The organism is Priestia sp. D51 (assembly GCF_053345675.1).
The window spans coordinates 112,604-170,274 of record NZ_JBLTIR010000002.1 but is presented as its reverse complement, the minus strand read 5'-3'; the positions used below and the strand labels follow the sequence as shown (position 1 = coordinate 170,274).

The following is a 57,671-nucleotide window of genomic DNA, read 5'->3' as shown; positions in this document are numbered from 1 at the left end:
GCAGGCATTTCAGCCAAGGCGGAGCGGAGATCAGCCCTATGCAATTGTCACTGTATCGGTCATTTGCGCAGAAACAACCGAGCAAGCCCATCGCATCGCAACGAGCTCACTCGTATGGAAAATTCAGCAGGATAAAATGGAAGCAAAAGGCGTGCCTTCTATTGAAGAAGCGGCCAGCTATCCGCTTACAGAAGAAGAAGAGAAAAAAATGAAGAAGATGAAAGAAGCCATGATTATCGGAAATCCAGAAGAAGTATACGTCCGTCTTCAAGAAGTTCAAGCACGCTACGGAGCGGATGAACTCATGCTTGTCACCATTACGCATGATCCGGCTGACCGATTAAAATCATATGAGCTTGTCGCAGAGAAATGCAAAAAATAAGAGCCAAATGTCGGCTCTTATTTTTTATGCCCGTAATAGTACTCAAATAAGTGCTGAAATGCTTTTATAGCACGTAAAAAAGAAGCGGTGTTTTGGCGGTCCTCTATTAACCAGCACGTGGCTAGTACAGAATGAGCATATCCCCACAGTAAAATGCGTTTTTTACTTACGTTCAGTTCTTTTACAAATATATTGATTCGATGGTCAATTGTCTCTGCCACGTTTGTCTTAGGTAAATGATTTAAAAGAAAAGGGATGATTTCGTACTCTTTTTCTCCAATTAACCCTTTTGGGTCAATTATTTTCCATGCTTCACCAGACTGTAAGATGTTATCATGATGCAAGTCTCCGTGAAGCAAAAAAAGCTGCTGAGAAGTGCGGTTTAATTCAGAGAAAACGGATAGCGCGTGTTGAAGCGTTTCAGAAGAAAGAAAATCAATGCCACTTGGATACATTTGTGTATACTCTCGAAGCTGTTTCTCTCTTTTAACGGCTGTTTCGATAGTGGAGTCCGAGTGAGGCATGCGCCACAGAGATTTCATAAGCCTAGCAGCGATTAACGCAGCTTCTTCTTTAGTTGATAAAGAGGAAAGCGGGCATCCGGGAGATAGCTTTTCAACCAGTAAAATACCTTTTTTAGCATCACTGTCCACTATTTTTACCGTGTTCTCACCAGCTAGTGCTGTCAGTGCTTCTTGCTCATGAAGCAGCTCTGAAGGCTCTACAAAAAATTTGACAACTAGTTCGCTTCCATCTGCTTTGCGCGCAGGAGCAACAAAGTGGTAAGAAAGGGGAAAGTGACTGTGAATGGTGATATGCCAGCGCTGTTCGCAGTAGCGAATCAGCTGAGGGAAGTCAGCGAGCCACTTTTGGCTTTTATGAGGGTAAAGGTGAGTAATTGTATCACAAAATGTTTGAGGCAGCGTATACATGCGTTTATCTCCTTTGTCGTTTCCAAATTTTTCTGATAAACTCATCATATACAGCCTACATAGAATCTGTAAAGAAAGAGGAGATCGTACATATGAAGAAAAAGAAGGTGAAATCCCCTTGGGCTCTCGTTGGGTTTCCTATTTATATCATTGGATTTTCACTTTTACTTGCTGGAAGCGCACCTGAGTGGGTAGAAACAGTGAGTAAAATCATGATTGCTCTTGGAATCATTTTGCTTATTATAGCAGGAATTGATCTTAAAAAACGAAAAAAATCAGCACAGGCCTAAAAAACTGCCGTTTGGCAGTTTTTTTATTTGGAGAAAGGGTAACAAGATAACTAGATAAAAATGTTGAATTATTATTCTTTTTGATGTATAAATATAATATAGAAAGCAACGGTATTGAGAGGAGAATGAACGTGTCTTACGTAATAAAAAAAGAGGTTCCGTTATTTGAGCAGTTTGCTGCTTTGCATGAAGCGAGCGGATTACATAAAAGTAAAAAAGGCAATTATACAAAAGAACAGCTGTTTGAAGCGGCAGCCAACAGCTGGTTTAGAGTCGGTATTTATGATAATGAACAATTGATTGCATTCGGTCGTATGATTTCAGACGGAATTTACCAAGCGCTTATTTGCGACGTGATGGTTGATCCCTCGTACCAAAACAAAGGACTTGGAAAGCAAATTATTCAAGAGCTGTTGACGAAATGCCAAGAAAGCGGAATTGAATCGATTCAGCTGTTTGCAGCAAAAGGAAAGCATCATTTTTATAAAAAATTAGGATTTCAAGAAAGAGAAGAAGACGCGCCAGGCATGTCGCTTGTTATGTAAAAAAGCTCAGTGATCAATCATACTCACTGAGCTTTTTGTATTATGCCGTTTTTAAAACCGTACTTTTTTGGACTAAATTCCAAGCAACTTTTACTAAATAAACAACAAGCAAAACGTTTAGCATCGATGTAGCAAACATAGAAAACGGGTATGACGTGCTGTTTTGCATATTACTGTCGCCGTATAAAACAAAAAAAGTGTTCATAAAAATACTGATGCTAAATCCAAGGGATAAGTAAAGCAAATTTTTGTCTTTTAAATAAATATAAGCCACTAAAGCAAGCGCTGCTGCTGGAAATAAGTAGCGTTCATGCATGCTTGAAGAAAACGTAAATACCCCTGAAATTTGAATAAGCGCTGCAAGAGCGGCGTATTTAAAGCTCCGTCCTTTTATATAAATAAGCCAAGAAAAAATAGTTGTCGCGACGATAAAAATAAGTCCCCACGTATGATAGCTGAAAAACAGCAGCGTTGCAGAGCTGTCTTTATAGTTTGCGCCTATTAAACTATAAAAGTTGTAGGCGTTAACAGAAGCATACGGGTACTCTCCAATGGTGGATGAAAATAAATCAATAATCCACGTTGGACTTTTTCCGACTGAAAAAGGCAATAAAATCACCCCAGCAGTGAAAGCCGCCGTTAAAGCAATGCCGAAGAAATGCTTCACTTGCTTCAGGCGAATGAGCTCGAAAAACAAAATAGGCAGGATAATAATCGCCTGCGGCTTCATTAAGACCGCTGCTGTAAAAATAACGGCCGACGCGTAAATTCGTTTTTCCGTAATCATTACAATGGCTAGGACAATAAGTAAAGTGAAAAATGAATCCACTTGTCCCCAAAACGTTGAATTAACTAAAATGGCCGGATTAAATAAATACCCAATTGCTAACAGGTATGCAAAAGAAGGTGCCAAGTATTTACGAGCTAAACGATAGAGTAAATAAGATGTGACAACATCTGCTAAAATAGGCGGAATTTTAATCAACAGCGAAAAATACTGCTGAAAATCCGGTAAACTGCCAACTTTCCCAACGATAAACAAGATATAAATATAAAACGGCGGATAATCGCTTCCGCTTTTAGCGTAGAAATTTGAAAAATGATTAGCCGCAACCGATGCCCAGTTTTTGAAAAGCGACGCATCCATATGAGAGCCTACCCACGGAATCAGCGCAATCCGAATAAATAAACCAGTGCCAAGTAATGACCATAAAATAACGCGAGAATGCCCTATCGAATGATGCCATTTCTTTTTCTTTACTAATCCGTAAACGAAAGCTGCTGCTATAAAAAAGCCCACCGTATAAAGAGCTAGCGGCGTTTCATAGTCTTTATTAGCTCCTTGACTTCCGGCACCGTTATCCATAGATAGATTATGAAAAGGCGTTACGTGTTCTCCGGAATTGCTGGGTGAAGCAGGACCGTTTCCTGAAGGAAGACGATGATCTCTTGAGTTATTATCAAGAGCAGATATACCATTCGTAATCTTTTTTAACTGATGACTTTCTTGAATTGAAAATAAATGTTCTTCTCCTTTATAGTGTGATAGTGAAACGATACTGAAAACAAATGCTAAAAGAAAAGCTGCCGTTACGATAAAAGCCGTTCTTTTTTGTAGTATGTTCATATAAAATCCTCCGATGACAATGTATCGAATAAGTAGTAGTGTGTCTCCATACTATAAGGGGAGTTGGTGAAAATAAAGTGAAACTTCTTTAATAAAGAGCGGAAGAGAGAGCATAAAAAAACAAGGCCTTAGAAGACCTTGTTTTTTATATTGCTTATAGTACAGCATCAAACTTATTTACTTTCCATTGTGAACCAGATTTATAAAATGTAACGGTGCGTTTTACACTTCCTCCGTCAACTGTTGGAACCGTAAATTGATAAGAGCGAACATCGGCGCGCTGATAAGTTAGTTTTGCTTTTGCTTTGTTCCACTCTAGCATGCTGAATCCGTCACCGACAGGACGAGCAAGCTTTCCGTTATATGTGATGTAGCGATAATTTGTTAATCCTTTTTGAATAGCACTGTTTGTAAACGTTTCAGATAAGTAGCTTACTAGTTTGCTTTTTGTATTAAAATCTTGACAAAGATATGAGTACTGAGTGCCTTTATAATTAAATGTTTTTTGAGTACATAAATTACCTTTAGATCCATGAAGTGCATTCCAGAAATGGTTGCTTGCGTTTGCTGCAATTTTTACCGCATTAGTCGTTGATAGATTTTGTGATGCTGCTTGAGCTGTAACTCCTGTGCTTAGTGAAAAGAAAAGAGCAAGTGATGCTAAGATTATTCCAAATTTTTTCATTTCCATTTCCCTCCTACTCATTCATTGAAATATATGTAACATTCATGCTGTTAATATTACAATTGTTACATTTATATTACAATACTTCTTTAAAGAAATAAAGAGTATTTCTTATATATGTTTGAATTATTCCCGTATTTTCTTAAATAAAACGTAGAATTAAAAGAAAACATATAAACAGTATGTCAATTATGTGTCACATATTTCGTCGCTTTACAAGTTCGTATATAATAGGAATAAATCGATCAATATGCTGATTTAGATAAATAGGTCAGGCACAAAAGGAGAACGTAAACTAATGGGTGTTTCAGAAGTGACATCAGGAATTATTATTACCACTGCCGTAATTGCTATTGTGATTATTACAGTTGGTGTTTTGGCTACAATGATTGCGATTGCGAAGAAAGCAAATAAAAAGTAAGTGTGTAGAGGAGAGTTAGTATAATAACTAATTCTCTTTTTTTTGAAAAAAACCTATCGCTATTTTTATAATAAAAATGCATAAATAACGCGTGCATTATTCATAGAAAAAAGCAGGAAATTTACGTTTTGAAGCTAATAGATACATAAGGCAAGCTGCGCACTTTCATTACAAAAACAATGGAAGGGGTTCTAACAGACTTCAAGTGATATCGCCTATTTTATGTCATAATGAATGATATTCATTAACACAGCATCTTAGACGCACTTTATAACCAAATAATGAGGAGAGTGGTTGAGTTGCAACGACAAAAAGTAGCAGTGAATGGAGAAAGGTTAAAAAATACGCTTGAACGATTTGCCGATTATGGACGAACACCTAATAACGGTGTAACCCGCCTAGCGCTGTCAGAAGAAGATCGCCTAGCACGAGATTATTTTTGCTCATGCTGCCGGGATCTTGGAATGGATATTAAAATCGATGACCTTGGATGTATTTACGCCACGCTTGAAGGACTAGAAGATAAGCCGCCTGTTGTGATTGGCTCACACATGGACAGCGTAAAAAAAGGCGGAAGGTTTGATGGAATCCTCGGTGTAGTTGCAGGGTTAGAGTTAGTAAGGACGCTGGTTGAACATAATATTAAGCCGAAGGTGCCGATTATGATTGTTAACTTTACGAATGAAGAAGGAGCGCGTTTTGAGCCTTCTATGATGGCTTCAGGTATTTTATCGGGCAAGTTTCAAAAAGACGTTATGATGAAGAAGACAGATGTTGACGGCGTGATGTTTAAGCAAGCCCTTCAATCATGCGGATATGAAGGCGATAGAAGTAACCGTCTTACTGAAGCATCGGCATTTGTAGAATTACATATTGAGCAAGGGCCTATTTTAGAAAGAGAAGCCAAATCAATTGGTGTAGTCGAGTGCGTGCTCGGAATGGTATGCTATGAAATTGAAGTTACGGGGGAGTCAGATCACGCCGGGACGACGCCGATGGATATGCGGAAAGATGCGCTATTTGCAACTAATAACCTGATTGCTGAAGCTCGTCATGAGCTCGGCAGATTGGATTCAAATTTAGTCTATACAATGGGTCGTATGAACGTACTGCCTAATATTCATACCGTTATTCCAAATAAAGTGATTTTTTCGCTTGAAGCGAGACATACGGATGAAGATGTCATTGCATCCGTGGAAAAAATTATTCAATCACTGCCTGATCAAGCGGAGCTGTTAGAAGGGTGCGAAGTGCGGGTGACCAAGCTTTGGGGACGCGATACCGTGTGGTTTGATAAAACGGTTTGTGATGAAGTGGAAGAGTCGGTTCGTTCGCTAGGGTATTCCTACAAGCGAATGGTCAGCGGAGCTGGACATGACGCACAGTTTTTAGCTAGCTATATTCCGACGGCTATGATTTTTATTCCGAGCGTAAACGGAAAAAGTCACTGTGAAGAAGAGTTCACTCCTTGGGAAGAATGCGAAAAAGGTGTAAACGTACTTTTAGAGACGGTGATGAAGTTAGCTCAGAAGTAACAGGACGAAAGAGTAAACCTGCGGAGGTTTGCTCTTTTTTAGTGCTTAGAAAGACTGCGAACTATCGCATTGAACTTTTGGTTTATTATGGCTACAATAAATGAGAAGCATCGGGATGGATGTGAAAAAAGGATGTGAAAAAAAGTGAGATCTTCTCACTTGCAGAAATGAAAATTACTATTATTATTGCAGATGATAATTCGTTTATTCGAGAAGGAATGAAAATTATATTAAATACATACGAGGAATTCGACGTTGTCGCTACGTTAAAAGATGGTCAAGAAGCCGTTCAATATTGCAAGAATCACTCCGTCGATATTGCATTGTTAGATGTAAGAATGCCTGTTATGGACGGTGTAGAGGCTACAAAGCTTATTTCAGAGTCAACGAAAGCAAAGCCGCTTATTTTAACTACGTTTGATGACGATGAATATATTATTGATGCTGTAAAAAACGGAGCTAAAGGCTACTTGTTAAAAAATACAGAGCCAGAGCGCATTCGAGACGCAATCAAAAGTGTGTTCAACGGACATACGGTGCTGCAAGATGTTGTGCTTGATAAAATTAAATCAAGTTTAAACGCTGCAACTGAGCGCGAGTCCAAAGCGGATATGACACAGTTTACCGAGCGTGAAACGAGCATTATGACGCTGATTGCCAAGGGGCTTTCAAATAAAGAAATTTCTAAAACGCTTTTTATTTCAGAAGGTACCGTAGCAAACTATATTAGTTCGATTTTAAGTAAAACGGGACTTGAGCACCGTACTCAAATTGCTATTTACTATTTAACCGGTAAAGGGAAGTAGGACTATGGAAGTCGGATTAATGATGACCAAGCTCATCCTCATGCTGTTTTTGGCTATTACGTACATTCAGTTTAATTATGTACACTCGATTTCAGCTATTGTGTTAGCACTGCTTCTTTACAGCTGTGTTAATATCGCCGCGTCTATTGTGAAAAAGAGCGCGTTCAAGCGCATGCTTATTGCTTTTTCAATTGTCCTTATTCTATATTGTGCGTATCAACTTCATCCTTTGTTTTTTCTTCTTTTGCCGCTAAACCTTTGTGAGCTTATTGGAGAATCAATCGTAAAAAAATGGATGGTGCTGCTTGTATTGCTTCCAGTGCTGCTAGTTCCCTCTGATATTAGAGCTCTGTATGTGTTAGTCGCTGCGTTTACTTTTTTTATTTACACAGGAGCAGCTATCTATCAAAAGCGGACAAACAATTATGAACAAAAGCTTGATGAAATGAGAGTAAGTATGCAAAAGCTGCAAAAGCACGTGAATGAAAATAAAGAGTATGTGAGACAGTCTCAATATGCTTCAAAATTAGAAGAGCGAAATCGACTATCGCAGGAAATTCATGATAAGATTGGTCATTCAATGACAGGAGCACTTATTCAAATGGAGGCAGCAAAGCACGTAATGAAGCAAGACGAGGAAAAAGCGCTGTCTCTTCTTCAAAATGCGATTACGATTTCGAAAGAAGGCATTGAAGAAATTAGGTTAACGTTAAAAAGTATAAAGCCTCCCGCTGAGCAAATAGGAATCAGCCGTCTTAAATTATTTATTGGTGAATTTGAGGCTAAGCATAGTATCGCAATGCCTCTTGTATACAAAGGGAATTTAGATCTTATCACGCCTCTTCAGTGGAAAATTATTCATGAAAATATAACAGAAGCTATTACAAACGCTTTAAAATATGCAGAAGCAACGATGATTGCCATTGAGCTTCACGTACTAAATAAAATGGTGAAAGTAGAAGTCAAAGACAATGGAAAAGGCGCTCACTTGTTTCAAAAAGGACTTGGCATAGCAGGAATGGAAGAGCGCGCTGCTTCCATTAACGGAACGGTGATTGTTGACGGAGCAAACGGATTTTCTGTTACCACACTGCTGCCGATAGGTGAGAAACTTCATACGTAAATAATGAGATTTCTCATGGGGAAAAGGTGAACTTATGCACTGACGTAAGTTTGCCTTTTTTTCATAAAATAAGGATATACCAACACACTAGAGGTGAAATGATGAACGTATTATCCATTCAAAAATTAACAAAGAAATTTGGAGATTTTATTGCGGTAGATAATTTATCTTTACAAGTAGAAGAAGGAGATATATTTGGGTTTTTAGGAACAAACGGAGCAGGAAAAAGCACAACGATTCATATGGTAGCTAGTCTTCTTCAAAGCAACAGCGGCGATATTGAAGTACTTGGGAAAAATATAAAGAAACACCGAAATTTCGCAAAGATGAACATCGGAATTGTTCCGCAGGACTTAGCGATTTATGAAGATTTGACAGCCTATGAAAATGTGAAGTTTTTTGCAGGACTCTACGGATTAAGAGGATCACTTCTTAGCGAACGAGTCGAAGAAGCTTTAGCGTTTGTAGGGCTTTTAGATAAACAAAAGGCGTATCCGAAAAGCTTTTCAGGAGGAATGAAAAGAAGGTTAAATATCGCATGCGCAATTGCTCATCGCCCTAAGCTGATCATTATGGATGAACCGACGGTTGGCATTGATCCTCAGTCGCGAAATTATATTTTAACATCTGTAAAAAAGCTAAATGAAATGGGAAGCACAATCATTTATACGAGTCACTATATGGAAGAAGTAGAAGAGGTATGTACAAAAATTGCAATTATTGATCACGGCAAAATTATTGCTGAAGGAACAAAAGAGCAGCTGAAAGCGATTATCACCGATACAAAAGATATTTGGATTGAAGTAAAAGAAGCAGACGATATAGATTGCAGCGGTCTAAAGGAAATTCCAGGCGTAACAGCCGTTACGTATGAAGATGGAATCATTAAAATTAATTCAAGCGCCGAAGTGAATAACTTAAACAAGGTCATTCATTATTTAATGACGCATCATATCGAAATTAAAGCAGTCAAGGAGCAAGCCCCTAATTTAGAGACGGTCTTTCTGACGCTCACAGGACGCAGTCTAAGAGATTTATAAAAGAAAGGAGGAATAGCGAATGAATATTATTGCAATTGCTTTGAAAGAAATGAAAAGTGATCTGCGAGATAAGCGTGCATTTATCTTTATGATTCTTTTTCCGCTAGCTCTTGTCCTTATTTTAGGAACAGCTTTGTCTCAAGCCTTTAATAACGACATGACGATAGACGATAGCTATGTTCTCTATAAAATCGACACAAGTAATGAAGAATCTGCTGCTTTTAAGCAGTTTGCTGCACATGCAGAAAAATCGGGCATTCACTTTAAAGCGTTGAAAAAAGATCAAGATGGAAAAAAAGAAGTAAAAGAGCAGCATTATACAGCTTATGTAGAAGTGAAAGACGGAGGCATTAATCTCTACGGAAATGAAGAAAACAGCATTGAATTTAACGTGGTGCAAGGTATGTTAAGTACATTTGTTGATAAGTATAACGTGGCTATGGAAGTGGCCAAAGTAAATCCTCAGCAAGTCGAGAACCTGCTGCGTGCGTCTAAGCATGACTATATTCAAGAAACATCCCTTCATTCTCAAAAACAGCCAAATTCAATAGACTACTACGCTATTTCAATGACCACCATGATTGTTTTGTACGGATCTATCTCAGCGAGTTATTTAATTAGAGGAGAGCGTATGCGAAATACAGCAATTCGATTAGTAGCCGCACCGATTAAAACCGCTGAAATTTTTGTCGGGAAAATTTTAGGCACTGTTTTGGTTCACGCCATTTGTGTATTAGTCGTCATTATGTCGACTAAATATTTTTTTGATGCGAATTGGGGAGATCATTTACTCTTAGTACTCGTAATGTTAGTATCTCAAATTCTTTTTGCCATTAGCTTTGGACTAGGAGTTAGCTACCTTACGAAGACGGAAGCGGCGTCAAGAGCAATTATTATGGTTGTGATTCAAGTGTCGTGTATTGTGGGAGGAACCTATTTTCAAAATGGATCTGGAGAAGGCTTCGTCAATGTATCACCTTTAACCTGGATGAATAATGGACTTATTAAATTGATTTATACAAATGATATCGGCGCTTCTCTTTCAGTTATCGGGTTGAATGTAGGCTTCTCTATTTTATTCTTGGGCACAGCCATTGTGCTTTTGAGAAAAAGAGAGGGGTTATAACATGAAAAATATCATGTGGCTTGTCACAAATATGCTGAGAAATATGCTGCTTAGAAACAAAAGGACGCTTGTGCTTGTTATTGGTTTGCCTATTGCAGGTATTTTGATGTCCGTTCTTATTTATGGAAATACAGCAGGGACTTCGGTGAATATCGGAGTTGTCAATCACGACTCAACGGATATCTCAAAAGACACCGTTCAGTTTTTAAAAGGGCTGCATAAAACAAATGTTAAAATGCTCACTGACAAAGAAGTGGATCATGAGATTACGTCAAAGAAAGTTGATGCTGTTATTACTTTTGAAAAAGGGTTTTTTGAAAGCGTCAAAGCGAACAAACCAGATCATATTACGATTACTTCGATAAAAGGAGCAGAAGTAACGGGCTTTATTAAGTCTTATTTGTATCAATATATTGATAATGTTTCTGCGCTTAATCAAGCAGCAGGCGGCAATGACGCTGCGTTTAACCAAATGTATGAGAGTTATCAAAAAGCGCCATTCCACGTCTCTACGCATGCACTTGAAGACAAAGGAACCGATCAAAACATTGTCAAGCAGACAATTGGGTATTTAATTATGTTTATGCTTTTTTCTGCCGTAAATCTATCGGCTCTTATCACAAAAGAAAAAGAGCAGCGCACGTATTTTAGACTGCTAGCTTCGCCAGTCAGTGCAAGGCAATACGTGATATCTAATGTTATGACAAATATGATTTTATTAACTTTGCAAGTAATGATTACACTTGTTTGTATTACGACTCTTTTTCACGTAGATATGAACATTCCCGTGTGGCAGCTATTTTTTATTTTAGTTTTGTTTGGGCTAGTAGCCATCGGCTTGTCGCTTGTAATCGTTGCTTTTACAGAAAGTTCAAAAGCGGCAAACGGCCTTCAAACGCTTATTATTACGCCAACTTGTTTACTGTCAGGTTGCTTTTTCCCTCCTGAATTTATGCCGGATGTGATGCAGAAAATAGCCGACTTTCTTCCTCAAACGTGGGTATTAAGCACGTTGAAAAGTGTTCAGCAAGGAGCCGCATTAAGCAGCCTATGGTTAAATATCAGCATTTTACTAGCTTTTGCACTCGTTTTTTTCCTGCTATCGATTTATAAATTAAATCGAAATAATACTGTTCAAAAGTTTATTTAAATGGTAAAGTCAGAGAATACCTCTGGCTTTTTTTGTAATTTTTAAAAAGTTTCAAAAAAAGATTGAAAAATATAAGATGAAATTTTAGAATGAAAGAGGAAAGGGGTATACAAAAAGAGAATAAATAGGGGAGAAAAACGAAGTTCATGTTGGTTTTTTGCACAAATAAATGAAATCGCTTACATAAGTCAGCATGAAAAGACGGAAGGAGAGATTGTCAGCGAGATAACAAAGGGGGAAAAACAGTGGGAATTTATGAACTACTTGTACCACGCACGGTTTTATATGGAGAAGGATCATTTTCTAAAATTGGAGAGCAGGCTGCACTGCTTGGGACAAAGGCATTGCTTATAAGTGATGACGTTATGGCTAAAGCAGGCAATGTAGAAACTTGTCGTCGTTACTTAGCAGAAGCTGGCATGGACTGTGCCGTGTATACAGGCGTAAATTCAGAGCCAACGGATATTCATCTAGATGAAGCGCTTGCCATATGCAAAACGGAGCAGTGCGATGTGGTTATTGCCTTAGGGGGAGGCAGCTGTATCGATACTGGGAAAACGATTGCTGTGATGATGACAAATGAAGGGCATCTACGAACGTATTTTCAAAATCAACAAGATTTTCAAGGTAGCCCTCTTCCTTTGATTGCGGTGCCTACGACTGCCGGAACCGGCTCAGAAGTGACGAAAGCGACGGTTATTACAGACACGGCGTACGATGTGAAAATGATGCTCGCAAGACCTCAATTATTGCCTGATACAGCCATTGTTGATCCGTTGTTAACGCTATCATGTCCGAAACACGTAACGGCAGCTACAGGAATTGATGCACTCAGTCATGCGGTCGAAGCGTATTTGTCTAAAAAAGCACATCCTTTTACGGATTCACTTGCGCTTCAAGCAATTGAGTTAATTATGAAAAATATTCGTCTTGTGTACAGAAATGGAGAAAATGTCCAAGCAAGAAACGAAATGGCCTATGCTTCTATGCTTGCGGGGATGGCGTTTTCAAATTCATCCGTTGCTCTAGTGCACGGTATGTCAAGACCTATTGGCGCGTTATTCCATGTGCCGCACGGTATTTCTAACGCGATGCTCCTGCCTGCGGTTTTGGACTATACAAAAGAGGCTTCAATCGATCGTTTAGGTGAAATAGGACAAGCTCTTTTTCCGAACGTATCATATACAAAAAAAGAAGGAGCAGATGTGTTAATTGAAGCCATTAAGCAGCTTTGTATCGACTTAGAGATTCCTAATCTTCAATCGTGGGGCATTGATCGACAGCTGTTTTACGCGGCGGTTGAGAAAATGGCAGCGGATGCGATTCAAAGCGGAAGTCCTGCTAATCATCCGATCGTACCGACGGCAGAAGAAGTTATTCAGCTTTATTACACGTCCTATGAATATGAGTTTGAGTCTGCACTTTATAAGAAATAAGATAAATTCAAGACAAATTGAATGAGGGATGAAAGGGGAAACGTTATGGATTTGCTGATTATTTTGCTGTCTCTGGGGCTTTTGATGCTGGTTGCTTACCGCGGATTTTCAGTTATTTTGTTTGCTCCACTTTGTGCGCTGCTAGCCGTTATTTTAACGGAACCAAGCTATGCACTCCCATTTTTCTCAAACGTTTTTATGGAGAAAATGGTTGGATTTATTAAAAACTACTTCCCTGTCTTTCTATTAGGAGCAGTCTTCGGGAAGATGGTTGAAATGTCTGGAGTCGCTGAATCGATTGCGAAAACAATTGTTAAAGTCGTGGGGGCTAAACGTGCGATCTTGGCGATTGTTTTAATGGGAGCAATCTTAACCTACAGCGGCGTAAGTTTATTCGTTGTTGCGTTTGCAGTTTATCCGTTTGCGGCTAACTTATTCCGGGAAGCGAATATTCCAAAACGATTAGTACCGGGAACGATTGCATTAGGAGCTATTTCGTTTACCATGGATGCACTTCCGGGTACACCGCAAATTCAAAACGTTATTCCAACGACTTTTTTTAAAACAGACATCTATGCTGCTCCGACACTGGGGATTATCGGATCGGTTATTGTCTTTAGCTTAGGTCTTTGGTATTTAGAAAGCCGAAGCAAAAAAGCAAGAAAAGCTGGAGAAGGCTACTACGGATTTAATAATGAACTAGCGGCTGCTGCAGAGCTAGAAAAAGAGTCTGTACCTTCTACAGAACCTAAATATGAACCTAGCGTAGCAAGACAGGTTTTAGCGTTTGTTCCGCTCGTGCTTGTAGGGGTTGCAAACAAATTTTTTACTGTTTCTATTCCAAAGTGGTACCCAGACGGTTTTGATTTTGCCAAAATTGGCCTTGAAGCGTTCGGAAAAGTAGATTTAACCGCAGTTGTTGGTATTTGGTCAGTGGAGTTAGCACTTGTTATTGGAATTATTACGACGATTGCGTATGACTGGAAGAGAGTGACCACCGGTTTCCAAGCGGGTCTTAACGCAAGTATTGGCGGAGCGCTTCTCGCTGCGATGAACACGGGAGCTGAGTATGGCTTTGGAGGCGTTATTTCATCTCTTCCTGGCTTTGCAACCGTTCGCGATGGTATTTCACATACCTTTACAAATCCGCTTGTCAATGGAGCCGTTACGACAAACATTTTAGCCGGTATTACAGGATCCGCTTCTGGAGGTATGGGAATTGCGCTTAGTGCGATGGGAGATAAGTATGTAGAAGCTATTAATCAATACAATATTCCTCCTGAAGTTATGCACAGAGTTGTAGCGATGGCATCAGGCGGTATGGATACGCTTCCTCATAACGGAGCCGTTATTACCCTGCTTGCTATTACCGGATTAACCCACAAGCAGTCTTACCGAGATATTTTTGCGATCACTGTTATAAAAACGCTTGCATGTTTCTTAATCATTGGAATCTACAGCTTAACTGGACTCGTATAACAAATAAAGAGGCTGAGTGTAGTTGAAGAAAGATCCGAACGATAAATCGTTCGGATTTTTTTATTGTTGCAGTGATTTTGTATATCGAGCCTTTTGCTCTAAAACAGATTCTTTGACTTTCTAAACTGTAAGTATTATGATTACACTACTTTCTAGAATACTATATGCCGTTACATTAATTCTTAGCATGTTTATGAAGAAAGGAGAATGACTGTGAAGCTATTTGAAGGAAATTTAAAAGTAGGCGACTGGGTCAAAGGAAAGTCTCGCGACGGTGAACTTATATACGGATATATAAAAACGATTAATCCATCTAAAAAAGCCGCACTAATCAATGTAGTGAAAAGTGATGATGAAAAAATGGTCGGCACAACCATTGGCATGATGGATGAAAAAATAGAGAAGCTGCCCCTTCAAAAAACGGCGCACGAAGAGCAGATTCTTTCATTGATTGATCTTGCGCTGCTAACAAAAGACGAAGCTTGGTTTATTGAATTAACAGCTGAATTAAAAAGAGTACAAGATAAAAAGCAAGGCTGACATTCCTAGTAAAGGAATGAAGGCCCTGCTTTTTTTATTATTCATAGGGGAAAAGCAGGAATGGAAAGCAGCTTGCGAGAAGAAGTAAATGATGACATTAAAAGAAAAGGTGATAAAAGATGAGTAAACGTGTCTTGATTTTAACAGGAGATGCCGTGGAGGCATTAGAAGTTTTTTATCCGTATTATCGCTGTTTAGAAGAAGATATTCAGTGTACCATTGCCTCTCCCGTGAAAAAGAAGCTCCAAACGGTTGTTCATGATTTTCTTCCAGAGATGGAAACATTCACAGAGAAAACGGGATATAAAATTGATTCTCATGCTTCTGTTGATGAAGTGGATCCTGCCGATTATGATGGTCTTATTATTCCTGGAGGACGGGCGCCTGAATACATTCGAATGAACACAAAAGTTCAGGAAATTGCTGCTCATTTTTTAAAAGAAAACAAACCTTTAGGCGTTATTTGTCATGGTCAGCTCGTGTTAACGACGGTTAGAGAGTATCTGCAAGACAGAGAAGTGACAGCGTATCCTGCTTGCCGTCCGGAAGTAGAAGCGGCGGGTGCTGTATTTGTTGAACAGACGCTCCACGTAGACAGAAACTTAGTAACCGGACAAGCTTGGCCGGATTTACCTAAATTTATGAAAGAGTTTTTTAACGTGCTAAAAAAAGCTGAAAAAGTGAACGCATAATAAAAAAAGCGGGCTGAGAGAAAACCATTCTTTCAGCTCTTTTAATTGATGATAGGTGAGGTGTAAACAACGTGCAGCTAGTTTCTGAACTGTCGAAGAAAATTATAAAAGAAGTGCAGCTGGTGATGAAAGAACATGTAATTGTAACGGATCCACGCGGAATTATTATTGCATCAACAGAAGAAAAGCGGGTTGGTTTTTTTCACGAAGGCGCGTGGAACGTGATGCAAAAAAAGCAAAAACTATATATCTCTAAAAAAGAAGCAGCAGATTTAAAAGGAGTTAAGCCAGGAATTAATTTGCCTATCAGTTATCAAGGAGACATTATTGGCGTTATTGGCATTACAGGTACTCCAGAAGCTGTTGAGCCTTTTGCAGATATTATTCGAAGATTAACAGAGTTAATTATTCGCGAAGCATACTACATAGAAACAAAGGAATGGGAAAATAAAGGAGTAGAAGCTTTTTTTCGTGAATGGATTTATAGCCAGCAGGTAGATGCAGAATTTATTGAACGAGGTCATATTTTAGGAGTACAAGTAGACAGTCCTTATTGCTGCACGCTCTTTCAAATTGACTCATCTCTTTCGAAAAAGAAGCAGCAGCAGGTACAAGAAATGATTCGCTACTGGTTTGAAAGTCATAAAGGTGAAGGAGATTATATCGCAAATTGGGGATACGATCGCTTACTTTTACTGAAAGAAGCGGTAGGTGAAAAGGTAAGACAAGGATTTAAAGAAGAATTAAAAAAATGTCAGCAGTACATTCAAGCAAACAACCAAGTTATCATCACTATTGGTGTAGGAAAGCCAGCGGAGCAATTTGATTTGCATGCTTCATATGAAGAAGCAAAAAAAGCGCTTAAAGTAGCTTCAAAACGTCAAACCGTTGTTTTTTATGAGGAACTGCTGATGGACATGATTTTAGAAGACGTTTCTGAACCTGTAAAAAAGGAATTCTTAAGTCGAGTGCTTTCCGCTCTTTTAAAAGAAAAAGAGCTTCTCGAAACGTTGAAATGCTATTTATCCAATGATCAATCATTAAAAAAAACGGCAGTTGATTTACATATTCATATCAATACGCTTCATTACCGCTTGAAGCAAATGAAAGAACTAACAGACATTGATCCTAAAAGTGTAAAGGGTCTCACGCTTTTTTACCTTGCGCTGTCTTTACTAGAATAAGTACGCTATTCATTAGATGAACATACAAAAAATAAGTTTTTAAAGCGTTTTTTTTTAGTTCTTTATCCATAGTCCCTCATGGCTTCTGCAACTATAATAAAAGTAAGAGATACATACAAGGAGGAACGTTATGCTTAATGAACGAACAAAAGCAAAGCTCATTGAAGTTGTAGGATCGGCCAACTTTCAAGATAGCAGTGAAGCAAGACTCGTATATTCTTATGACGCAACCCCTAACTTTCAGTCGCTTCCTGATGCAGTTATTATGCCTGAAAATAAAGAACAAGTGAAAAGAATTTTAACGATATGCAATGAAGATCACGTTCCTATTGTGCCAAGAGGTTCTGGCACAAATTTAAGCGCAGGAACGTGTCCCACGCAAGGCGGAATTGTTCTTACCTTTAACCGGATGAATAAAATTTTGGAAATTGATGAAGAAAATTTAACCGCTACCGTGCAGCCGGGTGTTATTACGTTAGACTTAATTAATGCCGTAGAGGCAAAAGGTTTATTTTATCCTCCTGATCCAAGCTCTATGAAAATATCAACCATTGGAGGAAACATCAATGAATGCTCAGGAGGATTACGAGGCTTAAAATACGGAGTAACAAAAGATTACGTTCTTGGTCTTGAAGTAATTCTTGCAAACGGCGATTGTATTAAGACAGGAGGCAAGCTGGCTAAAGATGTAGCTGGCTACGATTTAACGAACTTGTTTGTTGGTTCTGAAGGAACGCTGGGCGTCGTGACAGAAGCGATTTTAAAGCTCATTCCAATACCTGAAACAAAACAAACTCTGCTTGCGCTGTTTGAAGACATGGACGCAGCTGCTAAGACGGTTTCAGCAATTATCGCCAATAAGATTATTCCGGCTACGCTTGAATTTTTAGATCAGCCGACGTGTGAAGTAGTAGAAGATTTTGCCCAAGTTGGGCTTCCAACTGATGTAAACGCTATCTTATTGATTGAACAAGATGGCCCGCCAGAAGTGGTGAAGCGCGATATTGAAATGATTTCACGCATCTGCAGCGAAGGAAAGGCTGTATCGGTGAAAGTAGCGGCTTCGCAAGCAGAAGCAGAAGCGTTAAGTACAGCAAGAAGATCAGCTCTTTCTGCTTTAGCACGAATGAAGCCAACGACGATTTTAGAAGACGCAACCGTCCCGCGGTCTAAAATTAGTGAAATGGTCAAAGCGATTAATGAAATTGCTGTAAAATACAACGTTAAAATCTGTACGTTTGGTCATGCGGGAGACGGAAATCTGCATCCGACTTGTTTAACAGATGCGCGTGACGAAGAGGAGCTTCACCGAGTCGAACAAGCTTTTGAAGCAATTTTTCATAAAGCCATTGAGCTTGGAGGAACGATTACAGGTGAACACGGAGTCGGAGAAATGAAAGCACCGTATTTAGCATTGAAGATGGGCGGAGAAGGAGTAGCTGCGATGAAAGCAATTAAGTATGCTTTGGACCCGCAAGGAATTATGAATCCAGGGAAAATTTTTGCTAAAGACACCAGAAAAAGAGTGGTGGTTCGTTCATGACGGCAACAAAAGACATTCAGCAAGCGTTTAAAGAACGGTTAGATTATGACGAGTTAATGAATTGTATGAGATGCGGTTTTTGTTTGCCAAGCTGTCCGACGTATGGCCAAACCAATCAATATGAAGCAGCGTCACCGCGCGGAAGAATTGCTTTGATGAAAGGAGTTGTAGATGGGCTTATTGAACCGGATGAATCCGTTGAAAAACAATTGAACCTTTGCCTTGGCTGCCGAGCGTGTGAGCCTGTTTGTCCTTCGGGTGTGAAGTACGGACACTTATTAGAAGAAGCGCGTGATATTATTCAGCAGAAAAAACGACATAAATGGCCGGTAAAAGCGCTCAGGCATATGGTGTTTGAACAGCTTTTTCCGCATAAAGAACGATTAAAAAATGTACATTCTCTGCTTGCTTTCTATCAAAGAAGCGGCTTGCAAAAAGCTGTTCAAAAAACAAATATATTAAACGTCCTGCCCGGTAATTTAGCACAAATGGAAAAAACGCTTCCGCCTGTGCCAACAAAAAAAGAAATGAAGAAACGTCCTTTTTTATTTGAAGCAGAAGGAACAAGAGAGCGTACGGTTGCTTTTTTTACAGGGTGTTTAATGGACACGATGTTTATGGAAACAAACAACGCGACGATTGCACTTTTACAAAAAGCGGGGTGTAAGGTCGTTATACCAGAAGTGCAGACGTGCTGTGGCGCCCTGCATGCGCACGGCGGAGAAAAAGATCAGGCAAAAAAGTTAGCAAAACAAAATATTATGGCGTTTGAATCCATTCAAGCGGATGATATTGTTCTTAATGCAGGCGGCTGCGGTGCGCTGTTAGTGGAATACGATCATCTATTAAAAGATGAGCCGGAATGGAAAGAAAGAGCAGCGGTCTTTTCTGCAAAAGTCAAAGATTTCTCAGAGATTTTATTGCAGCAGCAGTTTGTAGAAAGACAAAAGTTATCGCTTCCAAGTCAAATTATTACGTATCAAGATTCGTGTCATTTAAGAAACGTGATGAAAACGTCCAGCGCACCGAGAAAACTGATCCAAGCGATTAACGGAACGGTGTTTAATGAAATGGAAAATGCGGCTCATTGCTGCGGCTCAGCTGGTATTTATAACTTAACGGAACAAGAGATGTCTATGCAAATTTTAGATTATAAAATGGAAAAAGTGAAAGAAGCCCATGCCCATACAATTGTAACAGCAAACCCGGGCTGTCTCATTCAAATGAAGCTAGGCGTAGTCAGAGAAGGAGTAGAAGAAAGTGTAAGGGCCGTTCATCTTGCAGATTTACTTCTTGAAGCAGTAGAAAGCAAATAAAAAGGCCGGACGTGTCCGGCCTTTTTATTATTTGAACAGCTGAGAAACAATTTCGTACGAACGAAGGCGAGCTTTGTGATCGTAAATTTGAGCGTTCACCATCAGTTCATCTGCTTCTGTTTCTTCAATAAACTGTTCAAGCTTGACTTTAATCGTCTCAGGACTTCCGACAATAGAAGAGCCCAGCTGCTGTTGAAGAGAAGCTTTTTCAAAGTCAGTCCATAGTTCATCCATATTATCCACGGGAGCTTTTAGTTTACCCGGTGTGTTTCGAATTAAATTTAGAAACTGCTGTTGCATAGAAGTAGCCAAGCGTTCAGCTTCTCTATCTGTATCAGCAGCGATTACGTTTACACCTAACATTGCATATGGTTTCTCTAACACTTCGGACGGCTTAAAATAACGACGGTACATGTTAAGAGCTGTCATTGTATTATTAGGCGAAAAGTGACTTGCAAATGAAAATGGCAAGCCTAGCTGTGCAGAAAGCTGTGCGCTAAAACCGCTTGAGCCAAGGAGCCAAATCGGAATATTTAAACCTTGACCGGGAACAGCTTTAACACGCATCTGACTTTCTGAAGCAGGTTTAAAGTATTCTTGCAGTTCGGCCAGCTGTTCTGGGAAGTCACTGCCGTCGCTTCTGCGGTCGCGTCGCAGCGCCTGCGCTGTCAGCTGATCTGTCCCTGGCGCTCTTCCTAAGCCTAAATCAATACGTCCTGGAAATAGTGATTCAAGCGTACCAAAATGCTCAGCAATAACAAGCGGAGAATGGTTAGGAAGCATAATGCCGCCAGAGCCTACGCGAATGCGTGACGTGCCTCCAGCGACATGACCAATTACAACAGATGTAGCGGAGCTTGCGATACCTGTCATATTATGATGTTCAGCTAGCCAATAGCGGTTATACCCCCATTTTTCAGCGTGCTGAGCTAAATCTAATGTATTTCCAAGTGAGTCAGATACAGTTCCTCCTTCAACTACAGGAGAAAGATCTAACACGGAAATCGGAATATCTTTTAATGCTTTACTCATCAATTTCATCTTCTTTCTTTAAAGACTTCATAGGCCTTGTTATTTCAATGGAATACAAGTATTTTAACAAGAATCTTTCGAGTTCCAAAATATTTTGCTTCGGTTGTTTTTTTTAATTCCTTACTCTTTTATTACACAAGCTCCTAAAACGCAAAAAGCTTGTACGGTATAAGGCAGAAGCCGCCTCTTTCTATAAAAGACTGTCATATTTTATAGAAGAAGGGAGGATGAATATGGTTACTTTAAATGAACTAAAAAGCAAGCAGTACGATATGATATACAGTTTAGGCTATAACTGTTTTCCAGGGATATATATGAAAAAATATTCTTTGCGAAAACAAGCCGGGGTGATTGATTGGTGTATTAGCATTTCTCTTTCTCATGTCAATCAGCTGTTGAAAAATCGCTGTAAAGACTTATTTGTATATGAACACTTAACCTATATCAGTTCTTTCGGAGATGGTTCCACGCTTAGACTGCGTGATAAGGTGTATCAAATTGATTCTGCTCATGATTTTCCGTCGTCTATTAATACGGAGACTAACTGGCTTTCATATAATGAAGTCAAAGAAAAATATGAACGGAGAACGGAGCGATTTTTAACGTCAATGGAGACCAGTTCTTGTATATTGTTTATTCGTATGGGCGGAACGTATGAAGAAGCGAAAGAATTAGAGCATGTTTTAAAGGGAATGGTCAAAAACGATTTCTATATACTGCTGCTGACAAACAGTGAAAAAGAACTTTTGTCCGAAGCTAACTGGGACTTGCCTTATACATGTGTTTTACATGCACCTATTTTTTCAATGGACGTGCTGCGCGATGATAAAGTATGGGAAGAGCTCTTAAGCGGGCTTGTTATAAAATAAAAGAAACTCTTTTTGTGTAATACGGGAATGAAAAAGCTCGTTTTTTTCATAGACTTTGTTATATCTGTGTATCAAAGGAGATGAAAAGATGGAGTCCAATGTGCGGAAGGCGATAAAAGAAATTGTGTTGCTGCTGCTAGAACAAGATCAGCGCTGGAATGAGTATCTAGTACAGCTGGAGGATTTGAAAATACAAGTGGATTTGAATAGTTCCGCATATGAAGTCCTGAGAAAGATGACGGGTAATTACGAAGTGCTGCTTGAACATATGGATCTCATTCAGCAGTTTGAAAATCATTCTAAAAGTGAAACGGCGCTGAATGACTTAGTTACTATCGTTATGAAGCATTACTCATTAAAAAATTCATAAGCCTGCTTTGTGCAGGTTTATGGAGTTTAAGCTCTCAATGGAATTCGGTAGAGATAATCGTTTATAATAAGTACATATGGTGATGAAAGGGTGATCGATATGGAAGAGAAACAAGAAATTGTACCCGTTCGTACAGAGGAAACAGCCAAATATTATTCGGAAGAAAAATTTTGGGACAAGCTTAAAAAGTTTGGTAAAAAAGCGGGAGCAAACGTTGTTTATGCCGTACTGCTTTTATACTACACGCTGCAAAAACCTGATATTCCTCCAAAAGCAAAAGCAGTGATTATAGGAGCGTTAGGTTATTTTATTCTTCCTTTAGATTTAATTCCGGACTTTGCAGCAGGAGTTGGATTTACAGATGATTTAGGAGCTCTGGGGCTTGCATTGATTCAAGTTGCCATGTACATTGATGAAGATGTTAAACTGAAAGCAAAAGAAAAAATCAAAACGTGGTTTTCAGAAGAACACAATTTTTCCATTATTGATGCTAAAATAAAGTAACGTTATGATCAAAATGTCATTATTAAATAAAGTGAGCAAAAGAAGGTGATAGATGAATCATCTTCTTTTTAACCGATAATATATAGGTCTTTATGACTATTTTAATCCGTTTTATGTAAAAAAAACAGGATTAAAATATTTTTTTCATTAAAATTTTAAGCAATGTAATTGAATAATTCCCCTACAAATGTTAAGTTAAAACATGTTCATAAATTCGTCACAGAAAGCAATATACAAATAAGTAAGATAGTTTGTAAAAACTTTGTGAAATTATGGAACTTTTTAACTGAGAGTTTCAAACTCTTAGAGATTCTTCCTCATCAATCAGAAGTCGCTTTCTTTCGTCACAAGATTAAGCATCTTTCATTTGAAGGTGTTTTTTTCAGCTTAAGTAAGCCAACAACATGATTGTATGACAAGTTTTTACTAAGGTTGTAGAGTTACTGTATTGTATGACAAGTTTTATGTGATTTGATATTGATTAAATGAACAGTTTCGAAGTAAATAAATGATTGTAGAAAAACAAAGTCCATGCGTTTTCATGAACCATTATACGTTACTTCATATTTGTAGAGATGTTTAGCAAAAAGGGAGATGAATGGCCTGACGTAAACAATATCCATAGACAAGCCTTAGAAGATAATTATCTTTCTAAGAAAGCAAATTTATATGATTGATTCTAATCTAAACAATGGAGTGTTCAAAAATGGAAATTAGTCAAATCTTTATTATTTTAACCCCAATCTTTTTTGTTATTTTGCTAGGTTATTTAGCAGGATATTTTAAAAAGTTTGATGCAACAACATCTAAAGGGTTAAATACGCTTGTAACAAAATTTGCGTTACCTGCACATCTATTCGTTGGTATTACAACAACATCAAAACAAACGCTTATTGAAAAATGGCCGTTTTTACTAGCATTAGTTCTTGGTATTATTGGATTTTATGTTCTTTTCTTACTTGTTGCAAAATATGTATTCAAATACTCACTAACAGGCGCGTCTATGTTCTCTTTAAACTCTACGCAGCCAACGTTTGCGTTTATGGGTATTCCCGTATTAGGTAGCTTGTTTGGCGCGGATGTAGTAGCAATTCCAATCGCTATTACGGGTATCGTAGTAAATGCGATGCTTGATCCTTTAGCAACTATTATTGGTACGGTTGGACAGCGCGAAAGAAGTGAAGGGGATTCTGAAGAAAGCTTATTTAAAGTAACGATTAAATCAATCTTACACGGTCTTTCTGAACCGTTAGCTTGTGTTCCGTTAATCGCAGTAGTATTAGTATTATGTGGGTTCCAATCTCCAGATTTACTATCAAGCAGTTTAGATCAAATTGGTTCAATTACCTCTGGTGCGGCACTATTCGCAGTTGGGGTAACAATTGGTATCCGTAAAATTCAATTTAGCCCAGCGGCATTTGGTATTGCGATTTTAAAAGTGGCTATTCAGCCGCTTGTAATGTTAGGGATTGCAACAGCAATGGGTCTATCATCAGCTGACATCGTAAAATTAGTGTTATTAGTAGCGTTCCCAGGTTCAGCTGTAGCAGCGATGATTTCAGTGCGCTTTGATAGCCTAGCTGGTGAAACAGCTTCAGCATTCGTACTTAGTGCCATTATGTCACTTGTTACATTACCGCTATTAATTTCTTGGTTAATGTAGTCACATATATCAATATAAAATAAAAAAGGCTTTGCTATTTTAGCAAAGCCTTTTTTGTGCATCTATACTTAAAAAAGCTTTAAAAATTCTTGAGCGATTTTGGGGAGATAACTATCGGTACGCCACGTAACTAAAGGCTCAATTACAAATGGATTATCTTCTATGCTTAAAATTTTAATATGTTCTAGTGAAAAAGAAGATAGCATCGAATAAGGAACAATAGCAGCACCAAGGCCACGACATACTAAATTAAGAAGCATCGCTGAGTCATGGCATTCGCATAAAATGTTAGGTGTTATATCCATCTTTTTAAATTCCTTTATAATGCGATTGTATATGCTTATTTCCCGATTTGAACGAAGAAGAATAAGAGGGAGAGAAGCGATTTCAGCGACTGAAATCTTTTCTGTTGCATAACTACTTTCTTTGGGAACTGCTACAACAAAGACATCTGGTGCAAGTGTTTTTGTTTTTACCTGTTGATAAGGTAAGTCTGTAGTGGTGACTGCTACATCAATCTTTCCATCCGTCAACAACTCATTTAAATGAGCTGGTTCGTTTTCATAGATATTAAAAGTACTGTTTGGATACTGTTTTTGAATAAGAGCTAGCTTATCGAGAACCGTTGATGCACAGTAGATTGTACATCCGACTTCAAGCTTTTCATTTGTTACGTTTTTACATTCCTGTACTTCCAATACTGATTTTTCGACCCTTTGCACAATTTCTTTCGCTCGTTTTAAAAAAAGCTCTCCTTCTGCCGTTAACAATAAGCGCTTGTTATTGTTTCGTTCAAAAAGCAAAAGGCCCAGCTCATTTTCGAGCTGCTTTAGCTGTCTGCTTAAAGGAGGCTGAGCCATGTGCAGACGCTTGGCTGCTTTAGTTACATTTAATTCTTCAGCTATGACAATAAAATAATGCAGCTGTCTTAATTCCACTGTATTCAACTCCATACTTTAAAGGTATTATTATATACTTTATCAATATTTTAATTGTATGGAAAATAAGTGTAAAGTTAAACGTGTAACCAAAGCAGAGAGGAGGAAAAGAAATGAAAATAGCTGTAGGAATAACAGGAGCCACAGGAGCTATTCTAGGTATTCGAATTTTAGAGCTTTTGAAGAAGGCTTCTGTTGAAACGCATTTAGTCATGTCGTCTTGGGCTCATGCCACAATTAAGCTGGAAACACCGTATAGCGTTAGGCAAGTAGAAGCGCTAGCAGATTATTGTTATTCATATCAAGACCAAGCAGCAAAAATTTCGAGCGGTTCATTTCGTATAGACGGAATGATTGTAAGTCCTTGCAGCATGAAAACATTAGCATCTATTCGAATGGGACTAGCAGATAACTTAATAGCAAGAACGGCAGATGTGATGTTAAAAGAAAGAAAGCCACTGGTGCTACTTCCTCGAGAAACGCCTTTGAATACGATTCATTTAGAAAACATGCTGGATCTCTCAAAAATGGGAGCTATCCTCGTGCCTCCTATGCCAGCTTTTTATAACAAACCTGAGACAATTGATGATATTGTCACGCATATTGCTGTTCGAACGTTAGATCAATTAGGAATTGAGCTTCCTGAGGCAAAAAGATGGAATGGAATTAAACATTTATCACAAGGAGGAAAATAAACATGGCTTATAAAGACTTTAGAGATTTCCTTGATACGCTACATAAAGAAGGGCAGCTGCTGACGATTACAGATGAAGTGCAGCCAGATCCGGATTTAGGTTCAGCAGGTCAAGCCATCAGTAATTTAGGAGATCAAACGCCGGGATTATTATTTGCAAATATTTATGGATATAACAACGCAAAGGTAGCTCTAAACGTAATGGGTTCCTGGTCAAATCACGCGTTAATGATGGGACTGCCTAAATCAACTCCTGTAAAAGAACAGTTCTTTGAGTTTGCTCGGAGATATGAAAAATTTCCTGTTAAAGTGAAAAGAGAAGAAACAGCGCCATTTCATGAGTGTGAAATTAAAGATGATATTAACTTATTCGACCTTTTGCCATTGTTCCGCTTGAATCAAGGAGACGGAGGCTATTATCTAGATAAAGCGTGCGTTATTTCTCGTGATCAGCATGATAAGGCGCATTTCGGCAAACAAAACGTAGGTATATATCGTATGCAGGTCAAAGGGAAAGACCGTCTAGGCATTCAGCCCGTGCCACAGCATGATATTGCCATTCACTTGAAACAAGCCGAAGAAAAAGGTGAAAACCTCCCTGTATCAATTGCTTTAGGATGTGAACCCGCGATTGTCACAGCAGCTGCTACGCCGCTTCATTACGATCAATCAGAGTATGAAATGGCAGGAGCTATTCAAGGTGAGCCGTACAGAATTGTGAAGTCTCAGCTTTCTGATTTAGATGTACCTTGGGGAGCAGAAGTGATTTTAGAGGGAGAAATCTTAGCTGGTGAACGTGAGTATGAGGGTCCTTTTGGTGAATTTACAGGTCATTACTCCGGTGGCAGAAGCATGCCTGTTATCAAAATCAATCGCGTATATCATCGTAAAGATCCTATTTTTGAAAGTTTATATATCGGTATGCCTTGGACAGAAACAGATTATTTAATTGGAATCAATACAAGCGTTCCTTTATATCAGCAGCTAAAAGAAGCATATCCTGAAGAGATTGAAGCTGTGAATGCGATGTATACTCACGGTCTCGTTGCTATCATTTCAACGAAAAGCCGATACGGAGGATTTGCTAAGGCGGTTGGTATGAGGGCATTGACTACGCCGCATGGATTAGGATATTGCAAGCTAGTTATTTTAGTAGACGAAGATGTGGATCCGTTTAATTTACCGCAAGTCATGTGGGCGCTATCGACAAAAATGCACCCAAAACATGATGTTATAACAGTGCCTAATCTTTCAGTTCTTCCACTTGATCCAGGATCTGAGCCGGCTGGTATTACAGATAAAATGATTTTGGATGCTACAACACCAGTTGCACCGGAAACAAGAGGCCACTATTCCCAGCCTTTAGATACACCACTTGAAACTGAAAAATGGGAAAAAATCTTAACGAATATGATGCAAAAATAAACAAGGAGGAATCGACATGCATACTTGTCCAAGATGTGAAACCAAACAAGCAAACGTAGTATCTAAATCACCAGTTGAAGGAGCCTGGGAAATTTATTTATGCGACGTGTGTTTGTTTACCTGGCGTTCTTCTGAACCTGAAACCATCACCAATCCTGAAAAATACCCTCGATCATTTAAAATCAATCCAAAAGACGTACCGCTGGCAACGCACGTGCCTCCTGTGCCACCCCGATCTTAATGAGCAAAGGTGGTAAGTAAAATGAATAAAGCAGAGCTGCCAAAAGCCGTGCGCGTATTTTTAAATGGAAAAGATCTAGAAAGGAAACAGCATGATGCGATGCTGCTATCTACAGTGACATCCGAGGGGTTTCCTCATGTAGCAATGATTAGCGCAGGAGAGCTGGTAGCTATTAGCTCTTCGCGCGTCAAGCTGTTAGTATGGAAAGATACCACGTCTTCAAAAAACATGATACAGAATCATAAGTCAACCGTTACATTAGTTGTTGAAGGCAAAGCTTATTACATTAAATTTCGGCTAAAAAAAGAAGCTCCTGTGTTATCAGGCTATGAGCTATTTACGGGAGAAGTAGCCGCTGTTAAAGAAGATTACGCAAAATATGCAGTTTTAACATCGGGCATTCAATTTCAGCTTCATGATTCCAAAGAGGTACTGAGCCGCTGGAAGCAATCAATTAAGGCTGTTCTTTCTACCGAAAAAACCGATTCTTAAAAATAAGAATCGGTTTTTCAGCTGTAGTGAAATTTTTTCAAATAGCACGCTAGCTGCACTTTTAATAGATGTTCACTATTTGTAAATGATATGTTCATTTTATCTTCGATTTTCTTCAACCGCTGATAGAGTGTATTAACGTGAATATGAAGCTGCTTAGCTGTAAGTGAAGCCGAGCGGTTGTTATCAAAATACGCTTCTAGCGTTTGTTCTAAAGGTTCATCGTTCAAATGATTGTTTTTAAGAGGGACAAATACTTCATCAATAAAGGTTTTGACTTCTTCTTTCGATTGATTAATAAATAACCGGTTAATTCCTATTTCCTCATACAACATGCATCCATCTTGCTGCTGAGACAGAAGGTAAGAGACAGCTTTTTCAGCTTCACTATAACTTTTTTCTATTTGGGTAAAGTGAGAATAACGACTTCCAATCCCTATTTTTATATGACATTCATTGTAGTAACGCCATTTTGAGAGTGAATCTTCTAATTGTTTGATAATAGCATGATGGTCTTCATAAGAATCAAGCGTGAATACAATGGTTACTTTCGTGTCGAATCCGTATACGACCGGCGCTTTTGAACTGAAAACCGATTTGATGTCAGAGACAAGGCGATGAAGATGTAAGTTTAAGAGCTGCAGGTCCGCCTGTGAACGAATGGTAATAAGAGTGACTAGAATATGCTTTTTTGTATCAATGTTTAGCTCATTTGCTTTTTGATACAGTAAAGTGGTGTCATAACATGATAAGTATTCACTAAATAGTTCATGCGTTCGCTTGTAAAATAAATCGACTAACGTTTGTTTTTTCAGCATTTCTAGTGCAATAACAGAGCTGCTTTGTTCGAGTGCCACTTGATCTAGAGAGGAAAGATCTTCTTGATTTGTCTGCAGAATAACTAACCCTAAGAGCGTGTCAATACCGTGTATCGGTTGAATGTAGACGCTGTGCTTCTGGTTGTGTGACTCAATAGTATAAAAGCAAGCTTTTGTATGTAAAAGAAAATGCGTGTGAAATTCAGCTGTTTTTGTGTCTACATCAAGAAATTTTAAAAAGCCATAGGTCTTATTATCAACAAAATCTACAATGGTGACGGGAGATGTAACCATTCGGCGTAATTCGGTAAGTATCGGTTCAATTCCTTTACTTTGAAGTGAAACGTTCATGAATGTGCGATGAATTTGATCGCGGCGTATTAAAAGTTCATTTTGTTTTTTTACATCTTCAAAAAGCGCTGAGTTTAAGAGAGCAATCGAAACTTGATCGGAAAAGCTTTCTAACAATTCTTTATCCTCTTCATTTAAAAGAGGAGTTGTACCGTTTTGATAAATAATGAGTACGCATACCGTTTGTTCTTCCATGCAAATTGGGACAGAAATAATAGATTGAATGTGTGTAAATGTATAGGACTGATTAAGATAGTGAATATTATCGTCAGTCATAGTAGAAGAATCGCGTACTATATCCTCTAAGTTCGTATACATATAGCTTTTATTATGCTGAAATGTCTTTCCGATAATTCCTTCGCCAACTTTCATTTTCATGTTTTGAATTTCATTGTTTGGCCCCCCGGACCAGGCGCGAGGCAAAAGAAATTGAGTGGAAGAATCAAACATCCACAGCACGCCCATATCCGCAACAGAAATAACTGAAAGAGCATTTTCTAGAATTCTTGTTAATAGATAGTCAGAGTCTTGTAAAAGCGAGATTTCCTTAATGCTTTTCATAAGTACGTTCAAAATGTGCTCATGCCGCTCTAGCTTTTTTTGCAGCACGTAAGGAGAAAAGTTAGCTGATAGCTTCTTTATTTGTTGTGGTGTCCAGTGATGCTTAGCAAATATGCGAACAACAAACGCATAGCGATTTGGAAAGGATAAGTAAATTTCTTCGAACTCTTCATATGCGATATGCTTTTGAAAGGAATCACTGCCGTTATGTAGGCTAGTGGGAGGAGTGTAAGTCAGGGATGAGCATAAAGAACTGGAAAAAAACATGTTAAAATTTGCAGAATCAATACTTGTCCAAATTTGATAAGAACTGTTTTTAATAATAGATGTAAGATAACCTTTCATATTAGCTAATAAATCACTCATATTAATAACCCCTTATAGACTACTTAATGTAAAAAAATACATAGTTATAGTTCTTATTATATAGAAATACACATTGAAAAAATAGTCAGAATTTTTTAATATTTATGTAACGAATCGATTTGTTACAAAACATTACATTAAATGGAATAAAAAGGAGATGAGCGAGTTTATGCTAGCAAGGTCGAACTGGAAATACATCATTTTATTTTTATTATTTTTAGGCTGGTCGCTTGGAAACTTAGATCGTTTTATTATTAATTACGCTATTTTAGATATCTCGAAAGATCTACACCTTAATGCTTCTTCTACAGGCATCATCTTAAGCAGTTTTTTTGCAGGATACGCACTGATGCAAATACCTGGTGGCTGGCTAGCAGACCGCTTTGGGTTTAAAAAAGTCATTACAATCGCCGTGCTTTTATGGTCTTTGTTTACGGTTTTTACCGGAATGGCCTGGTCTTTTGCTTCTATTATTATCATTCGCTTTTTATTCGGATTAGGGGAAGGGAGCTATTTTCCATCTGCGTCAAAAGGAATCGCAGGGTGGTTTCCTCAGCAAGAACGCAGTAGAGCCATGTCTTTTTTGTTATCGTCAGGTACGATTATGGGCGTGGTGACACCGATTCTGGCGACGCAGCTGATGCAAACAATAAGCTGGAGAAGTATCTTTTATATCATAGGAGCCATCGGGCTTGTTATTACAGTTCTGTTTGTTTTTTTACTAAAAGAAAAGCAGCAGGGGGAAAAAAGAGAGGCTTCTGCTATTCCTGCTAAGCAGATGACATTAAAAGAAATTATCAAAACCCCGATGATTTGGAATTTATTTATTGCCTATTTCAGTATTTACGCTATTAACTGGGGGCTCATGTCGTGGATGCCTACATATTTAGCCGAAGTAAGACATTTGGATTTAACGGACATCGGTTTTCTTTCCGCTATCCCAGCATTTGTAGGCATTATAGGAATGTTTGTTAGCGGCTTTATTTTAGACAAGCTTCCAGAAGGAAAAGACAAGACGATAGCAGCGGTTTTTGGTTTACTGATGGGCGTTTTTCTTTGCTTAATGGCTATTTCACCTAGCGTAGGCATGTTTATCGTTTTTCAGAGCGCAGTAACTTTACTGTTTTCATTTAATGTGATTTTAATCGCTTCAGCTCCTTTAAAAATGTTGCCTGAATCAGTGGTCGGTTCAGCAAATGGTTTTATTAATACAGGGGCTCAAGCAGCCGGCGTATTAACACCAATGCTTATTGGTTTTTTAGTACAATCGTTTGGCGGGTCGTATAATGCAGCGTTTGCTTTATTAATTATCTGCGCTCTTGTCTGTGCTATTTCGTTGTTTTCGATTCGACCTGCAAAAGTGGTAGTGCACGCACAAAATGCTGTCAAATAATGAGGGGAAAAGGAGAGTGTCTCATGGATATTGTCAAAAAAGTCGAACAACTTATTGAACAAAAGCGACACGAGCTAACTCAAATCAGTGATCAAATATGGGAATATGCAGAAACGAGGTTTGAAGAGTATAAGTCGGCACAACTAATTTGCGACATGTTAGAAAAAGAAGAGTTTACGCTTCGTACACATATTGCTAACCTTGAAACAGGTTTTATTGGAAGTTACGGGCACGGTTATCCGATCATCGCTATTCTTGGTGAATATGATGCGCTTACCGGGCTGAGTCAAAAAGATAAGTGTGCAGTAGCAGATCCAGTTAAAAAAAATGGAAATGGCCATGGGTGTGGACATAACCTACTTGGCGTAGGCTCACTAGCAGCTGCGCTTGCAGTCAAAGAATACTTAAAAGAAAAAAATGTTCCGGGAACCGTTCGATACTATGGGTGTCCAGCTGAAGAAAGTGGCTACGGAAAGACGTATATGGTACGAGAAGGATTTTTCCAAGATGTAGACATCGCGTTTTCGTGGCATCCGGCTACCGTTAATGGTGTCATGCATACGTCATCGAATGCGGTTATGCAAGCAACTTTTAAATTTAAAGGAAGAAGCAGTCATGCAGCTGCTAGTCCTCACCTTGGCAGAAGCGCTTTAGACGCTGTAGAGTTGATGAATATTGGTGTGAATTATATGCGTGAACATATGATAGATGAAGCGCGCGTACACTATGCCATTACAAACAGCGGAGGCATTTCTCCTAATGTTGTTCAAGCAGAAGCGGAAGTCATGTACTTAATTCGTGCTCCGAAGCCATCTCAAGTAAAAGAACTTTATGAACGGGTTGTGAAAATTGCAAAGGGAGCGGCTTTAATGACTGAAACACAAATGGAACAGGAAGTTCAAGGAGCCTGCGCTAATCTAATTCCAAATCAAACAATGGAGCAGCTGATGCATAAGCAAATGATGCAGATAAATTTGGCTGAAGTGAAACAAGAAGACATGGCTTTCGCCAAAGCTATTTACGAGTCTACATCCGCTGAAGACAAAGAAGCAGCAAAAAAACAAGTCGGTTCACTGCTAGACAGAGCTTTAGCAAATCATCCAGTCTTCAACCAAATTGCTCCTATGTCTAAAAATGTTTCCTTCATGACGGGATCAACCGATGTTGCAGACGTTAGCTGGAATGTTCCAACTGCACAGTGCGTGACTGCAACGTGGGCTTATGCTACGCCGTTTCATACATGGCAAGCTGTTGCTCAAGGGAAAACAGAGTATGCTCACGATGCGATGTTGTTAGCTGGAAAAGCCATTGCGGCTACGGCGATTGAAATGATAGAAAATCAAGAGCTGATTAGTCAAGCGAAACAAGAGCTAGAGGATAGGCTAGAAGGGGAAAGCTATGAATGTCTTGTGCCTTCACATATACAGCCACCTAATTACTCAGAAAGTGAGCACGAAGACTATAGCATGGTGTAAAAAACGTATTTTCGTGTAAGGAAAATCCGAACGATGAATCGTTCGGATTTTTTTATTGTTAGGTTGAACACAGGGTTCATTTATCCCGTTTTTTCGTCTTTAGATTGTATTGATGTAGTTATGCTTCAATCTCTTTTTTTGTTTTCATTAAAAATAAATGGTTAAAAATATATCTCTTTGCTGAACCTAACCCTATCTAATTGTTCACGAAAAGAGGTAAAAACATGAGAGCATATAAAATGGAAAAAGATGGTTCAATTTCAACTTCACTAAAAGGAAAATCAGTTTTATCCACTTCTTATTTAAACAAAGGTTCTGCTTTTACTGAAGAAGAAAGACAAGACCTTCATCTGCAGGGGCTTCTTCCTCCGACGGTCTTAACGTTAGAAGAACAGGCAAAGAGAGCATATGAGCAGTTCAAAAAAGCACCGAATGATCTTCAAAAAAATAATTCGTTGAATGATCTACATAATCGGAACGTCGTGTTGTTTTATCGTTTATTAACCGATCATTTAAGTGAAATGCTTCCCATTATTTACACGCCTACTGTAGGTCAATCCATTCAAGAATACAGCCATGAATACCACCGTCCTGACGGCTTATATTTATCCGTAAATGAAGCGGATCGATTAAGTGAGGCGATTGAAAATTTAGGGCTCGACAGCGAAGATATTGATTTGCTTGTAGTCACGGATTCAGAAAGTATTCTAGGAATTGGGGACTGGGGTGTAGGAGGGATAAATATTGCAGTGGGAAAGTTAGCGGTCTACACAGCTGCAGCAGGAATTGACCCAAGCCGCGTACTGCCTGTTGTTCTTGACATGGGGACCAATAACAAAAAGCTTCTTGAAGATCCTTTGTATTTAGGAAATCGTCATGAACGAGTAAAAGGAGAAGACTATAATCGTTTTATCGCTCAATTTGTAAAAGAAATAACGGCCAAGTTTCCTAAAGCGCTTCTTCATTGGGAGGATCTTGGTAATATTAACGCGCGTCACATTATGAAAGAATATGGCGATAAAATTTTAACATTTAATGATGATATTCAAGGAACGGGAGTAATTACTCTTGCAGCCGTTTTAACAGCGGTTCGTATTACAGGAACGCCTTTAAAAGATCAGCGAGTTGTTGTATTTGGACCAGGATCCGCTGGAATTGGGAATGCCGATCGTATTCATAGTGCGATGATGCTTGAAGGGTTATCTGAAGAAGAAGCATATGATCGTTTTTGGGCATATGATTACAGAGGTCTGTTAACGGAAGATATGGAAGATTTAGCTCCTTTTCAACAGCCATATGTTCGCCAAAATGAAGAGATTAAAGAATGGGAAAAAGACGATGAAAATAAAATTTCACTGTTGGAGCTTGTCAAGCAAGTGAAGCCAACGATTTTAATTGGAACATCAGGCGTCACGGATGCTTTTACCGAAGAAATTATTAAAGAAATGGCAAAGCATGTAGAGCGCCCGGTGATTATGCCGCTTTCAAACCCAACTAAACTTGCTGAAGCTGTTCCGGAAAATATTATAAAATGGACGGAAGGAAAAGCCCTTATTGCAACGGGAAGTCCATTTGAACCCGTTGAATATAACGGGCACACTTACGAAATCGGACAGGCTAATAATGCATTTGTGTTTCCAGGTCTTGGTTTAGGTGCAATTGTGGTTCGCGCTCAAAAGTTTACTGAATCTATGTTTGCAGAAGCAGCCAATGCAGTAGCGCGTATAGCAGAAACAGATACAAAAGGAGATACGCTTCTTCCAAATATTAAAGATCTTCAAAAAGTATCAAAGGCGGTTGCTGTAGCAGTTGCCGATGCTGCTGTAAAAGATAACGTAGCAACTGTTACCGAAAAAAATGTAGCTGAACTTGTAGAAGAAGCGGTATGGCAGCCTGTTTATAAACCTGTTAAGGCAAGAAATGAATGAGGTGAATGATAAATGAGCATAGGTCAAATTTTCCTCATTCTCGCGCCTATCTTTTTTGTCATTTTGCTTGGTTATTTAGCAGGGCACTTTAAAAAATTTGATAAGCAAACGTCTAAGGGGCTCAACACATTAGTAACGAAGTTTGCGCTTCCTGCACACTTATTTGTAGGTGTAACGACAACGCCAAGAAAAACACTCATAGACGAATGGCCGTTTTTAGTAGCGCTGATTTTAGGAATCGTCGGGTTTTACCTCATTATCTTGCTTGTCGTGAAGTATGCAGGGAAGAATACGTTAACTGCCTCTTCTATGTTTGCCTTAAACTCAGCTCAGCCAACGTTTGCTTTTATGGGCATTCCAGTACTCGGAGGATTGTTTGGTGCAGGCGCAGTAGCGATTCCAATTGCCATCACAGGAATCGTGGTGAATGCGATTTTAGATCCGCTGGCAACGATTTTAGGAACCGTTGGACAACGGGGGCGAAAAGAAGGGGAAGAGAAAACAAGTTTATTTAAAGTAACGGTTCATTCCATTTTGCATGGTTTATCTGAGCCTTTGGCATGTGTACCGTTAATTGGAGTGATTTTAACCCTTTGCGGTTTTCAGTCACCTAAACTGTTACAGGATATGCTTGATCAAATCGGAAGTATTACATCGGGAGCAGCTTTGTTTGCGGTAGGAGTAACGATTGGAATTGGAAAAATTAACTTTAGTAAAGGGGCGCTTGGGATAGCCGTCTTAAAAGTAGCGGTTCAACCCATCGTTATGCTCGGAATTGCAGTATGGATAGGGTTGTCTTCAGATGAAGTGACAAAAGCTATTTTACTGGTAGCTTTTCCTGGGTCTGCTGTAGCAGCGATGATTGCTTTGCGGTTTGAAAGCTTAGAAAACGAAACGGCATCTGCTTTTGTTATTAGTGCTATTTTATCGTTGATTACGCTGCCGCTTCTTATTTCTTGGCTTATGTAAATAAAAAAACGAAAGAGGAGAATTCCTCTTTCGTTTTAAGACGGATTAATAAGCTAATGCAAATAATCCTTTGATATGAGATAAGTAACGAACGTTACTTGCTTCTTTCATAAGTGATGCTGGTAAACCTTTTAATTGCGTTTTGTTTCCGCCGATTGTACCAATTGCATCTTTGCGTCCAAGACTTCCTAGTGTACCAGAGAAGACAGGAACGAATGATTCCATTGCTCCGCCGCGAATAGCTACTGCTAAGTTCACGCCTACAACTTCACCCATTTGCCAAGCTAATTGAGCAGTAGGTGGGTAAGGGCGACCTTCTGGACCCATTACAACCGCTGAGTCACCAGCAAGGAATACATCTTTATGAGATGTAGATTGTAAGAATTCATTTACAAGTGCACGACCGCGGTTTACTTCGATACCTGAGTTAGCAACTACAGAGTTACCTTGAACTCCGCCAGTCCATACCATTGTTTTTGTTTCAATTTTGCTGCCGTCTTTAAGTTCAACAGTTGTAGCATCCATTTTTGTTACAGGTGTACCAGTAACAAATGTAACGCCACGTTTTGTTAAGCTTGATTGAGCGCGCTCTACTAATTCAGCAGGGAAGCCTGGAAGAACTGTAGGAGCTGCTTCTACACAGTATAGAGAAATTTCTTTCGGATCAACACCGTGTTTTAGACATAGGCTTGGCATTAAGTCAGCGTATTCACCAACAAGTTCGATACCTGTTAATCCGCCACCGCCAACTACGATTGTACCGTCAGCTTTATTTTTTGTTTTGCTGTATTCAGCGATACAAGCTTCTACGTGTGCACGTAAACGGTTTGCATCATTTACTGATTTAAGAACGAAGCTGTGCTCTTCTAAACCAGGGATACCGAAGTAAGCAGTTTCACTACCTAAAGCTGTAACAAGGTAGTCGTAGCTTAATTTTGTACCATCTTCAAGAGATACTTCACGTTGATCTGGTGAGATTTCTTTTACCGTTGCAATTTTTAAATCAACGTTGTAGTTTTTAAGTAATTTATCAAGTGGTAAAGCTACCGCTTGTTCAGAAACGCCGCCTACAGCTAGACGGTGTAATTCTGTAATGATTTGGTGAGTAGCAAAACGGTTCACTACTGTAATTTTTGCTTCATCCGCACTTAGGTGTTGGCGAGCTGTCATTGCAGTTAATAAACCACCGTAACCGCCGCCTAAAATTAAAATATGTTTTGACATAGTCGATCCTCCGTCCACACTTTTTAATGAAAATTATTTTTGTTTTTCGTTTGTAATGTCTAAATACGCTTGTGCAAAGCGGAATAGTTTTTGAGCTTGTGGATCTTTAAGCATGCGTAATAAACCGAATAAACCGATTGAATTAGAAGCATTTGCTTCTGCACGATCGTTTGCTTCGATTGCAGTAGCTGCAAGACCTTTTACTGTTCCTTCTACCGGCTCGATAAATTCTTTTACTCCACCAAGTAGATCTTCTTTTAATACGTCGTCAGTTAATAATGATTGCGCAACGTCGTAAGTTTTTGTAAGCACCGTTACCATTTCAGATAATTTTGGTAAATTATCTACAAGAACAGTAAGAGCTTCTTGTACTTCAGGCTTTAACAATTGATCTAACACATCCGCTTGACCTTTGTTAACTGCCGCTTCTGTTTGTACAGCAGCATTTTCCTCTGCAGCTGATTTTTGAATAGTTGATTGAGACATGAAAAGTCCTCCTTTGCTGGATACTGTTGCATATGTAGTTCCTAGTTATCTGCTAGACTTTCAAACTACATTGTGAAGTTGTGAAATCTTGCACATAATTCTATTTTAATTTTAATACGAGATAAAATCAACTCATTTCGTTGAAAAAATAAGTGAAGAACCTCGTAACCCTTTGTTTAATAAAAGTTTATAAAAAATAAAGCGAATAATTGCCTAGGTAAATAAAATTAAAATAGGGAACTAACATAATTCCTCTTCCTACGATAAAACAAATAACGTCATATTTCAACACATACGAACTTAATATTCTATAAGTAGTAAAAAGATAGGGCGCATTTACTATTTAAAGAGTTTTCAAAAAATTACATTGACTTACTATAGTGTTCTACATATAATCTAAATATAACATCTTATGTAAGGAGATATAACATGGTTATAGTGGATGAACTTTATCATAATGTGGTCATTACATTGCCTCAATTAAAATTAATTGAATTTATAATGAAGTTAAAAGAAGCTAAAGCACAAGAAATAGAGGATATAAAAGCGAAAATTAGTAAATACGAAGAGAAGAAACGTGCTGAAGAAGCTTGGTACCAATCACTATCACCGTTTCGTAAATTTTTTACCGGGCGTCCTTTAAGTCAGCATCAAGCGGTCGAGTATATGGTATACGTAAAGGAACGCTTTAAAAAAATTGATCACCTTAAAGCACAAATGCGAGAACTTCATGAAGTTCTTGAATTAATAAAAGCGGAAAATGAAGAAACAAGTGAAATTACGCTTTCGCCTGCTATTGTACAAGAAATAAAACGATTAAAAAGCAGTGGAGGCGTTGGGATATGAGTGTTAATGAACTAAGTTTAGGTATAAATACGACGTGGGTTGTGTTAACAGCGGCGATGATTTTGCTAATGGAAGGCGGCTTTGCCTTGCTAGAGGCAGGTTTTGTCCGCTATAAAAATAGCGTCAATATTATTATGAAAGTATTCGCTGATATTACAATAGGAACGCTTTGTTTCTATTTAATTGGGTTTGGATTAATGTACGGAGATGATTTAGGCGGAATCTTCGGTAAAAGCGGTTTTGCGCTCTCAGGTAATTTATCGCACCTTGACATTCCAATTGGGCTTGAAACATTTTGGCTGTTTCAATGTGCGTTTGTTATTGCGGTCATTTCTATAGTTTCTGGAGCGGTGGCAGAACGAATTAATTTCCGCGCATATCTTTTATATGCGATTTTAATGACTACATTTATTTATCCTATAGCCGGCCACTGGATTTGGGGAGGCGGATGGATTAGTAAGTTAGGGATGCTTGATTTTGCCGGTTCGGCAGTTATTCATGCTCTTGGCGGTTTTTCAGCTTTAGCAGCTGCAATAATGATTGGACCTAGAAAAGGGAAGTTCACGAAAAATGGAATTAGTTCTGTTTCTCTTCCAAGCAATTTGCCGCTTGCATCAGTGGGTGCTTTTTTATTATGGTTTGGATGGTTCGGGTTTAATGCAGGAAGTACGCTAAGTGCCACTGACGTTAGAATTGGTCACATTGCTATTGTCACAATGTTATCAGCAGCAGCAGGCGGAGCAGCTACTTTATTTTATACTTTATTTCGCTACAACCGTTCAGATGCACCTTCTGTGATAAATGGATCGCTTGCCGGACTGGTTGGCATTACGGCCGGGTGCGCTTTTGTAAATACGCCATCTGCTATTTTTATTGGAGCTGTATCCGGCTTATTAATGATGGCAGCTACAAACTGGCTCGAAGCACGTCAAATCGACGATCCTGTAGGAGCTTTTCCTGTACACGCTGCTTCGGGAATATGGGGCACGTTGGCTGTGGGTTTATTTTCTACAGACGGCGGTGTGTTTACAGGAGGGAGCTGGACGTTATTAGGTGTTCAACTTCTCGGATTAATTGCTCTATGCGCTTGGGGATTTGTTACGACGTGGATAGGGTTAAAGGTTATTTCCTTGGTGGTTCCGCTTCGATCTACGGAAGAAGAAGAAGAAGTGGGCTTAGACATCAGTTACCACGGTATCATGGCAGCTCATCAAGCTCCTGAATTTATTGAATATGAAAACTACTATGCGGAAGTAAAAGAAAAAGCCGCAGATTCGTAATAAAAGGCCGCGCCTTATAACAAAAGGGCGGCCTTTTTATGTGGAAAAAAATAGATGTAAAATACTTGGTTTAAATGATTGAAAAGTCAGAATATTTGTGTTATATTATAAAAAAGCCAAGGAGTTGATTTCTTATGAAAAAGAATTTACTTAATTCACCGCAAAAATCCAACGGAAAGGTGCTTGATGCATTATTCGCTGAGATGATTTTAGACAAGGCGATTGCAGAATTTCGTAAAGCACAGCTAAAAGAAGAAATCGACCGCACGCTATTGATGAAAAATAAAGAAGAGTTTTTAAAACTCTCATCAGAACTTAAACAAATTTCTTAATTACTTACTATACTTCACACACCATCTATTTTAGATGGTGTGTTTTATTTTTGAGACCTACTAAAAGGGATTAATTAGTAATAATTATGGACCTCCATGTACGCTTAATGGGTTTACAGGATCTCGAAACGGGGAAACCGTTCCAGAGTTCAAATTTGATAACTATTATCCACCAGCAAACGGAGCGGAACTATATCAAGTGGTAAATGGGGAAGAAGTACTTTTAGCTACCTACGTGGTAGAAGAAAAACGATTTGTACCAGCGGTTGCTAAACCAATGTAAAGGAATGTTTTTTTATGATTCGAAAAGGTTTGTATGCAGCATATAATGAACGAGACTACGAATGTTATGAAACGGAAAATGGGGGTGTAAAGCTGATTAGCTATGATAAAGGCGATGTAGCAAATGGATTCATTCCATACAATGACACGACTTTTACAAAAAAAGTTCCTCGTGATGCTGTTGAAGAAGTGTTTTTTGTAGCTCCGTATGCTACTTATCAAAATGAAACGTTTGATGTGTCAGCTGCTTCTGATGTTCGAGTGCTTTTGACCACATCTGAAAAAGAAAAAGCTGATAAATATCATTTTCAACGAACGGATAAATATCTATATGAAAAACGTGTGTTAAAGGAAGAAGTAAAGTTAACGGAGAAAAAAACTCCTTATTCATAAAACGCCACAATAAAAAGAGGATGCATTTGCATCCTCTTTTTATTTAATCAATTTTCTTGAAGTGTTTCTGTTCGTATTATCATTTGTACGAAGGAAGGTAATGCCAAGACCGATTAATCCTCCTACAATAGCAGGAACTACCCAGCCGAGACCCACTCCATACATAGGTAGAATCGATGTAAACAGATCGTTTACTGCGGAAATTTTGAATCCAGCAGCATTTAAGCCATCAAATAAACTAACGATAAACGTGAACAGAAGGCTTACTTGGTAAACTTCAGAACGTCCTTTAAATAAAGGATGTAAGAATGTTAAAGCAATTAACACAATAGCTAACGGATAAATAGCTGTTAAGACTGGAACCGAAATAGCGATTAATTCCGTTAAGCCAAAGTTTGCTACAACGGCGCTGAATGCTGATAAAATGACAGCAATCAACTTATAAGAAACCCTTGGAAACAACTTATGGAAGAAAGATGAACAAGATGTTACAAGGCCTACACTTGTTGTTAAACAAGCAACGGTAATCATCAGACCTAAAAGAATTCCTCCGTAAGAGCCAAAGTAGTAATTTGATACTTCAGCCAAAACCGTACCTCCGTTATCAAGACGTCCAAGCTCTGATACGCTTGAAGCACCCATATAAGACAATGCACTATAAATAAGAGCCAAAATAACGGCAGCGATAGCCGTAGCTTTTGCACAAATTGTGATGATTTGTCGGTTGGTCTTTGCTCCTTTTTCTTTAATTGCATTAATAATAATAATTCCAAAAACAAATGATGCTAGTGTATCCATTGTTAAGTAGCCTTCTTGGAAGCCTTTAAAGAAGGCGTGTGTTGTATAAGCTTCGCTTGGTGCTTCGAACTTTCCAATTGGGTTCACAACGGCTACAACTACCAATATTCCAATAAACGTTAATTTAATAGGTGTTAAAACTTTTCCTACTAAATCGACAATTTTCGCAGGATTTAGCGAAAAAAAGCACGTAATCGTAAAGAAAATTACCGTGAAAATGATAAGGGGAAGGTGACCTGAATTTTCTGATAAAAAAGGCTTAACGCCAATTTCAAACGAAACACTTCCCGTTCTTGGCATTGCAAAAAGCGGTCCGATTGCCAAGTATAAAATCGTAGTAAAGATAATACCGAAAGCTGGGTGTACACGACTAGCTAAAGACTGCAGATCCTCTTTTCCGGAAAAACCAAACGCGAGAACGCCTAGCAGAGGCAGACCTACACCCGTTACTAAAAATCCAGCATTTGCTGACCAAATATTGCTTCCAGCAGACTGACCTAACATCGCAGGGAAAATTAAATTACCTGCGCCGAAGAATAGGGCAAAAAGCATAAAGCCAATAACCACTATAAATGAAAAAGGAACTTTGTTTGACACATTAAAACCTCCAAAATTATAAATGCTTTTTATTATCGTGTTGAATAATTAAAATTTTCAGAATTTTATATTCGAATAATAAAAATAAACATGTATCGTATTATACTAACCTAAAATGCATATTTCAATATAAAATTTTATTTTTTTTATTTATTCGCTGAAATAGCAAAAATAGAAAAATACTTAGCAAAAAAATCTCAGTGTACAACAATTATTTGATATGATAAAACAGAACCGTGGCTTTTAAAAATTTGCATGTGCGGCCTTACATCCTTATTAGTAAAGAACTGTTTACATAAGGTGCTGTAAGGATGTATATTTATACACGGTTCGTTGAACCGCATATGCTCGATGGGTGAAAGTCAACTGTGCGAAAGGAGCAAGAAAGTGAAAAGGTTAGGTCTAGCAACTCAGATTCTAATTGGACTGATCTTAGGCGTAGCTGTAGGTGCTATCTTTTACGGAAGCGATACGGCCATTTCTATTTTACAGCCAATTGGAGACATATTTATTCATTTAATTAAGATGATTGTCGTACCGATCGTGATTTCAGCATTAATCGTAGCGGTCGCAGGAGTAGGCGATATCAAAAAATTAGGTAAGCTTGGCGGAAAAACAATTCTTTATTTTGAAATTGTTACAACCATTGCGATTGTAGTGGGGATTATTGCCGCTAACTTATTCCACCCTGGTGCAGGGGTTGATATGGGACATATTGCAAAAAGCGATATTTCTCAATATGAGGCAACGGCAAAAACGTCTGAAAGTACAGGGATTGCTCAGGAGCTTCTTCATATTGTTCCGACAAACGTCTTTCAGTCGGTAGCAGAAGGCGATCTTTTACCAATCATTTTATTTTCCGTACTGTTTGGTGTAGGCGTAGCTTCGATTGGACAGAGAGGAAAACCTGTTTTAGCCTTTTTTGAAGGCGTCTTGGATGCAATGTTTTGGGTAACTAATTTGGTGATGAAATTTGCTCCAGTAGGTGTATTTGCACTTATTGGTGTTAATATTATAAAGTTTGGTGTCGGATCACTTATTCCATTAGGGAAATTAGTGTTCGCCGTTTACTTCACCATGATTTTCTTTGTGCTTGTGGTTCTTGGAATTATTGCTAAAATGGCTGGAACAAGCATGTTTACGCTCATAAAAGTGTTAAAAGACGAGCTGCTTCTTGCTTTTACAACAGCAAGTTCAGAAGCCGTTTTACCATCTCTTATCAAAAAGATGGAAGACTTCGGTTGTTCTAAATCGGTTACATCGTTTGTTATTCCAACAGGCTACACGTTTAATTTAGATGGTTCAACCATTTATCAGGCGCTGGCATCGCTGTTTATTGCTCAAATGTACGGCATTGACCTTTCCATTATGGATCAAATTCAGCTCCTTCTTGTGCTAATGTTAACCTCAAAAGGGATGGCTGGTGTACCAGGGGCATCGTTTGTAGTTGTACTTGCTACGCTTGAATCTATGGGCTTCCCTCTTGAAGGCATGGCATTTATTGCAGGAATTGACCGCATTCTTGATATGATGCGTACCACAGTTAACGTAGTAGGAAATGCTTTAGCTGCAATTGTAATGTCCAAGTCTGAAGGCGAATTTGATAAGCAAAAATCATTAAATTACACAAATGAATTAAAGAAATCAAACATAGCTTAAAATAAAAAAGCCGGGCAGCTGCCTGGCTTTTTTGTTTGGAGCTGCCTGTTATCTTTTTTGAAACATATGGTAAAATAAAAGAAATGAGAGACAAAGGAAGTGTCATAATGACGGAAACTGTTCAGTTAATTAAAAAGCTTGTTTCGATTCCCAGTCCTTCTGGAAATACAGAAAAGGTGATTTCATTTGTCGAAGACTATGTAAAAGAGCTAAATATTCAAACGTATCGCAATCGAAAAGGAGGCTTAGTCGCTACTATTCCCGGTAAAGATACGGATCATCACCGCATGCTGACGGCTCATGTCGATACATTAGGTGCTATGGTAAAAGAAATCAAACCGAGTGGACGTCTGAAAATCGACTTGATTGGAGGGTTCCGCTACAATTCCATCGAAGGAGAATATTGTGAAATCGAAACGTCAGCAGGAGAAGTATTTACAGGGACCATCCTTATGCATCAAACATCTGTTCATGTGTATAAAGATGCAGGTAAAGCTGAGCGAAATCAAGATAATATAGAAATTCGATTGGATGAAAAAGTACATAGCGCAGAAGATGTTCGCAGTCTTGGAATTGAAGTCGGCGACTTTGTTTCGTTTGATCCTCGTGTAGAAATAACAAAAAGCGGTTTTATTAAATCTCGTCATCTCGATGATAAAGCAAGCGTAGCTTTATTGCTTCAGCTCATGAAAACAATTCAAGAAGAGCAGATCGAACTGCCATACACTACGCACTTTCTTATTTCAAATAATGAAGAAATTGGATACGGAGGAAATTCGAATATTACGCCTCAAACGGTAGAATACTTAGCGGTTGATATGGGTGCCATGGGAGATGGACAATCTACTGATGAATACACCGTGTCTATTTGTGTAAAAGATTCAAGCGGCCCATATCATTACGGTTTGAGAAAGCATTTGGTGGAGCTAGCTAAGCAGCATGATATTCAGTACAAATTAGATATTTATCCGTTTTACGGATCAGATGCTTCTGCTGCTATTCGTGCCGGGCATGACATCGTACACGGCTTAATTGGTCCAGGAATTGATTCTTCTCATGCGTTTGAGAGAACGCATCAAGATTCATTGAACCATACGTACAAGCTTCTTTACCACTATGTGCAATCGAACATGGTTCTGCTTTAAGAAAGGAATATTTAATTAGTGTATTTTTATGCAAAACAAAGAGCAGGACGGGACAGTGATGTCTGTACTTTCCTTTCCTAAAAAAGAAGCGGGCTGTCCGGCTTCTTTTTTTAATAAATACTATATATTTTTTTACTGGTGAAGCAACAGTTGGTAAAAAAAGCACCTTTTTTAAAGAGGTATAATACGGCTTAAACCTTTTGTACATTTTGTTCATTTACAGAAGTTAAAATGTTTTTAAATTTTTAAAAGTTTCTTGTGACAAGTTTTGTAGAATGGGTTTTCAAAAGGATATGGTTTCGTCATAATGTGGATATAGCGATCACTACAATAATCGGAGGCGAATCTTTTCATGTGGGTACTGACGGTATATGCTGGAAAAGAAATGAAAATGTTTGAATTTGAAACTGAAACGCAGGCGAGAGAAGCTTTTGCCAAAACAAATGGCTGTAAAGTTCTTTCAGAAGTCGTGTATTATAATGATCCTCATTTAACATTAGTAGCTATATAATGAAAAAACAAGAGCTGACTTTATGCTCTTGTTTTTTTATAGCTTCTTGTATCTTACGAAAAGAATAGAGTTGAAATAAAAAAAAATGTACGCTATGATATGGTAGTTACTTCTATTATTCTGATAGTTTAAAAGGTTCATATATATCAAACAGCAACAGTGAAGATGCCAAGAAGGCTTAATAGGGAAACTGGTGAAAGACCAGTACTGCCCCCGCAACTGTAAGTGTGGACGAACGAGTATAACCACTGTGGAAAAATCACGGGAAGGTTCTCAAGTAGAATGATACACAAGTCAGGAGACCTGTCTTTATTGTGAAGTTTCTATTTCTCCGGGGAGCGGGAAGGGAAACGTTGGCTTAAAGTGGCATTCGTGTACACTTTTATTCTGACGTTTTACCCGCTCGCATATTAGCGAAGCGGGTTTTTCTCGTAGCACAAAACTACATATCGTGCAAAAAAGGTGCGCAATGTTCACATTGCGTTAAATGGGAAGTCTGGTGTGAAGCCAGCGCGGTACCCGCCACTGTGAAGAGGAGCTGATTGCATATGCCACTGTATTCGGGAAGGCGCAATCAAGTGATGAATCGAAGTCAGGAAACCAGCCTTTTTCTAATGCGAAGCTTACCCTACGGGATATAGGTGGAAGTGCAAAAACTTAGTTTGAATTTTTCTGCGCCTCTATCATTGATAGAGGCGTTTTTTTAGTAAAGGAGCGAATAAGTGTGACGACGTGGAACTTAAATGGAACAAAACATCACGTATTGATTTGTAATGGAAGCAGCTGTATGAGAAAAGGTGGAGAAGAAGCCACGCAAGCTATTCGAAATAAAGTGACTGAACTGAATCTAGATGAAGCGGTTCACACAACCCGTACGCGCTGTAACGGAAGATGCAAAGATGCTCCTGTAGCTATCGTGTACCCTTCAGGAGATTGGTACAAGCAGGTCACTGAAAACGTAGCTCATCGAATTGTTGAAGAACATTTAGCAGGAGGCTGCAGTATAAAGGAATCACTTATTTATGAATATGATCAAAACGGTTTTGTTTCTCCGGAAAAGAGTGACTCCATAGAAGGAATTGACAAAGTAAAAAGTAACGCATAAAGGAGGAGCTAGCATGAAAGGTAAACTGTTAGTTATTGGATTCGGCCCAGGAAGCTTTGAACATATTACACAGCGAGCAAGAGAAGCCATTCAAGAAAGTGATATGATCATTGGTTATAAAACCTATGTGGAATTAATTCAGGGACTATTAACGAATCAGCAAATTATTAGTACAGGAATGACCGAAGAAGTAAGCCGTGCACAAGAAGCCGTAAAGCAAGCTGAAGCGGGAAAAACCGTGGCGGTCATTTCAAGCGGAGATGCAGGAGTATACGGAATGGCCGGCCTTGTGTATGAAGTGTTGATTGAAAAAGGATGGAAAAAAGAAACGGGCGTAGAGCTGGAAGTGATTCCTGGCATTTCGGCTATTAATTCATGCGCATCCCTCCTTGGGGCGCCCGTGATGCATGATGCCTGTACGATTAGTTTAAGTGACCACCTTACGCCTTGGGAGTTAATCGAAAAACGAATCGAAGCAGCTGCACAAGCGGATTTTGTAGTAGCTTTTTATAATCCGAAAAGCGGAAGACGCACAAGACAAATTGTGGAAGCGCAAAGGATTTTATTAAAATACCGTTCCCCCGATACGCCTGTTGGTCTTGTGAAAAGCGCTTATCGTGACCGTGAAGAAGTGGTAATGACCAATTTAAAAGACATGTTAAATCATGAAATAGGCATGCTGACTACCGTTGTTGTCGGAAATTCATCTACGTTCTTTTACGATGACTTAATGATTACACCGCGCGGGTATCAGCGGAAATATACCCTCAACCAAACAGAGCAGCCGCTAAGACCGCATCAGCGGCTTCGAAAAGAAGCAGAACCATGGGCTCTTGATCAAGAGGAGACTGTAAAGCAAACGGCTTCAGCTATTGAAGATGTTCAGAATACAAAAGAAGAAAAAGTAGCTTCACGAGCTCTGGCAGAAGAAGCGCTTCAAGCAATTTTAGGTGAAACTACTTCACCGGTCGTACACCAGCCAATTGAGTCTATTTTTGAAGTGGCAGTTAGTCCAGGGCTTGCGAATAAGAAGTTTACGCCCGTTCAAATGACAACACTAGCAGAAGTTGTTGGTGAAAAAGGTACGATGGAGTATACGCCTGACCATCAAATCAAACTGCAAATTCCAACGGCTCAGCCAGATGTGATTATTAAAAAGCTCCAATCAGCTTCCTTTTTACTATCTCCAGTCGGAGACGTGTTTACAATTAAAGCGTGTGATTTTTGTGATGGAGAAAAAAGTGACGCCATCCCGCATACGGAACAATTACAAAAGCGTCTCGGTGGAATGGACATGCCAAAAGAGCTGAAGCTTGGTATTAATGGATGCGGTATGGCCTGTTACGGTGCTGTTCAAGAAGATATCGGCATTGTCTACAGAAAAGGTGCGTTTGACTTATTTTTAGGGGCTAAAACGGTTGGACGAAACGCCCATTCAGGTCAAATTGTGGCGGAAGGCATAGCGCCCGATGACATTGTTGAAATAGTGGAGAACATTGTCCATGAATATAAAGAAAAAGGTCATCCAAATGAGCGGTTTCATAAATTCTTTAAGCGTGTGAAGAATGTTTATGGATTCGACTATCAAGATATAACACCAAAAATAAAAGTAGAACCAGCTCCGTGTGGAGATTAAAAATGGGAGGGCATTATATGAAATCAGTTTTATTTGTCGGTCATGGAAGTAGAGATCCTGAAGGGAACGATCAAATTCGCGAGTTTATCTCGACTATGAAGCATGATTGGGACCCATCTATTTTAGTAGAAACGTGTTTTCTAGAGTTTGAACGTCCGAATGTAAGTCAAGGCATTGATACATGTGTGGCAAAAGGAGCGACAGATGTAGTTGTAGTTCCAATTATGCTCTTGCCAGCTGGCCACTCAAAAATACATATTCCGGCGGCTATAGATGAAGCTAAGGAAAAATATCCACACGTAAACTTCGTGTACGGACGTCCCATTGGCGTTCATGAAGAAGCCCTTGAAATTTTAAAAACGAGATTACAAGAATCAGGAGAAAATTTAGAAACTCCAGCTGAAGACACGGCTGTTATTGTCTTAGGGCGAGGAGGAAGCGATCCTGATGCAAACAGTGATTTATATAAAATTACGCGCCTCCTTTGGGAAAAAACAAACTACAAAATCGTCGAAACTTCTTTTATGGGCGTGACCGCTCCATTGATTGATGAAGGAGTGGAACGATGTTTAAAACTGGGCGCTAAAAAAGTGGTTATTCTCCCGTATTTCTTATTTACAGGAGTACTAATTAAGCGTTTGGAAGAAATGGTGAAACAGTATAAAATGCAGCATGAAAACATTGAGTTTAAGCTAGCCGGCTATTTCGGTTTTCATCCAAAACTGCAGACAATTTTAAAAGAACGTGCTGAAGAAGGATTAGAAGGCGAAGTGAAAATGAACTGCGATACATGTCAATATCGCCTCGGCATTATGGAGCATATTGATCACCATCATCATCACGATCATGATCATGATCACGGGCACCATCACCACGATCACCATCATGACCATCACCACCATGAAGATAAGGTCGGCGAGTTAAAATGATTTTATTGTTAGCGGGAACTAGCGATGCACGTGCATTAGCTGTTCAAGTGAAAAAAGAAGGTTACGACGTTACGGCGACGGTTGTAACCGACAATGCAGCAATCGAATTACAGCGAGCAGAAGTGAAAGTGAAAATTGGACGTCTCACAAAAGAAGATATGATGACTTTTATAAACGAACATGGTGTAAAAGCTATTGTGGATGCAAGTCACCCCTTTGCCGAAGAAGCATCTAAAAACGCCATCGGTGCGGCTGCTGAAACATCGATTCCTTACATACGCTATGAGCGGGCTTCGCAGGCTTTTACCTACGACAATATGACGATGGTTTCTACGTATGAAGAAGCAGCTGAAGTAGCAGCTGAGAAAAAAGGAGTTATTATGCTGACAACAGGCAGCAAGACGCTACAGGTTTTTACAGAAAAGCTCCTTCCTCTTTCAGATGTACGGCTTGTTGCTCGTATGCTTCCAAGGCTGGATAATATGGAAAAGTGTCAGCAGTTAGGATTGCCGCAAAAAAATATTATTGCTATTCAAGGTCCGTTTACAAAAGAGTTTGATCAAGCGCTTTATAAGCAATACGGAGTGACGGTCATGGTCACAAAAGAAAGCGGAAAAGTTGGATCTGTGGATGAAAAAGTGGAAGCAGCCAAAGAGTTGGGCTTAGATATCATTATGATAGGGCGACCAAAAATCGAGTATGGAACCGTGTATTCTACTTTTGAAGAAGTGGTTCATGCTTTAGTAAACCAAACTAGGAGTTGATTGAGATGGATTTTCGTACAGAATTTAAACCGTTAACTGTTCAGCCTCAGCAAATTGAAGGAAAAAGTTTTGAAATGATTACAGAAGAGCTTGGGCCTCACCCGTTTACAGATGAACAGTACCCAATTGTTCAGCGTGTGATTCATGCGTCTGCAGACTTTGAACTTGGACGCAGCATGCTGTTTCATCCTGATGCGATTCAAGCAGGAATTAAAGCCATTCGCAGCGGCAAGCAAGTGGTTGCGGATGTACAAATGGTGCAAGTAGGAACAAACAAGCAGCGAATTGAAAAACACGGCGGTGAAATCAAAGTTTATATTTCAGATCCGGACGTAATGGAAGAAGCAAAGCGCTTAAATACAACGCGTGCAATTATTTCAATGCGAAAAGCAATTAAAGAAGCAGACGGCGGAATTTTTGCAATTGGGAACGCACCGACAGCTTTACTTGAATTAATTCGTTTGATTAAAGAAGGAGAAGCGAAGCCTGGGCTTGTTATTGGTCTGCCGGTAGGATTTGTTTCAGCCGCTGAATCGAAAGAAGAACTTGCAAAACTTGACGTGCCGTTTATTACAAACATTGGGCGAAAAGGCGGCAGTACGGTAACGGTTGCTGCATTAAATGCAATTTCAATTCTTGCAGATCAGGTGTAACACATGAAGGAAGTACCAAAAGAACCTAAGAAACTCAGAGAAGGCTACACGACGGGCGCTTGTGCAACGGCAGCTACGAGAGCAGCTCTGCTTACGCTAATTTCAGGAGAAGTGCAAGATGAGTCAACGATTTACTTACCTGTCGGCCGCTTTGCTACGTTTCATCTTGAAGAATGCGAGTATCGCACAAGCAGCGCTGTAGCTAGCATCATTAAAGATGCTGGAGATGATCCCGATGCCACGCACGGAGCGCTGATTATTTCTGAAGTTTCGTGGTGTAATGGTGCAGACATTATCATTGATGGAGGAGTGGGAGTAGGGCGTGTGACAAAGCCTGGCCTCCCAGTTCCTGTCGGTGAAGCAGCCATTAACCCTGTGCCAAGAAAGATGCTGAAAGAAACGGCTGAACAGCTTTTAGCCCAATACAATATACAAAAAGGCGTTAAGATTGTCATCTCGGTTCCTGAAGGAGAAGAAATGGCGAAAAAGACATTAAATGCACGTCTAGGTATTTTAGGAGGCATTTCGATACTGGGGACGCGGGGGATTGTTGTTCCGTTCTCAACAGCTGCTTATAAAGCAAGTATCGTGCAGGCAATCAGCGTGGCTAAAGCGAGTAATTGTGAGCACGTTGTCATTACGACAGGGGGCCGAAGCGAAAAGTATGGAATGAAACAGTTCCCTGAACTTCCGGAAGAAGCATTTATCGAAATGGGAGATTTTGTTGGATTTACGTTAAAACAATGTAAAAAGCAAGGAATGAAAAAAGTGTCGCTCGTAGGCATGATGGGAAAGTTTTCAAAAGTCGCGCAAGGCGTTATGATGGTTCATTCAAAAAGTGCACCTATTGATTTTAATTTTTTAGCAAAAGCAGCTTCTGAGTCAGGAGCTTCTGCTGAACTGGTAGAGGAAATAAAAGGCGCAAACACAGCTTCCCAAGTGGGAGATTTAATGACGCAAAGCGGTCATCATCAGTTTTTCGAAAAACTGTGCGAATACTGCTGTTTATCAGCATTAAAGGAAGTAGGGGACGGAATCGATGTCGATACGTCTCTTTACACATTAAAAGGAGATTTTTTAGGACAGGCGGTGCAACATGGCAATTAAAATTATTGGAATAGGTGACGACGGAAAATTAAGTTTGCTTCCTATGTATGAACAGTGGATTTATGAAAGCAATGTGCTAATTGGAGGAAAGCGTCATCTTGACTTTTTTCAAGATTTTGAAGGAGAAAAAGTAGCCATTGAAGGAGGTCTTTCTTCTCTTGTTGAACGTTTAAAAAACGAAGAAGGAAATGCGGTTGTGTTAGCCTCAGGCGATCCGTTATTTTACGGAATCGGAAGCTATCTTTCTACGAAGCTAGACGTTGAAATATATCCCTATTTAAGTTCTATTCAACTTGCATTCTCACGTCTAAAAGAGCGATGGCAAGACGCTTATTTTACAAGCGTACACGGCAGAAGTATAAAAGGGCTGGCTCAGCGCATTGATGGCTATAAAACAGTGGCGATTTTAACCGATGAGCAAAATTCTCCTAGTGCTCTGGCAAACTACTTGTTATCATTCGGCATAACAGAATACAAGATGTTTGTGGCAGAGAATCTAGGTGGAGAGGCGGAGCGCTGTCAGCTGCTTTCGCTGGAAGAGGCGGCGAATCAACTCTTTTCTCCGCTTAATGTCTTGATATTAAAACAGGTAGAAAAAAGTCCAGTCTGGCCTCTCGGAATAGAGGACGATGAATTTATTCAACGCAAGCCGGACAAGGGACTTATTACTAAAAAAGAAGTTCGTACACTTAGTATTAGTGCCCTGCAGCTAAAGAGAGACAGCGTCGTATGGGATATCGGAACATGTACAGGTTCAGTCGCGATTGAAGCAGCTAAAATTGCGCGTGAAGGACAAATTTTTGCTGTGGAAAAAAACGAAGCAGACTTGGAAAACTGCAGGGGAAATCTAGCGAAATTTCGAGTAGATGCCCATATTGTGCACGGAAAAGCACCGGAAGGGTTAGGTGAGTTTGCTGATCCTGATGCGGTGTTTATTGGAGGGACAGCAGGAGGCATGGAAACCATTTTAGACGTGTGCTGCAGCCGATTAAATTCAGGAGGGCGCATCGTATTAAATGCCGTAACGATTGAAAATTTGGCAGAAGCGATGAAAGCTTTTAAAGAGCGAGGATTTGAGACTGCTGTTACCCTTGCACAAGTTTCAAGAAGCAAGCCAATTTTACACTTAACACGATTTGACGCTTTAAACCCCATTTATATTATTACAGCCAAAAGAGGAGAATGAACATGATTGGAACATTGTACGGACTTGGAGTTGGACCAGGAGATCCAGAATTGATTACAGTAAAAGCATTTCGTAAATTAAAAGAATCACCCGTTATTGCGTACCCAAAAAAGCAAAAAGGAAGCAAAAGCTACGCCCAAAAAATTATTGATGTCTATTTCAGTGCAAATGAAAAAGACATGCTAGGCCTTGTGTTTCCAATGACAAAAGATCCTGCTATTTTAGAGAAAAAATGGACCGAAACAGTGGAACGAGTATGGGAAAAGCTCCAGGAGGGAAAAGATGTAGCATTTGTGACAGAGGGAGATCCTATGCTTTATAGCACGTTTATTCACATGATGCGCCTGATGCAAGAACGTCACCCTCAAGCTCCTATTCAAGTAATTCCTGGTATTTCATCTATTAACGGGGCTGCGTCTCGCTTAGGCATTCCATTAGCAGACGGTGATGAACACGTGGCCATTGTTCCTGCTCGTGAAGATTATGAAACAATGAAAAAAGTATTAATGGAAAACGACTGCGTTATTTTTATTAAAGTAGCTAAAGTCATCGATTTTATGGTCGGTCTTTTAAAAGAGCTTGATCTGCTTGAAAAAGCATCGGTGGTAACAAAAGTAACGTCAGATGAAGAAATTATTTGGAAAGCTTCAGAACTAGAAGGAGCCGATTTACAATACTTAACGCTAATGGTGGTGCGAAAATGAAGTTATACATAATCGGAGCTGGACCCGGAGATCCAGATTTAATTACCGTAAAAGGATTAAAATTACTTCAGCAAGCAGATGTTGTTTTATACGCTGACTCACTAGTAAGTCAAGAGCTAGTTGCTAAGTCTAAACCAGGAGCTGAAGTGTTAAAAACAGCGGGGATGCATTTAGAAGAAATGGTCAGCACGATGCTTGATCGCATGCGTGAAGGAAAAATGGTTGTAAGAGTTCATACCGGAGATCCTGCTATGTACGGAGCCATTATGGAACAAATGGTGCTTTTAAAAAGAGAAGGCGTTGAGATTGAAATCGTTCCGGGCGTCAGCTCCGTATTTGCTGCAGCTGCAGCGGCTGAAGCAGAATTAACCATTCCAGATTTGACTCAAACAGTTATTTTAACTCGTGCTGAAGGAAGAACGCCTGTACCTGAGTTTGAAAAATTAACTGATTTAGCAAAACATAAATGTACCATTGCTTTATTTTTAAGTGCGACGCTCACAAAAAAAGTAATGAAAGAATTTATAAACGCCGGTTGGAGTGAAGACACGCCGGTTGTAGTAGTCTATAAAGCAACGTGGCCGGATGAAAAAATTGTTCGCACGACGGTAAAAGACCTGGATGATGCTATGCGAACAAACGGCATTCGCAAGCAGGCGATGATTTTGGCAGGCTGGGCCCTTGACCCCCACATTCATGACAAAGATTATCGATCAAAACTTTATGATAAAACATTTACCCATGGCTTTCGAAGAGGAGTGAAGTCGGAATGATTCAACTCCAAGAAGGAAAAAAAGCTCCCATTACACAGCGCGGGGATTATGCTGTCGTGGCCATCACGAAGCATGGCGTAGAAATTGCAAGAAATCTAGGCCGCACTTTTCAGCAGTCCGATGTGTATTACATGAGCAAGTTTGAAAAAGGAGACGAACAAGAGCAGAACATTCAGCTGTTTTCAGGAAGCGTGCGGATGCTCTTGCCTTCTCTTTTTGAATCGTATAAAGGACTTATTATTATTATTTCACTGGGAGCAGTTGTACGTATGATTGCCCCTATTTTAAAAGATAAGAAAACGGATCCTGCGGTTGTTGTCATTGATGATAAAGGCGAAAATGTCATCAGCGTGCTTTCAGGTCATATCGGAGGAGCAAATGAGCTTACACGTGAAGTTGCGGCAGCACTTGAAGCTCATCCTGTTATTACAACAGCATCCGATGTTCAAAAAACGATTCCCGTTGATTTATTTGGTAAGCGCTTTGGATGGGTGTGGGAATCAGCAGAAAAGCTAACCCCTGTCAGCGCTTCTGTAGTAAACGAAGAAGCAATAGCGGTGGTTCAAGAATCAGGTGAAAAGGGCTGGTGGCACTATGAGCACCCTGTTCCTGCTAACATTAAAACGTACTCATCGATTCAGACAGCTCTCGAAGCATCGCCACATGCAGCCTTGGTCGTAACGCATCGCAATTTAAAAAAAGAAGAAGAAGCGATCTTAGAAAACGGTGTTCTTTACCGTCCAAAAGTACTGGCGATTGGGATGGGGTGCAACAGAGGAACAAGCGCAGCGGAAATTGAAACCGTTATTGAAAAAACGCTTGCTGAACTTCAGTTTTCAATGAAAAGTGTAAAAGCATTATGTACAATAGAGTTAAAGAAAGATGAAGAAGGGCTGCTAGAAGTGGCGTCTAAGTACGGCTGGGAGTTTGTCTATTATTCGCCCCAAGAGCTAAACAGCATAAGTATCCAACAGCCTTCAGATACTGTTTTTAAATATACAGGTGCATATGGCGTTAGTGAACCTGCTGCTATGTTATACAGCGGTGCTGATACGCTTGAACTTGTGAAGAAAAAGTCAGGGAATGTCACCATTTCAGTGGCGCTTATTCCATATGACTAAAGGAGAGAACAACATGTCAAACAGAAGACTCGTCATTGCCGGTACCGGAAGTGGCGTAGGGAAAACAACACTTACAATTGGGCTGATGGCGGCATTAAAACAAGCTGGTTATAGAGTTCAAGGGTTTAAATGCGGACCCGATTATATTGATCCAACGTATCATACGGCTGTTACAGAACGAGCGTCTCGTAATATAGACAGCTGGATGCTTGAACACGATATGGTTAGGGAAATTGTAGCTCGAGCTAGTGAAGACGCTGATATTTCCATCATGGAAGGAGTTATGGGATTTTTTGATGGGAAAAATCCGTTAACGAACGAAGGGACAACAGCAGAAATCAGCTTAATCACCAATAGTCCTGTCCTTTTAGTTGTCAATTGTGCTAGTATGGCTAGAAGTGCAGCGGCAATTGTAAAAGGGTTTCAGCAATTTTTACCGGAAGCGAACATTGTCGGTGTAATTGCTAACCGAGTTGGAAGTGAAGGGCATCATAAACTTGTTAAGGCAGCGATTGAGCAGGAATGTCATATCCCTGTAGTAGGCTACTTGAAAAGAAACGATGATCTTACGATTCCTGAACGTCACCTCGGGCTGATCCCGTCGATTGAACGAGGAGAATTAACACCGTTTTTTGAACAGTTAGGGCAACTTGTTCATGATACAATTGATATTGAAAAAGTATATGAACTGGCTTTAGCTCCTAAAATAGAAATTAATGATCCTATCTTTACAAAGCCGTCCGTACCTCAAGTGAAAATTGCTGTGGCAAGAGATGCTGCTTTTAACTTTTATTATGAAGAAAATTTCGAATTGTTAAAAGCTTACGGAGCAGAGCTTGTAGAATTTTCGCCTTTAAAAGGAGAGACGGTTCCGCAAGATGCTGATGGCCTTTACATAGGAGGCGGATTTCCAGAAGAATTTGCTGAAACGTTGGCTCAGCAAATTGACGTTAAAAATTCTGTTCGAGCAGCCATCGAAAAAGGGATTCCTACACTTGCTGAGTGCGGAGGCTTTATGTTTTTAACAGATGCTATTGTCACAACAGATGATACATGTCATGAAATGGTGGGGCTTATTCCCGGACAAGTAAGAATGCAGACAAAATTAGCTGCTTTAGGATACCGAGAAGTGACGGGAAAGCCAGGGAATTTTTTATTTAAAGGCGATATACAAGCTAAAGGACACGAATTTCATTATTCAACCTTTCATTCAGAGAAAGAGTTTTCGCCTGCCTATGATACAAAAGGGATGCGAGGAATGAAAGAAGAAGGCTATATGAACAATAATTTAATTGCCGGCTATACGCACTTTCATTTCGGCTCTTCTACGAAAATGGTAGAAAACTGGGTGGAACAGTGTAAAGCGGTAAAAAAAGAAAGAAGAGATGCCGTGTGACAGTTGGAAAAGTATATTTAGTAGGAGCCGGACCAGGAGATCCGAAGCTAATAACCGTATATGGAATGGAATGTATTCAAGAAGCGGATGTCATTTTATATGATCGCTTAGCTAATGAACAGTTATTAAACTATGCTAAAAAAGACGCGGAGCTTATTTTTTGCGGGAAATTACCGGGCAAGCACGGAGTCATCCAAGATCGTATTCACGAATTGCTTGTTGAAAAAGCACTTCAAGGAAAAGTAGTGACGCGCTTAAAAGGAGGCGATCCTTTTGTGTTTGGCCGCGGAGCAGAGGAAGCTGAAGTACTTGCTACTCGAGGAATTCCTTACGAAGTCGTGCCTGGTATCACGTCAGGAATTGCAGCTCCAGCTTATGCAGGAATTCCGGTTACCCACAGAGATCATGCCACTTCTTTTGCGATTGTAACGGGTCATGGAAGAGAAGAAAAAGGAAAAGATTATTTAAATTGGTCAGCGCTCGCTCAAGGAATAGATACAATTGCATTTTATATGGGCGTTGGAAATTTACCTCATATATGCAAACAGTTGATGGACCACGGACGAGATAAACATACGCCAGTGGCGCTTGTTCAGTGGGGAACGACAAAATATCAGCGCACCGTAACGGGAACGCTTGCCACAATCGAAGAAATAGCAAAAAAAGCAGAAATTGCTCATCCTGCCATCGTGCTTGTAGGTGAAGTGGTGACAATTAGAGAAAAAATAAAATGGTTCGAAGAAAGAGCGGAAAATATTCTGCTTTAACGTTAAAAGGAGGAGACAATATGACGATTATTTCAC

58 protein-coding genes and 2 riboswitches (2 of these 60 running past the window's edge) are annotated in these 57,671 nt (G+C 39.3%); of the genes, 49 read left to right on the top strand and 9 right to left on the bottom strand.

From position 1 onward, the window contains the following. Positions 1–382 carry the end of an LLM class flavin-dependent oxidoreductase gene (locus tag ACNHOZ_RS07530; protein ID WP_394553685.1) on the top strand. It extends 614 nt beyond the left edge of the window, so only the last 382 of its 996 coding nucleotides appear in the window; the start codon falls outside the window, past its left edge; its stop codon occupies positions 380–382. A 17-nt stretch (positions 383–399) separates the two neighbouring features. Here the strand turns inward: ACNHOZ_RS07530 and ACNHOZ_RS07525 are convergent, their stop codons facing one another. Next, positions 400–1,359 carry an aminoglycoside phosphotransferase family protein gene (locus ACNHOZ_RS07525; RefSeq protein WP_394553683.1) on the bottom strand — a complete coding sequence of 320 codons (960 nt, stop codon included), beginning with the start codon at positions 1,357–1,359 and terminating at the stop codon, positions 400–402. Positions 1,360–1,406: 47 nt separating this feature from the next. Between ACNHOZ_RS07525 and ACNHOZ_RS07520 the strand changes: the two genes are divergently transcribed. Together ACNHOZ_RS07520 and ACNHOZ_RS07515 are read left to right on the top strand one after the other, a co-directional pair. Continuing rightward, complete coding sequence (locus ACNHOZ_RS07520; RefSeq protein WP_014459795.1) at positions 1,407–1,604, top strand: hypothetical protein; 198 nt, start codon at positions 1,407–1,409, stop codon at positions 1,602–1,604. A gap of 131 nt (positions 1,605–1,735) precedes the next feature. After that, a complete protein-coding gene (locus ACNHOZ_RS07515) occupies positions 1,736–2,149 on the top strand; it encodes a GNAT family N-acetyltransferase (protein ID WP_033579196.1) in 414 nt (137 codons plus the stop codon). 40 nt (positions 2,150–2,189) lie between these two features. Here ACNHOZ_RS07515 and ACNHOZ_RS07510 read toward each other — a convergent pair whose 3' ends face one another. Both ACNHOZ_RS07510 and ACNHOZ_RS07505 read right to left on the bottom strand, forming a co-directional pair. Beyond that, positions 2,190–3,776 (bottom strand): glycosyltransferase family 39 protein, encoded by a 1,587-nt coding sequence (locus ACNHOZ_RS07510; protein ID WP_028413088.1) that lies wholly within the window; start codon positions 3,774–3,776, stop codon positions 2,190–2,192. A 154-nt stretch (positions 3,777–3,930) separates the two neighbouring features. Next, entirely contained in the window at positions 3,931–4,467 is a 537-nt protein-coding gene (locus ACNHOZ_RS07505) for an IseA DL-endopeptidase inhibitor family protein (protein WP_014459798.1), read from the bottom strand. Positions 4,468–4,759: 292 nt separating this feature from the next. On the opposite strand from ACNHOZ_RS07505, the gene ACNHOZ_RS07500 reads away from it, so the two are divergent. The 14 genes from ACNHOZ_RS07500 to ACNHOZ_RS07435 all read left to right on the top strand — a co-directional run bounded on the left by ACNHOZ_RS07500 (position 4,760) and on the right by ACNHOZ_RS07435 (position 19,852). Further along, positions 4,760–4,882, top strand: coding sequence for a hypothetical protein (locus tag ACNHOZ_RS07500; protein ID WP_013057357.1), 123 nt, complete (start codon positions 4,760–4,762; stop codon positions 4,880–4,882). 299 nt (positions 4,883–5,181) lie between these two features. Next, positions 5,182–6,417 carry a Zn-dependent hydrolase gene (locus tag ACNHOZ_RS07495; protein ID WP_048019177.1) on the top strand — a complete coding sequence of 412 codons (1,236 nt, stop codon included), beginning with the start codon at positions 5,182–5,184 and terminating at the stop codon, positions 6,415–6,417. Positions 6,418–6,584: 167 nt separating this feature from the next. After that, a complete protein-coding gene (locus tag ACNHOZ_RS07490) occupies positions 6,585–7,223 on the top strand; it encodes a response regulator (RefSeq protein ID WP_028408271.1) in 639 nt (212 codons plus the stop codon). A gap of 4 nt (positions 7,224–7,227) precedes the next feature. Next, on the top strand, positions 7,228–8,346 hold the full coding sequence (locus tag ACNHOZ_RS07485; protein ID WP_048019178.1) for a sensor histidine kinase: 1,119 nt from the start codon (positions 7,228–7,230) through the stop codon (positions 8,344–8,346). 101 nt (positions 8,347–8,447) lie between these two features. Further along, positions 8,448–9,386, top strand: coding sequence for an ABC transporter ATP-binding protein (locus ACNHOZ_RS07480; RefSeq protein WP_028413090.1), 939 nt, complete (start codon positions 8,448–8,450; stop codon positions 9,384–9,386). A gap of 19 nt (positions 9,387–9,405) precedes the next feature. Then, a complete protein-coding gene (locus ACNHOZ_RS07475; protein WP_063247854.1) occupies positions 9,406–10,512 on the top strand; it encodes an ABC transporter permease in 1,107 nt (368 codons plus the stop codon). 1 nt (position 10,513) lies between these two features. Beyond that, positions 10,514–11,662 (top strand): ABC transporter permease, encoded by a 1,149-nt coding sequence (locus ACNHOZ_RS07470; RefSeq protein ID WP_447697079.1) that lies wholly within the window; start codon positions 10,514–10,516, stop codon positions 11,660–11,662. A gap of 245 nt (positions 11,663–11,907) precedes the next feature. After that, positions 11,908–13,098 (top strand): iron-containing alcohol dehydrogenase, encoded by a 1,191-nt coding sequence (locus ACNHOZ_RS07465; RefSeq protein WP_447697078.1) that lies wholly within the window; start codon positions 11,908–11,910, stop codon positions 13,096–13,098. 45 nt (positions 13,099–13,143) lie between these two features. Further along, positions 13,144–14,577: a GntP family permease gene (locus ACNHOZ_RS07460; RefSeq protein ID WP_048019181.1), complete on the top strand. Its 1,434-nt coding sequence runs from the start codon at positions 13,144–13,146 to the stop codon at positions 14,575–14,577. A 213-nt stretch (positions 14,578–14,790) separates the two neighbouring features. Continuing rightward, positions 14,791–15,117: an IDEAL domain-containing protein gene (locus tag ACNHOZ_RS07455; protein ID WP_028413094.1), complete on the top strand. Its 327-nt coding sequence runs from the start codon at positions 14,791–14,793 to the stop codon at positions 15,115–15,117. Positions 15,118–15,236: 119 nt separating this feature from the next. After that, a complete protein-coding gene (locus ACNHOZ_RS07450; protein WP_013083443.1) occupies positions 15,237–15,809 on the top strand; it encodes a DJ-1/PfpI family protein in 573 nt (190 codons plus the stop codon). A 71-nt stretch (positions 15,810–15,880) separates the two neighbouring features. Then, positions 15,881–16,993: a CdaR family transcriptional regulator gene (locus tag ACNHOZ_RS07445; RefSeq protein ID WP_048019182.1), complete on the top strand. Its 1,113-nt coding sequence runs from the start codon at positions 15,881–15,883 to the stop codon at positions 16,991–16,993. A gap of 130 nt (positions 16,994–17,123) precedes the next feature. Continuing rightward, the gene (gene glcD, locus ACNHOZ_RS07440; protein WP_048019183.1) at positions 17,124–18,536 is read left to right on the top strand and encodes a glycolate oxidase subunit GlcD; all 1,413 of its coding nucleotides are present in this window, start codon (positions 17,124–17,126) and stop codon (positions 18,534–18,536) included. Continuing rightward, a complete protein-coding gene (locus tag ACNHOZ_RS07435) occupies positions 18,533–19,852 on the top strand; it encodes a (Fe-S)-binding protein (RefSeq protein WP_033579188.1) in 1,320 nt (439 codons plus the stop codon). Before glcD ends, ACNHOZ_RS07435 begins: the two co-directional genes overlap by 4 nt. 27 nt (positions 19,853–19,879) lie before the next feature. On the opposite strand, the gene ACNHOZ_RS07430 is transcribed toward ACNHOZ_RS07435, so the two are convergent. Then, positions 19,880–20,884, bottom strand: coding sequence for an LLM class flavin-dependent oxidoreductase (locus ACNHOZ_RS07430; RefSeq protein ID WP_048019184.1), 1,005 nt, complete (start codon positions 20,882–20,884; stop codon positions 19,880–19,882). Positions 20,885–21,117: 233 nt separating this feature from the next. Here ACNHOZ_RS07430 and ACNHOZ_RS07425 point away from each other — a divergent pair, with 233 nt between their 5' ends. The 4 genes from ACNHOZ_RS07425 to ACNHOZ_RS07410 all read left to right on the top strand — a co-directional run bounded on the left by ACNHOZ_RS07425 (position 21,118) and on the right by ACNHOZ_RS07410 (position 24,290). Beyond that, positions 21,118–21,753 (top strand): DUF1796 family putative cysteine peptidase, encoded by a 636-nt coding sequence (locus tag ACNHOZ_RS07425; protein ID WP_033579187.1) that lies wholly within the window; start codon positions 21,118–21,120, stop codon positions 21,751–21,753. An 88-nt stretch (positions 21,754–21,841) separates the two neighbouring features. Continuing rightward, positions 21,842–22,123: a hypothetical protein gene (locus tag ACNHOZ_RS07420; protein WP_033579186.1), complete on the top strand. Its 282-nt coding sequence runs from the start codon at positions 21,842–21,844 to the stop codon at positions 22,121–22,123. Positions 22,124–22,222: 99 nt separating this feature from the next. Next, a complete protein-coding gene (locus ACNHOZ_RS07415) occupies positions 22,223–22,627 on the top strand; it encodes a YkvA family protein (protein WP_028413100.1) in 405 nt (134 codons plus the stop codon). A gap of 706 nt (positions 22,628–23,333) precedes the next feature. After that, positions 23,334–24,290 (top strand): AEC family transporter, encoded by a 957-nt coding sequence (locus ACNHOZ_RS07410; RefSeq protein WP_028408284.1) that lies wholly within the window; start codon positions 23,334–23,336, stop codon positions 24,288–24,290. A 68-nt stretch (positions 24,291–24,358) separates the two neighbouring features. On the opposite strand, the gene ACNHOZ_RS07405 is transcribed toward ACNHOZ_RS07410, so the two are convergent. Continuing rightward, positions 24,359–25,228, bottom strand: a complete 870-nt coding sequence (locus ACNHOZ_RS07405) for a LysR family transcriptional regulator (protein ID WP_047750832.1) — start codon at positions 25,226–25,228, stop codon at positions 24,359–24,361. 113 nt (positions 25,229–25,341) lie between these two features. On the opposite strand from ACNHOZ_RS07405, the gene ACNHOZ_RS07400 reads away from it, so the two are divergent. The 4 genes from ACNHOZ_RS07400 to ACNHOZ_RS07385 are packed head-to-tail and all read left to right on the top strand — an operon-like array spanning position 25,342 to position 28,080. Continuing rightward, positions 25,342–25,923, top strand: a complete 582-nt coding sequence (locus ACNHOZ_RS07400; protein ID WP_028413102.1) for a non-oxidative hydroxyarylic acid decarboxylases subunit B — start codon at positions 25,342–25,344, stop codon at positions 25,921–25,923. 2 nt (positions 25,924–25,925) lie between these two features. Beyond that, positions 25,926–27,347 (top strand): non-oxidative hydroxyarylic acid decarboxylases subunit C, encoded by a 1,422-nt coding sequence (locus tag ACNHOZ_RS07395; protein ID WP_048019185.1) that lies wholly within the window; start codon positions 25,926–25,928, stop codon positions 27,345–27,347. Positions 27,348–27,363: 16 nt separating this feature from the next. Then, a complete protein-coding gene (locus tag ACNHOZ_RS07390; protein WP_048019186.1) occupies positions 27,364–27,588 on the top strand; it encodes a non-oxidative hydroxyarylic acid decarboxylases subunit D in 225 nt (74 codons plus the stop codon). Positions 27,589–27,609: 21 nt separating this feature from the next. After that, positions 27,610–28,080, top strand: coding sequence for a hypothetical protein (locus ACNHOZ_RS07385; protein WP_048019187.1), 471 nt, complete (start codon positions 27,610–27,612; stop codon positions 28,078–28,080). A 17-nt stretch (positions 28,081–28,097) separates the two neighbouring features. Here the strand turns inward: ACNHOZ_RS07385 and ACNHOZ_RS07380 are convergent, their stop codons facing one another. Beyond that, positions 28,098–30,176, bottom strand: a complete 2,079-nt coding sequence (locus ACNHOZ_RS07380) for a helix-turn-helix domain-containing protein (RefSeq protein WP_048019188.1) — start codon at positions 30,174–30,176, stop codon at positions 28,098–28,100. 169 nt (positions 30,177–30,345) lie between these two features. Here ACNHOZ_RS07380 and ACNHOZ_RS07375 point away from each other — a divergent pair, with 169 nt between their 5' ends. The 4 genes from ACNHOZ_RS07375 to ACNHOZ_RS07360 all read left to right on the top strand — a co-directional run bounded on the left by ACNHOZ_RS07375 (position 30,346) and on the right by ACNHOZ_RS07360 (position 35,941). Further along, positions 30,346–31,569, top strand: coding sequence for an MFS transporter (locus tag ACNHOZ_RS07375; RefSeq protein WP_048019189.1), 1,224 nt, complete (start codon positions 30,346–30,348; stop codon positions 31,567–31,569). A gap of 23 nt (positions 31,570–31,592) precedes the next feature. Then, positions 31,593–33,044, top strand: a complete 1,452-nt coding sequence (locus ACNHOZ_RS07370; RefSeq protein WP_048019190.1) for a M20 family metallopeptidase — start codon at positions 31,593–31,595, stop codon at positions 33,042–33,044. Between the two features lie 224 nt (positions 33,045–33,268). Continuing rightward, entirely contained in the window at positions 33,269–34,972 is a 1,704-nt protein-coding gene (locus ACNHOZ_RS07365) for an NAD-dependent malic enzyme (RefSeq protein WP_048019191.1), read from the top strand. Positions 34,973–34,984: 12 nt separating this feature from the next. Then, entirely contained in the window at positions 34,985–35,941 is a 957-nt protein-coding gene (locus tag ACNHOZ_RS07360) for an AEC family transporter (protein ID WP_028408294.1), read from the top strand. 45 nt (positions 35,942–35,986) lie between these two features. Here ACNHOZ_RS07360 and ACNHOZ_RS07355 read toward each other — a convergent pair whose 3' ends face one another. Together ACNHOZ_RS07355 and ACNHOZ_RS07350 are read right to left on the bottom strand one after the other, a co-directional pair. Next, positions 35,987–37,165 carry an NAD(P)/FAD-dependent oxidoreductase gene (locus ACNHOZ_RS07355; RefSeq protein WP_013057328.1) on the bottom strand — a complete coding sequence of 393 codons (1,179 nt, stop codon included), beginning with the start codon at positions 37,163–37,165 and terminating at the stop codon, positions 35,987–35,989. Between the two features lie 33 nt (positions 37,166–37,198). Then, positions 37,199–37,651: a DUF1641 domain-containing protein gene (locus ACNHOZ_RS07350; RefSeq protein ID WP_013057327.1), complete on the bottom strand. Its 453-nt coding sequence runs from the start codon at positions 37,649–37,651 to the stop codon at positions 37,199–37,201. 429 nt (positions 37,652–38,080) lie between these two features. On the opposite strand from ACNHOZ_RS07350, the gene ACNHOZ_RS07345 reads away from it, so the two are divergent. From ACNHOZ_RS07345 to ACNHOZ_RS07330, 4 genes are all read left to right on the top strand, one after another. Beyond that, on the top strand, positions 38,081–38,497 hold the full coding sequence (locus ACNHOZ_RS07345) for a hypothetical protein (RefSeq protein WP_028413111.1): 417 nt from the start codon (positions 38,081–38,083) through the stop codon (positions 38,495–38,497). Then, complete coding sequence (locus tag ACNHOZ_RS07340) at positions 38,494–39,777, top strand: ammonium transporter (RefSeq protein ID WP_048019192.1); 1,284 nt, start codon at positions 38,494–38,496, stop codon at positions 39,775–39,777. Before ACNHOZ_RS07345 ends, ACNHOZ_RS07340 begins: the two co-directional genes overlap by 4 nt. 134 nt (positions 39,778–39,911) lie before the next feature. Then, positions 39,912–40,109, top strand: coding sequence for an IDEAL domain-containing protein (locus tag ACNHOZ_RS07335; RefSeq protein ID WP_013057324.1), 198 nt, complete (start codon positions 39,912–39,914; stop codon positions 40,107–40,109). A gap of 297 nt (positions 40,110–40,406) precedes the next feature. Then, positions 40,407–40,784 (top strand): hypothetical protein, encoded by a 378-nt coding sequence (locus ACNHOZ_RS07330; RefSeq protein WP_048019193.1) that lies wholly within the window; start codon positions 40,407–40,409, stop codon positions 40,782–40,784. A 39-nt stretch (positions 40,785–40,823) separates the two neighbouring features. Here ACNHOZ_RS07330 and brnQ read toward each other — a convergent pair whose 3' ends face one another. Then, positions 40,824–42,179, bottom strand: a complete 1,356-nt coding sequence (gene brnQ / locus ACNHOZ_RS07325; protein WP_048019194.1) for a branched-chain amino acid transport system II carrier protein — start codon at positions 42,177–42,179, stop codon at positions 40,824–40,826. Between the two features lie 387 nt (positions 42,180–42,566). Between brnQ and ACNHOZ_RS07320 the strand changes: the two genes are divergently transcribed. The 16 genes from ACNHOZ_RS07320 to ACNHOZ_RS07245 all read left to right on the top strand — a co-directional run. After that, positions 42,567–43,838, top strand: a complete 1,272-nt coding sequence (locus ACNHOZ_RS07320) for a cation:dicarboxylate symporter family transporter (RefSeq protein WP_048019195.1) — start codon at positions 42,567–42,569, stop codon at positions 43,836–43,838. Positions 43,839–43,945: 107 nt separating this feature from the next. Beyond that, positions 43,946–44,983, top strand: coding sequence for a M42 family metallopeptidase (locus ACNHOZ_RS07315; protein ID WP_047750842.1), 1,038 nt, complete (start codon positions 43,946–43,948; stop codon positions 44,981–44,983). 352 nt (positions 44,984–45,335) lie between these two features. Further along, positions 45,336–45,494 (top strand): hypothetical protein, encoded by a 159-nt coding sequence (locus tag ACNHOZ_RS07310; RefSeq protein ID WP_014459832.1) that lies wholly within the window; start codon positions 45,336–45,338, stop codon positions 45,492–45,494. Positions 45,495–45,640: 146 nt separating this feature from the next. After that, positions 45,641–45,819: riboswitch (cobalamin riboswitch) on the top strand. 118 nt (positions 45,820–45,937) lie between these two features. Beyond that, a riboswitch (cobalamin riboswitch) is annotated at positions 45,938–46,117 on the top strand. A 101-nt stretch (positions 46,118–46,218) separates the two neighbouring features. Beyond that, positions 46,219–46,599, top strand: a complete 381-nt coding sequence (locus ACNHOZ_RS07305) for a (2Fe-2S) ferredoxin domain-containing protein (RefSeq protein WP_033579174.1) — start codon at positions 46,219–46,221, stop codon at positions 46,597–46,599. A gap of 13 nt (positions 46,600–46,612) precedes the next feature. After that, the gene (gene cobJ / locus ACNHOZ_RS07300) at positions 46,613–48,235 is read left to right on the top strand and encodes a precorrin-3B C(17)-methyltransferase (protein ID WP_048019196.1); all 1,623 of its coding nucleotides are present in this window, start codon (positions 46,613–46,615) and stop codon (positions 48,233–48,235) included. 17 nt (positions 48,236–48,252) lie between these two features. After that, positions 48,253–49,164: a sirohydrochlorin chelatase gene (locus ACNHOZ_RS07295; RefSeq protein ID WP_033579551.1), complete on the top strand. Its 912-nt coding sequence runs from the start codon at positions 48,253–48,255 to the stop codon at positions 49,162–49,164. Then, positions 49,161–49,928, top strand: a complete 768-nt coding sequence (gene cobK, locus ACNHOZ_RS07290; protein ID WP_048019197.1) for a precorrin-6A reductase — start codon at positions 49,161–49,163, stop codon at positions 49,926–49,928. The genes ACNHOZ_RS07295 and cobK overlap by 4 nt, the downstream gene beginning before the upstream one ends. Before the next feature lie 5 nt (positions 49,929–49,933). Continuing rightward, entirely contained in the window at positions 49,934–50,581 is a 648-nt protein-coding gene (locus tag ACNHOZ_RS07285) for a precorrin-8X methylmutase (protein WP_013083415.1), read from the top strand. A 3-nt stretch (positions 50,582–50,584) separates the two neighbouring features. Beyond that, positions 50,585–51,688 (top strand): cobalt-precorrin-5B (C(1))-methyltransferase, encoded by a 1,104-nt coding sequence (locus ACNHOZ_RS07280; RefSeq protein WP_028408304.1) that lies wholly within the window; start codon positions 50,585–50,587, stop codon positions 51,686–51,688. Next, positions 51,678–52,874, top strand: coding sequence for a bifunctional cobalt-precorrin-7 (C(5))-methyltransferase/cobalt-precorrin-6B (C(15))-methyltransferase (locus ACNHOZ_RS07275; RefSeq protein WP_048019198.1), 1,197 nt, complete (start codon positions 51,678–51,680; stop codon positions 52,872–52,874). Before ACNHOZ_RS07280 ends, ACNHOZ_RS07275 begins: the two co-directional genes overlap by 11 nt. Positions 52,875–52,876: 2 nt before the next feature. Then, entirely contained in the window at positions 52,877–53,578 is a 702-nt protein-coding gene (cobI, locus tag ACNHOZ_RS07270; RefSeq protein ID WP_048019199.1) for a precorrin-2 C(20)-methyltransferase, read from the top strand. Next, entirely contained in the window at positions 53,575–54,351 is a 777-nt protein-coding gene (cobM, locus tag ACNHOZ_RS07265; RefSeq protein ID WP_028413122.1) for a precorrin-4 C(11)-methyltransferase, read from the top strand. Before cobI ends, cobM begins: the two co-directional genes overlap by 4 nt. After that, entirely contained in the window at positions 54,348–55,472 is a 1,125-nt protein-coding gene (locus tag ACNHOZ_RS07260; protein ID WP_048019200.1) for a cobalt-precorrin 5A hydrolase, read from the top strand. Before cobM ends, ACNHOZ_RS07260 begins: the two co-directional genes overlap by 4 nt. Before the next feature lie 13 nt (positions 55,473–55,485). After that, positions 55,486–56,868 carry a cobyrinate a,c-diamide synthase gene (locus ACNHOZ_RS07255; RefSeq protein WP_048019201.1) on the top strand — a complete coding sequence of 461 codons (1,383 nt, stop codon included), beginning with the start codon at positions 55,486–55,488 and terminating at the stop codon, positions 56,866–56,868. Continuing rightward, positions 56,865–57,635, top strand: coding sequence for a uroporphyrinogen-III C-methyltransferase (gene cobA, locus ACNHOZ_RS07250; protein ID WP_014459835.1), 771 nt, complete (start codon positions 56,865–56,867; stop codon positions 57,633–57,635). Before ACNHOZ_RS07255 ends, cobA begins: the two co-directional genes overlap by 4 nt. A 20-nt stretch (positions 57,636–57,655) precedes the next feature. Next, positions 57,656–57,671: the beginning of a nitroreductase family protein gene (locus tag ACNHOZ_RS07245; RefSeq protein WP_048019202.1), read on the top strand. It continues 554 nt past the right edge of the window; 16 of the gene's 570 nt are visible here — the first part of the coding sequence; its start codon is at positions 57,656–57,658; its stop codon lies off the right edge, out of view.

Excerpts from the sequence above, each read along its gene's own strand:
- ACNHOZ_RS07485 (WP_048019178.1), top strand. The coding sequence starts at position 7,228 with ATGGAAGTCGGATTAATGATGACCAAGCTCATCCTCATGCTGTTTTTG.
- cobJ (WP_048019196.1), top strand. The coding sequence starts at position 46,613 with ATGAAAGGTAAACTGTTAGTTATTGGATTCGGCCCAGGAAGCTTTGAA.
- ACNHOZ_RS07415 (WP_028413100.1), top strand. The coding sequence starts at position 22,223 with ATGGAAGAGAAACAAGAAATTGTACCCGTTCGTACAGAGGAAACAGCC.
- ACNHOZ_RS07500 (WP_013057357.1), top strand. The coding sequence starts at position 4,760 with ATGGGTGTTTCAGAAGTGACATCAGGAATTATTATTACCACTGCCGTA.
- cobM (WP_028413122.1), top strand. The coding sequence starts at position 53,575 with ATGAAGTTATACATAATCGGAGCTGGACCCGGAGATCCAGATTTAATT.
- ACNHOZ_RS07365 (WP_048019191.1), top strand. The coding sequence starts at position 33,269 with ATGAGAGCATATAAAATGGAAAAAGATGGTTCAATTTCAACTTCACTA.
- ACNHOZ_RS07420 (WP_033579186.1), top strand. The coding sequence starts at position 21,842 with ATGGAGTCCAATGTGCGGAAGGCGATAAAAGAAATTGTGTTGCTGCTG.
- ACNHOZ_RS07260 (WP_048019200.1), top strand. The coding sequence starts at position 54,348 with ATGATTCAACTCCAAGAAGGAAAAAAAGCTCCCATTACACAGCGCGGG.
- ACNHOZ_RS07505 (WP_014459798.1), bottom strand. The coding sequence starts at position 4,467 with ATGGAAATGAAAAAATTTGGAATAATCTTAGCATCACTTGCTCTTTTC.
- ACNHOZ_RS07275 (WP_048019198.1), top strand. The coding sequence starts at position 51,678 with ATGGCAATTAAAATTATTGGAATAGGTGACGACGGAAAATTAAGTTTG.
- ACNHOZ_RS07385 (WP_048019187.1), top strand. The coding sequence starts at position 27,610 with ATGAATAAAGCAGAGCTGCCAAAAGCCGTGCGCGTATTTTTAAATGGA.
- ACNHOZ_RS07510 (WP_028413088.1), bottom strand. The coding sequence starts at position 3,776 with ATGAACATACTACAAAAAAGAACGGCTTTTATCGTAACGGCAGCTTTT.
- ACNHOZ_RS07285 (WP_013083415.1), top strand. The coding sequence starts at position 49,934 with ATGGATTTTCGTACAGAATTTAAACCGTTAACTGTTCAGCCTCAGCAA.
- ACNHOZ_RS07355 (WP_013057328.1), bottom strand. The coding sequence starts at position 37,165 with ATGTCAAAACATATTTTAATTTTAGGCGGCGGTTACGGTGGTTTATTA.
- glcD (WP_048019183.1), top strand. The coding sequence starts at position 17,124 with ATGCTTAATGAACGAACAAAAGCAAAGCTCATTGAAGTTGTAGGATCG.
- ACNHOZ_RS07390 (WP_048019186.1), top strand. The coding sequence starts at position 27,364 with ATGCATACTTGTCCAAGATGTGAAACCAAACAAGCAAACGTAGTATCT.
- ACNHOZ_RS07470 (WP_447697079.1), top strand. The coding sequence starts at position 10,514 with ATGAAAAATATCATGTGGCTTGTCACAAATATGCTGAGAAATATGCTG.
- cobK (WP_048019197.1), top strand. The coding sequence starts at position 49,161 with ATGATTTTATTGTTAGCGGGAACTAGCGATGCACGTGCATTAGCTGTT.
- ACNHOZ_RS07335 (WP_013057324.1), top strand. The coding sequence starts at position 39,912 with ATGAAAAAGAATTTACTTAATTCACCGCAAAAATCCAACGGAAAGGTG.
- ACNHOZ_RS07435 (WP_033579188.1), top strand. The coding sequence starts at position 18,533 with ATGACGGCAACAAAAGACATTCAGCAAGCGTTTAAAGAACGGTTAGAT.
- ACNHOZ_RS07380 (WP_048019188.1), bottom strand. The coding sequence starts at position 30,176 with ATGAGTGATTTATTAGCTAATATGAAAGGTTATCTTACATCTATTATT.
- ACNHOZ_RS07340 (WP_048019192.1), top strand. The coding sequence starts at position 38,494 with ATGAGTGTTAATGAACTAAGTTTAGGTATAAATACGACGTGGGTTGTG.
- ACNHOZ_RS07375 (WP_048019189.1), top strand. The coding sequence starts at position 30,346 with ATGCTAGCAAGGTCGAACTGGAAATACATCATTTTATTTTTATTATTT.
- ACNHOZ_RS07310 (WP_014459832.1), top strand. The coding sequence starts at position 45,336 with ATGTGGGTACTGACGGTATATGCTGGAAAAGAAATGAAAATGTTTGAA.
- ACNHOZ_RS07350 (WP_013057327.1), bottom strand. The coding sequence starts at position 37,651 with ATGTCTCAATCAACTATTCAAAAATCAGCTGCAGAGGAAAATGCTGCT.
- ACNHOZ_RS07475 (WP_063247854.1), top strand. The coding sequence starts at position 9,406 with ATGAATATTATTGCAATTGCTTTGAAAGAAATGAAAAGTGATCTGCGA.
- cobI (WP_048019199.1), top strand. The coding sequence starts at position 52,877 with ATGATTGGAACATTGTACGGACTTGGAGTTGGACCAGGAGATCCAGAA.
- ACNHOZ_RS07460 (WP_048019181.1), top strand. The coding sequence starts at position 13,144 with ATGGATTTGCTGATTATTTTGCTGTCTCTGGGGCTTTTGATGCTGGTT.
- ACNHOZ_RS07360 (WP_028408294.1), top strand. The coding sequence starts at position 34,985 with ATGAGCATAGGTCAAATTTTCCTCATTCTCGCGCCTATCTTTTTTGTC.
- ACNHOZ_RS07525 (WP_394553683.1), bottom strand. The coding sequence starts at position 1,359 with ATGAGTTTATCAGAAAAATTTGGAAACGACAAAGGAGATAAACGCATG.
- ACNHOZ_RS07395 (WP_048019185.1), top strand. The coding sequence starts at position 25,926 with ATGGCTTATAAAGACTTTAGAGATTTCCTTGATACGCTACATAAAGAA.
- ACNHOZ_RS07280 (WP_028408304.1), top strand. The coding sequence starts at position 50,585 with ATGAAGGAAGTACCAAAAGAACCTAAGAAACTCAGAGAAGGCTACACG.
- ACNHOZ_RS07425 (WP_033579187.1), top strand. The coding sequence starts at position 21,118 with ATGGTTACTTTAAATGAACTAAAAAGCAAGCAGTACGATATGATATAC.
- ACNHOZ_RS07480 (WP_028413090.1), top strand. The coding sequence starts at position 8,448 with ATGAACGTATTATCCATTCAAAAATTAACAAAGAAATTTGGAGATTTT.
- ACNHOZ_RS07295 (WP_033579551.1), top strand. The coding sequence starts at position 48,253 with ATGAAATCAGTTTTATTTGTCGGTCATGGAAGTAGAGATCCTGAAGGG.
- ACNHOZ_RS07430 (WP_048019184.1), bottom strand. The coding sequence starts at position 20,884 with ATGAGTAAAGCATTAAAAGATATTCCGATTTCCGTGTTAGATCTTTCT.
- ACNHOZ_RS07400 (WP_028413102.1), top strand. The coding sequence starts at position 25,342 with ATGAAAATAGCTGTAGGAATAACAGGAGCCACAGGAGCTATTCTAGGT.
- ACNHOZ_RS07330 (WP_048019193.1), top strand. The coding sequence starts at position 40,407 with ATGATTCGAAAAGGTTTGTATGCAGCATATAATGAACGAGACTACGAA.
- ACNHOZ_RS07520 (WP_014459795.1), top strand. The coding sequence starts at position 1,407 with ATGAAGAAAAAGAAGGTGAAATCCCCTTGGGCTCTCGTTGGGTTTCCT.
- ACNHOZ_RS07450 (WP_013083443.1), top strand. The coding sequence starts at position 15,237 with ATGAGTAAACGTGTCTTGATTTTAACAGGAGATGCCGTGGAGGCATTA.
- ACNHOZ_RS07315 (WP_047750842.1), top strand. The coding sequence starts at position 43,946 with ATGACGGAAACTGTTCAGTTAATTAAAAAGCTTGTTTCGATTCCCAGT.
- ACNHOZ_RS07255 (WP_048019201.1), top strand. The coding sequence starts at position 55,486 with ATGTCAAACAGAAGACTCGTCATTGCCGGTACCGGAAGTGGCGTAGGG.
- ACNHOZ_RS07345 (WP_028413111.1), top strand. The coding sequence starts at position 38,081 with ATGGTTATAGTGGATGAACTTTATCATAATGTGGTCATTACATTGCCT.
- ACNHOZ_RS07410 (WP_028408284.1), top strand. The coding sequence starts at position 23,334 with ATGGAAATTAGTCAAATCTTTATTATTTTAACCCCAATCTTTTTTGTT.
- ACNHOZ_RS07490 (WP_028408271.1), top strand. The coding sequence starts at position 6,585 with ATGAAAATTACTATTATTATTGCAGATGATAATTCGTTTATTCGAGAA.
- ACNHOZ_RS07370 (WP_048019190.1), top strand. The coding sequence starts at position 31,593 with ATGGATATTGTCAAAAAAGTCGAACAACTTATTGAACAAAAGCGACAC.